Raw genomic sequence first — 57,671 nt, 5'->3', positions numbered from 1 at the left:
GACGTTCCCGTCGCTCTCACCGTGTCGGACGAGCCAGAGTCGGTTCACTGCCATGGCGGCACGGTAGGTCGACATCGGCGGTCGGCGCGCGGGCGTTGACAGCGGCCCGGCCTGACGGCGTTCCTCCGACGACCTCCCCGGCGAGGGGTCGTCGCGCGAGAGCCCGCCCGCGCCGAGGCGCGAGCGGGCTCCGAGCGAGCGCAGGTCAGCGCAGGCGGAACTCCACCGTGGTGGTGTTGCCGGCGGCATCCTGCACGACCATCGTGTTGTCGCCGGAGACGGCGCCGAAGACGCCCGGTGCGACGAAGTTCACGTCGGACCACTCGTTGTCGACGAGGTCTTTCACGACACCGTTGATGGTGGCGCGATCGATCTTGCCGGCGTCGTACAGCTTGAAGCTCACCTTGTCGTAGGCCTCGGCCGTGCCCTGCGTGAACTCGGCACCCTGCTTGACCGTCACGGTGGGGGCCGTCGTGTCGGACGGGGTGTCGTCGGCGGCGACCACGCGGATGTCGTCGACGAATCCGGTGTTGTCGCCCTCGGTGGTGGTCGCCACGAACGAGATCGTGTGCTCGCCCTGCGTCACGGTGAACGGCTCCGTCTCGTAGTACCGGTAGTCGCCGCCCACCGGGACGTAGTGACCGAGCGTCTGCCCGTCGACCTGCACGTCGAACTCCTGTTGCCCGCCGAAACCGACGCGGTTCGCCGCGGCGAACGTAATCGCGTAGGTGCCGGCCGGGAACACCACGGTCTGGTCGATGCGACTCGCCAGCCCCGAGTCGCTCTTCAGGTACGCGGTGCGCTCGCCCTGCGGGGCGGGCGAGGCGGGGACGAACACGCTGTTGTTGTGCTGGATGCCGGCGCGAGCGCTGAACGTCCAGCCGTTCACCATCGGACCGTTCGCCGTCCCGCCGGTCGCGGGACGCTCGAACCCGGCGTTGAGGATGCTCACCAGCGGCGGCTCCTCCGACACGTCGGGGTTGATGAAGCAGCGGTTGTCGCCGCCCGGGTTCGGGTCGGAGCCGAACGACGCGACGGTGCACTCGACGCCGTCGGTGAAGGTGCCGAACACGAACTGTCCCGCGGAGCCGAAGGCCACATTCGCCTCGCCGTCGAAGACGCACGTGCCGCCGTCGGCGTACTGGCAGAACGCGTACCCGTCGGGTGCGTTCTGCACGTCGAGCACCTTGTACAGCCGCGACGTCACGCCCGAGGCGCTGTCGCCCGGGGCGATCGCGACGGCCCGCAGATAGGTCGTCTTGAGCGGTTCGAGGAAGATCTGCCCGGTGTACGCGGGGGAGGATGCCGTGGGCTCGCTGCCGTCGGTCGTGTAGTAGATCTGCGCGTCCGGAGTGCCGCTGGTGATCGTCACGGCCTCGATGGACGGGTACATGCCGCCGGGCAGACTGAACACCGGGGCGTCGGTGACCCCCGCCGTGCTCGCCGGGGTCACCTCGACCAGGGCGACGCCGTACTCCCCGTCGGGGAGGGTGGCGCGCACCGCGACGCTGCGCTCGGTGTCGACCGCGGGAGCGGTGAAGACGCCGTTCGCATCCACGCTGCCGTTGTCGTCGCCCACGACCGACCAGGTGGGCGTGCCGGTGCCGTCGATCACGCTCGCGTCGAGCTGCACCTGGCCGCCGCCGGCGACCTCGGAGCGCACGGGGGTCATCGCGACCTGCGTGGACGCCGGCGCCGTGGTGTAGATGGCGTAGCTGTGTTCGGCGCCGACGGTGTCGTCGGTGAAGGCGTTGCCCGTGGGCGTGAGCGTGCCGGTCGAGGCCGGCAGCAGCGCGTTGTCTTCGGGCTGCGCGATCGCATCGGTGTAGGGGATGCGGGTGAAGTCGTCGGTGGCGTCGCCGCCCTCGAACTGTACGCGCACGTCTTTCGAGGCACCCTCCTGCGTCTCGACGAGAACCGTCAGCTCACCGTCCGGAGCGCGGAACGCCGTGGCACGCACGTCGTCATCCGACACCTCGGTGCCGAGCACGGTGCTGTGCGCCGGGACGTAGCGCATCAACGGTCCGGCCTCGTAGAACGCGGCCGTGGGCGCGAGGCCGAGGATGAGCGAATCCCACAGGTTGTAGGAGCCGTTCGTGTCGCCGGCGGGGTCGCCGGTCATGACGCCGTTGAGCTGCCAGATGAGGTTCGAGTGCACGCCGTCGTTGGCGCTGCGGACGATGTAGTTGGCGTACCCGGTCTCCCACACGCTCGTGCCGGGGTTGGTCCACCCCATCTCCGAGAGGTTCAGCGGGGCCTCGCCGATCACCGCGCGACGCTGGGCGATGGCATTCCCCATCGCGTCGTACGACTCGCCGTACAGGTGGAACGAGTACTGGTCGAACACGTCGCCGGCGTTCTCGGCCATGTACTGGGTCCACTCGACCGCGTTGACCTCCTCCGGGCCCCAGATCTGCACGTCGTCGCGCAGGCCGTCGGCCGTCAGCCGGTCGCTCACGGCGCGCGCCATATCGGCGTAGTAGGCCTTCTCGTCGCCGGGTGCCCAGAAGTCCCAGCTGCCGTTGGGCTCGTTGTAGAACGTCAGATAGTCGACGTTGTCGTAACCGCGGTCGAAGAGGTTCTGCAGCAGCGCGGACGCCGAGGCGCCGTAGGCCGGCAGGTCGGCCGGTGCCGAGATGTACGGGTCGGGGGCGCCCGGGATCGTGAACCAGTCGTGGACGCGCTCGCCGACCTTCCATCCGAAGTTCAGCTCGATCTCGGTGCCCGCGTTCTTGAAGGCGTCGAGATAGCGATAGAACGCCTGCATCTCGGGGCTCTCGAAGTCGTACTGCCCCTTCTCGAGCTCCATCCAGTCGATCTGGAACCACACGCGCGCCACCTTCGGCCGCAGCGTCTGGATGCGCTCGACGTCGACCTCCCAGTCGGCGTCGTCGTAGCCGTACTTCGTCGTGCCCTCGAGCAGGCTCCACGGGATGACGTTGACGCCGACGCCGAGGTAGTCCTCCTGCACCGTCTGATCGAGGTGGACGGTGACGGTGCGCTGCTCGTCGGCCGCGGACGCCGCGGTCGGGAGGAGCAGGGCGCTGGCGACGACACTGGTCGCCGCCGTGAGGGCGAGGGCTGTGCGCCGTCGACTCATGGGATCTCCTATCGCCATTGATGCGGGGATGGCGCGAGGAGCCACGTGAGAATGTAGTCCTGCTACGCCGGGGGTGACGAGAGCGAGGCTATGCGTTCGTCGTGGAGGACGCAAGTGGCGGAATGACGCGGAAGAGGCCGCGTTGCGCGAGGTAGTGAAGGTAGTGAAGCTACGTATTCGACGGGACGCGGCGGGCGTGTGGGCGCCCCGATGCGCCCTCTCGCGTGCCGGGGCGTCGGCGCGCGAGAGGGCGCGGAACGGGGTTCAGGCCGCGGGGACGCCGATCGCCGCGGTGGCCTCCGCCGAGAGCGCGCGCACGGTCTCGGCGTCCCGGGCAGACAGTGCCGCCGAGGGAACCATCCACGACCCGCTGACGGCGAACACCGACGGCAGCGCGAGGTACTCGCCCGCGTTGGCCGCCGACACCCCGCCGGAGGGGAGGAACCGCACGTCGGGGAACGGACCCGCGAAGGCCCTCAGGGCCGCGGGGCCGCCCACGGCTGCGGCCGGGAAGACCTTGAGGTGGTCCAGGCCCGCGGCCACGGCCCGCTGGATCTCGGTGGCCGTCGCGATACCGGGCACGAGCGGTACCCCGCGCGCGGCGGCGCGCTCGGCGACGGCGTCGTCGAAGCCGGGCGAGACGAGATACGTCGCCCCGGCGTCGACCGCCGCGTCGACCTGGGCGACGGTGGTGACGGTGCCGGCTCCGACCGCGAAGTCCGAGCGGCCGGCGATCGCGCGGATCGCCTTGAGGGCGGCGGGGGTGCGCAGGGTGATCTCGGCGCACGGGATGCCGCCCGCGGCCAGGGCGTCGGCGAGGTCGGGGGCGAAGGAGGCGTCGTCGAGCACGACGACGGGCACGATGCGGCTGCCGTTCAGCATGGTCGTCACCTCACGCGTCCTGCGAGGTGGGCGCCACGACGATCTCGCGGAAGCTCACGTGCTGCGGCTGCTGGTAGGCGGTGAGGATCGCCGCGGCGATGTCGTCGGGCACGAGACCCCCGCCGATGCTCTTCTTGTACGCGTTGTAACCGTCGAGCACGTCTCCCTCGCCGGTGTTGCCGAGCAGGCCGGTGTCGACCATGCCCGGCGCCACGAGCACGACGCGCACACCGTGGGCGGCGTTCTCGCGACGCAGGCCCTCGGTCATGGCGTGGACGGCGTACTTGGTGCCGTTGTAGACGACGTGGTTGTCGTAGAGCTGCTTGCCCGCGATCGAGCCGATGTTGACGATGGTGCCGCGGCCGCGCTGCTGCATACCGGGGAGAACGAGCTGCGAGTTCTTCACCAGGGCCACGCAGTTGACGTCGAACTGCTCCTGCACGAGCGCCGGGTCCTGCTCCGCCACCGCGGACAGCGCCATCAGGCCGGCGTTGTTCACGAGCAGGTCGACCGGGCCGAAGCGCTCCTCGGCGCGGGCGAGGGCGGCGGACACGGCGGCGGTGTCGGTCACGTCGGCCTCGACGAGCTCGGCATCCGGCAGCTCGAGGGCGGCCATCGGCGCGAGGCGGCGGGCGATGAGCAGCAGGGGGTGGCCGGCGGCCGAGAAGGCGCGCGCGGTCGCGGCGCCGATCCCGGAGCTGGCGCCGGTGATGACGACGAGGGGGAGGGAGGTCATGGGGTCTCTTTCGCGGGGAGGGTTCGGGCGAACAGGGCGGCGGCGTCGGACGCGGCGGCGAAGCGCTCGCGGAGCGCGTCGTAGGCGGCGACGCCGGCGGGGTCGGGGACGATGCGCTCGAGCTCCTCGTGCGCGTCGTCGACGGCGTCGAACGAGCTCCACGTCCCGGAACCGACGAAGACGAGCGCTGCAGCGCCGAGCGTGGCGGCTTGCTGGTCGACGGAGGTGCGCAGCAGCGGGGTGCCGAGCACGTCGGCGTAGATGCGGTTCCACAGGGGCGACCGGCTGCCGCCGCCCGACACCAGCAGATCGGCGTCGCCGGGCAGACCGCCGAGCGCGCGGATGTGGCGCAGGCTCCGATCGAGGGCGAAGGCCACGCCCTCGAGGCACGCGCGTACGAGGTCGGCGGTGCCGGTGCCCAGCTCGAGACCGGTGAGCGCGCCGCGCACGCCGCTGCCGCCCTCGAGCGGCGTGCCGCCCGCGAGCGTCGGCACGAGGACCGCCCCGCGCGCGCCGCGAGGGCTGCCGTCGGCGCGGTCGATGAGCTCGCCGATGTCGCCGCCCGGCGCGAGCAGGTCGCGCAGCCACGTCAGAGTCGTCCCGCTGCTGAAGGTCGACAGCGCGCTGACGTGCAGGCCGGGAACGGCATGGCGGAAGACGTAGGGGCGGGTGACGACGTCGACCACCGGCGCGCGGGAGGTCACCGTCATCCAGCTCGACGATCCGAGCGCCGCGTAGAGGCGACCCTCCCGCGTTCCGCGGGAACCGAGCGCCATCGCCGCGTTGTCGACCGCGCCGGCGTGCACGGCGACCCCCGCGGGAAGGCCGAGCGCCTCGGCGGCCTCCGGGCGGAGCGTGCCGACGACCTCGGCCGCCTCGCGCGGGGCGGCGAACAGCGAGCGGTCGATGCCCGTCGCCTCGAGCACCTCGTCGTCGTACGCGCCCGTGGTGAGGTCGTAGGCGCCGGTGCCGGATGCCATGGAGTGATCGGTGGCGATCTCACTCGTGAGGCGGAGCGTGATCCAATCCTTCGAGCCGAGCAGCCATCGGGTGCGCGACCACTGCTCGGGGTCCTCGCGCTGCATCGTCCGCGCCTTGAACACGGGGTACAGCGCGGCGCCGAAGCCGTTGCCGGTGCGCAGGTACCAGGAGTCCTCGTCGATGCGCTCGAAGACGTCGGCGCTGCGGCCGCGGGTGTCCGACCAGATCGGGGTCGTCTGCGAGACCAGTCCGCCGCGCGCGTCGACCTGCACGACACCCAGGCTCTGCCCCGACAGCGCGATGCCGATCACGGCGTCACGAGCGCCGGGTACCGCCGCCAGCACGGTGCGCGTGGCCGCGGTCACGGCATCCCACCAGTCCTCGGGTCGCTGTTCGGCGCGACCCGGCGCGGGGTGGGAGGTGGTGTAGGTCACCACCGTCTCCGACAGCGACCGGCCGTCCGCCGACCACAGCGAGGCCTTGCAGCCCCCGGTGCCGAGGTCGAGGGCGAGAGCGAGCGGCCCCATCGGTCAGCGCGTGGCCAGGGCGAGGTCGCTCAGCCGCTCGAAAGCGGGCCCGGAGGTGGGGATGTCGATGTCGAACACCTCGGCGATGACCTGCGTCCATCCGTGCACGAAGTAGATCCACCCATCCTCCACGCGCAGGGCGCGGGTATCGGACTGCGCGCGAGCCTGGTCGAGGAACACCAGGTCCCCGCGGTAGTTGAGGTCCCACGCTACGCCGTCCTGCGGGAAGACCGCGTCATCGGGCAGAGGCGAGCCCGGGGCATCCTTGCCGAGGCCCGTCGCGTTCACGACGAGCGATCGCGGTGCGAGGTCGGCCAGCACGCGGGCGTTGTCGGCGGGGGTGGGGGTCAGGTAATACTCGAACCGGGTGTCGGTCGGCAGCGAGGCGTGGATCTCGCGCAGGTGGTCGAGGCGACCGGCCGAGCGGTTGGTGACGACGATGCGGGCCGGGCGATCGAGCCCGCGTTCGCGCTGCGACAGGTACCAGCTGATGGCGATGGTGGAGCCGCCCGCCCCCAGCAGCAGCGCGTCGGCCGGGCCGCCGGCCCAGAACCCGTCGGGCAGGAAGGCGTCGAGCGCGAGTCCGCTGGAGATGGGGTCCTTGGCGTGGCACACGAGCCGGCCGTCGCGCTTGGACAGGCAGCTCGTCTCGCCCATGAGCGAAGCGAACGGGTCGACCTCGTCGAACAGGTCGCGGCACGCGGCGTACAGGTCGATCTTGTGCGTGGTCACCAGAGCGCCGAGGCTCAGCGGATCCTCGGCGATGAAGCGCACGACGCGGCGGTAGTCCTCGGCGGGCGCGTGCAGCGGCAGGTCGATGCCCTGCAGCACGGCATCCGTCAGTCCGAGGTGCTCGGCCCACAGCGGGAAGACGTGCTGGATGGACGAGCGACCCGTGGTGACGCCGATGAAGTACAGCGTCGGCACGGTCGCCGGACGCAGCGTCTCGGCGGTGAGGGTGGGAAAGGTCATGGCTTCTCCTTCGAGGCCGAGACGGCGATGAGGGCGGCGTCGGCGTTCATGCCGAAGCGGGTGACCCCGAGCCGGGCCATCTCGCGGACGGTGTCGATGTCGCGGATGCCGCCGGCCGCCTTCAGCGCGGCGCGGCCGGCTGCGCGCTCGGCGATCAGGCGGATGTGGGCGAGCGAGGTGGGCACGCCCGACCATCCGGTTCCCGTCTTGATCCACGGGATGCCGGCCGCCACGGCGGCGTCGACGCCGCGGCGGATGTCGTCGTCGTCGAGGCGCCCGACCTCGAGGATCGCGCGCAGCGGAACCCGGCCGTCGACGACCTCGGCGACCGCGGCGAGCTCGCGCTCCACGTATGCGCCGTCGCCGGAGCGCAGGCGCCCGATCGCGACGACGACGTCGAGCTCCTGTGCGCCGAGCTCGAGCAGTTCGGTCGCCTCGGCGACCTTGGTCGCGGTGGTCGCGCCGCCGCTGGGGAAGGCGACCGGCGAGCCGGCGAGCACGGCGCTCCCTTCGAGGCGGTCGCGGAGGTGGGGCAGCCAGTTCGGCAGCACGTGGGCGCTGACGAAGCCGCCCGCCACCGCGCGCCGCGCAAGCTCGTCGACGTCGTCGCGATCGTGCTGCGCCTGGACGCAGCTGATGTCGATGTGGCGGGCGAGGTCGGCCAGGACGGCGTCTGCGTCAGGCACGGTAGCCCCCGTGGTCGGGGTTGGCCCGGGTGGTCCACCCGGAGCCGTCGGCGACGACGAGCTGCTGCATCCCGCCTGCGTCGGAGATGAGCCCGTAGTCCTGACCGGCTTCGGTGGCGTAGGCGAAGAGGGTGACGAGGGTGTCGTCGCCGACGTTGACGCTGCGGTGCACCCATCCGCCGGGAACGTGCACGACGACCCCGGGGCCGATCGGCAGCGCGCGCGACTCGCCGTCGACGGACTCCAGCAGCATGACGCCCGATCCGGACAGGCCGTAGTACAGCTCGGCGAACTCGGACTGCGCGTGCAGGTGCCCGCGCGTCATCGCGAATTCGTCGCCGATGCGGCCGGGACGCAGCACGCTCAGCCCGATCGTCAGAGCGCCCCGCCCGGTCTCGGGCGTACTGCTCTCGACCCAGTACACGGGCTCGCCGGTATCGCGGCCGAGCGCTTCGACGAACGCGGCCCCGTCGCGGTAGACCCCGGCGAGGTCGCCGAGACGCTTCTCGTATCTCTCGGACCGTCCGTCGAGCAGCCCGCGGGCGGCATCCACCGACAGTCGGGCGGGTTCGGCCGGTCGTGCAGCGGCGCACATCAGTGGATCTCCTTCACGCGCGACCGCGACGGTCGCTGAGTAGTGAGACTACAAGAAAGTTGCACGAGGAGGCAATTCCCCGTCTCGGGACGCCAACATGGGGCTGCTACAGGTAGTTGTGCTACTTCTGGAGGATGAGCTTTTCCGCAATCACCGACGGGTGGATGCTCCACCACGCCGGCGGCGACATCCCGGCGTCGTTCGCGGCGATCCCCGCGCATCCGATCCCCGCGACCGTGCCCGGCGTCGTGCACACCGACCTCCTCGCCGCCGGTCTCATCCCCGACCCGTACGTCGACGACAACGAGGCGCTGCTGGCGTGGATCGGGCACAACGCCTGGGCGTACGAGACGACCTTCACCTGGAGCCCGGACGGGGAGACGGTGCACGACCTCGTCGCGGAGGGCCTCGACACCGTCGCCCACGTGACCCTGAACGGTGTGGAGATCGCCCGGACCCGCAATCAGCACCGCACGTACCGCTGGCGGGTCGACGGCATCCTGCGCGAGGGCGAGAACCGCTTGCGCGTGGAGTTCGCCTCGCCGATCGCGTACGCCCGCGAGCGCGAGGCCGTGCTCGGGGAACGTCCGCACTCGTACGAGCATCCCTTCAACGCGATCCGCAAGTCGGCGTGCAATTTCGGGTGGGACTGGGGCCCCGCGCTGGTGACGAGCGGGATCTGGCGCCTGATCGGCATCGACGCGTGGAGCGGATGCCGTCTGGCCGCCGTCCGCCCCCAGACCGGCGTCGGCGGCGACCCGCGCCGCCTGCGCGTCGAGGTCGAGGTGCAGCGCGAGGCCGCGGGCGAGGTGGCCGTGCGCGCCGAGGTCGCGGGGAGCGTCCTCGAGGCGGTCGTCGCGGCGGAGGCGACGAGCGCCGTGCTGGAGGCGGTGATCCCGGATGCCGAGCTGTGGTGGCCGCGCGGATACGGCGCGCCCGCGCTGTCGTCGCTCGTCGTCACGGCCGGGCCGGACCGCTGGGAGAAGCGCATCGGCTTCCGTGCCGTCGAGATCGACACGACCCCCGACGATGACGGCGCCCCGTTCGTCGTGCGGCTGAACGGCCGCGACGTCTACGTGCGCGGGGCCAACTGGATCCCCGAGGACACCTTCTTCTCCCGCATCACCCGCGAACGGCTCGCCGAGCGGTTCCGCGACACGACCGACGCCGGCATGAACCTCCTGCGCGTCTGGGGCGGCGGCATCTACGAGTCCGACGACTTCTACGACCTCGCCGATGAGAACGGCATCCTCGTCTGGCAGGACTTCCTCCTCGCGTGTGCGGCGTACAGCGAGGACGCCGAGCTGTGGGACGAGTTCGCCGCCGAGGCGCGCGACAACGTCACGCGCCTGGCCCCGCACGCGAGCCTCGTGGTGTGGAACGGGGGCAACGAGAACATCTGGGGCTGGGTGGACTGGAAGTGGCGGCCGCGGTTGCGCGGTGCCACGTGGGGCGAGGGGTACTACCAGGAGCTGTTCCCCGGGGTCGTCGCCGACCTCGCGCCCGCGACCCCCTACTCGCCGGGGAGTCCCTACGGGTTCAGCAGGTACGTGCACCCGAACGACCCCGCGCACGGCACCACGCACATCTGGGACGTGTGGAACGAGGTCGACTACGACGTCTACCGCGACTACCGCCCGCGCTTCGTGTCGGAGTTCGGGTTCCAGGGCCCGCCGGCGTGGTCGACGCTCTTCTCGGTCGTGCACGACGAGCCCGCCGATCCCTACGGTCCCCTGATGCTCGTGCATCAGAAGGCCGTGGACGGCAACGGCAAGCTCGAACGCGGGCTCGGGTCCCACATCGCCGCGCCCCGCACGATCGACGACTGGCACTGGGCGACGCAGCTCAACCAGGCCCGCGCGGTGGCGTTCGGCATCGCGCACTTCCGGTCGCTGCACCCCCTCAATCAGGGGGCGATCGTCTGGCAGCTCAACGACTGCTGGCCGGTCATCTCGTGGGCGGCGGTCGACTCCCACGGCCACCGGAAGCCACTGTGGCACGCCCTGCGCGCCGTGTTCGCCGACCGGTTCGCGTCGTTCCAGCCGCGCGAGGAGGGTCTCGTGCTCGCGCTCCACGACGACCACGACGACGAGTGGACCGGGACCGTCGCGCTACGTCGCCTGACCCTCGACGGGGTCGAGAGGGCGCGCGTCGAACGACCCGTGCGCGTCGCCGCCCGCTCGGCGGCACTCCTGGAGGTGCCCGAGGAGGTCCGCACCACCGAGGACGCCGCGCAAGAGGTACTCGTCGCGGAGCTGCCGGGCGGCGGACGGGCGTTCTGGTTCTTCGCCGAGGACCCCGCCCTCGCTCTCGACCCCGAACCCGTGTCGGTATCGGTGCGGGCCGTCGACGGCTGCTACGAAGCGACCGCCGTTGCGCGCGCGGTCGCGAAGGACGTCACGTTGCTGGTCGACCGGGTGCACCCCGCGGCGCGCGTGGATCGCGCCCTCGTCACCCTGCTCCCGGGGGAGTCGGCCGTCTTCCGCATCGACGCCCCCGCGGGCCTCGACGCGGAGGCGTTCGGCCGCGCGCCCGTCCTGCGCTCGGCCAACGACCTCGTGCCCGTCGCACGGCCCGCGCTGCGTTGACGCCGGCCCCGGGCCGTGCTCCCCCCAACGGAGCGCGGCCCGGGTACGCGGTCGTCAGCGCCAGGCGAGCCAGGCCTGGGGATTGCGCCGGAGCACCGCATCGGCGAGGTCGCCCCCGCCCTCGCGACGCAGGCGCGGCACGAAGCGCTCGCCGAGATAGCGCAGCCCCGGGATGCCGCCGTATGCGGCGTACCGCGTGCGGCGGGCGACGTCGCCGCCGAGGAGGATGCGGCGGGCGGCCCCGGCTTCCGCCGCTCGCACGAGGCAGTCGAGGATCACCGCGTCGGGGTGCTCCCGGGCGCGCGCGGGACCGTCGTAGCCGAGGTAGGCGCCCGTGGCCGCGAGCTCGGCGTGGAGCACGGGGTCGGGATTGCGGTCGATGTGCGCCAGGGCCACGCGGTCGGCCGCGACCCCCACGGCATCGAGGGCCGCGAGCGCCTCGAACGCCGCCGTCCCGTGCTCGAGGTGCACCATGACGGGAGCGCCGGTCGCGGCGTGGGCGCGACCGACGGCCTCGATCGTGCGGGTGGAGTGCGCGTCGATGCGCCAGTAGCCGAGGCCCGCCTTCAGCACGCCGGCGCGCACCGCCGGGTTGCGCTCGCCGCCTGGCTCGGCCGCCCCCGCCACGAGATCGGCTTCGAACGCCGCGGCGAGCTCGTCGACCCCCGCGTCGAGGAGGGGGTCGCCGTCGCGGTAGTGCTCGCGGCGGTGCAGGCCGGTCGTCAGCACCACGGTCACCCCGGCTGCCCGGGCGATGCGCCGCGTGGCCGCCGGACGGCGCCCGAGGCCGAGGGGGGTGGCATCCACCATCGTCTCGAATCCGGATGCCGCGAACTGGCGCGTCTCCTCGAGGGCGGCGTCCTCGTCGTCGAGGTCGTCGCCGGGCAGGAGCGGCGACACCTGGAACAGGTGCTCGTGGTAGTCGACGCGCCCCAGGGTCTCGGGGGCGACGTCGCCCATCGCCGTCCGGACGAAGGGAGTCATGCGGGCACGGGGTGCGCGGGGGCCGCCCCGCGCAGCAGGGCCAGCATGTCGGCGACCGCCATGCGCCCCATCCCGTCGACGCCCTCGCGCGTCTGGGCCCCGAGGTGCGCGGTCAGCACGACGCGGTCGGCGAGATCGTCGGCCAGCAGGGGCGACCCCGTCTCGCCCACATTCTCGGTCGCGAGGGTGTCGGCGGCGTACGCGATCACGCGTCCGCGACGCGCGGCGCGCGCCACGGCCTCCTCGTCGACGAGGTCGGCGCGCGCGGTGTTGACCAGCAGCACGGGGCGCTCGTCGGTCGCGAGCCAGCGCTCGTCGATCACCGTCTGCCCTCCGGGCGCGTGTAGTGTCACGACATCGCAGCGGCTCGCGAGTTCCGCCACATCGGTGCGCTGCACGCTCTCGAACAGGGGGTCGGACGGATCGACCCAGGGATCGGCACCGAGGACGGTGGCTCCGAACGCCCGAAGCCGTTCGATGACGAGGCGGCCGATGCGCCCGAGACCCACGACTCCCACCGTGAGTGCCGACAGCTCGCGCGCGGAACGGCCCGACCAGTCGCCCGCCCGCACCCGGCGGTCGGCGGCCGGGATGCCGCGCAGAGCGGTGAGCAGCAGGGCGAGGGTGTGCTCGGCCACGGCGGCGGAGTTCGCACCCGGCGTGTTCGTGACGGGGATGCCGCGCGCGGCGGCGGCGACCAGATCGACGTTGTCGACGCCCACGCCGTAGCGCGCGATGCCGCGCAGCCGCGGCGCGAGCTCGAGGTGCGCGGCCGTGACCGGCCCGGTTCCGGCGATCCACCCGTCCGCCTCGGCCAGCAGGGGGGCGAGCTCGTCGAGCCGGTGCGCGGAGCCGGCGCGGACGAGCCGGTACCCGGCGTCGGCGAGCGCCCCCGCGGCGTCGAACGCCCCCGAGCCGAACGAGCGCGAGGTCACCAGGACCGTGGCGATCACGACGGGTCCTCGCCGGTGTCGTCGGACTGGCGCATCGCCGCCAGCTCGCTCTTCATGCGCCGCACGGCCGCGGTGTGCTCGGGGGAGCGGCGCAGGGCGACGCCCGTGGCGAGGATGTCGATGACGACGAGGCCGGCGAGGCGGCTCGTCGACGGCGTGTAGACGTCGGTGTCCTCGAACGTGCGCACGATCAGGGGGACGTCGGCCATCTCCGACAGGGGGCTCGTGCGCCCGGTGAGCGAGATGACGGTTCCGCCGGCCTTGTGCGCGGCGCGCGCGACGGTGAGGGTCTGCTCGGTGTGGCCCGTGTTCGAGATCGCCACGGTGACGCTGCGCGGGCCCGACATGGTGGCGGCGATGAACTGCTGGTGGAAGTCCTCGGGCGCCTGGCAGGGCACGCCGAACAGGGGGAACTTCTGCTGCGCGTCCTGAGCGATCACGCCGCTCGCGCCGAAGCCGACGAAGAGGATGTCGCTGGCATCCAGGATCGCGGCGATCGCCTTCTCGACGGCCGCCGGTGCGAGGGTGCGCCGGGCACGGTCGAGGCTCGAGATGGTGTGGTCGAAGATCTTCTCCGCCACATCGCCCGGGGAGTCGTCGGCGGTGATCGACGAGTGCGTCACCGGGAGACCGAGGGCGAGGGTCTGCGCCAGCTGGATCTTGAAGTCCTGGAACCCCTCGCACCCCACGGAGCTGCAGAAGCGCATGACCGTGGGCTCGCTCACTTCGGCGGCCTCGGCCAGACCCGCCATCGTGAACTGCGCGGCGCTGACGGGGTCGTCGAGGACGATCGCGGCGACCCTCTGCTCGGAACGGCGCAGGTGGGGCACTTGCCGGGTGATGCGCTCGAGGAGAGTGTCGGTGGACTCTTCGCTGGCCTGCTCGACGTCGAGGGTCATCGCGAGCTCCTTCCATGTAGTATGGCTACATCTTAGCGGACTCGCGCTCCATGGTGGAGTGCCGAAGGGGGACGATGATGTACCGGGAACGGCTGGAGCTGACGGATCGCGTCGCGGTGGTCACGGGAGGATCGCGGGGGATCGGCCTCGCGGTCGTGACCGCCCTCGTGGAGTTCGGTGCGCGCGTCGTGATCGCCGACGTCCTCGACGAGGCCGGGACGGAAGCGGCATCCTCCTTCCCCGACGGTCGGGTGTCGTACGTGCACCTCGATGTGACCGACCCCGCCGCCGTCGAAGCCGCCTTCGCGGACGTCGCGCAGCGCCTCGGGTCCGTCGACGTGCTGGTGACCTCGGCGGGGATCGCCAACCACCAGCCCTCCCTCGAGCTGGAGCGCGAGACCTGGGACCGCGTGCTCGCCGTCAACGCGACCGGAACCTTCTGGTGCGCCCGCGAGGCAGCCCGCCACATGCAGGATCGCGGCGGATCGATCGTCGCGATCGGCTCGATGTCGGGCGAGCTCGCGAACGCGCCTCAGCGCCAGGCCGCGTACAACGCGTCGAAGGGCGCCGTGCACCTGGCGGTGAAGTCGCTGGCCATCGAGTTCGCCGAGCAGAACATCCGCGTCAACGCGGTCGCCCCCGGCTACGTCGGCACCGACCTGACCAAGCAGGGCGTCCCCGACGAGTGGTGGGACGACTGGGTGCGGCGCACGCCGATGGGTCGGCTCGGGGCCCCCGAGGAGATCGGATCGTTGGTGGCCTTCCTGGCATCCGATGCCGCGTCGTACATGACCGGTTCGGTGGTGATGATCGACGGCGGTTACTCCGCCTGGTGAGCCGTCGAGCGGCCCGCGCCGCCCGCGCGCCCACCCGCCCGCTTCCGATAAACGCTTCCTGTGTCGAGAAACGCTCGGAGAGACCGTTTCTCAGCACGGGGAGCGTTTATCGCTGTGGTGGACGGCGTTGTTCGGCGTGGGTGACGCCACCGCCGCACTCCAGACCGCCACCGGAAGCGCGGCGACCGGCAGATCCGAGCCGGCGATCAGCCGCCCGACCGCGTGTTCCTGCGCGGATCGCGTTCGCGGCCGAACCGGGACCTCCTCATCAGTCGGTTCGCCTCGCCCTCAGTCCAGCGCCACCCGCACCTCGTGCCTCCCGGCCTCGACCCGGCGGCGGAACCCCGGCAGCTCGATCTCGGCGCGGACGCCGATCGGCACCTCGCACGACAGCGTCACCTCGCCGCCCTCGACGCGCCACCGCACGGACAGCTCGCCGTACGGGGTCCGCACGGCAGCCGACGCCGACGACAGCGCGGTGCCGATCACGCGCGGGGCGATCCGCGCGTCGCGCCACCCCGGCGATACCGCCTGCAGCCCGGCCACGTCGGCGTAGAGCCAGTCGTCGAGCGTGCCGAGGAAGTAGTGCCCGCGCGAGCGCGACTCCTCCTTCCAGTGCTCCCACAAGGAGGTCGCGCCGCGCTCGACCCAGAAGCCCCAGCTCGGGAAGGTGGTCTGCAATGCCACTGCGAGCGCCGTCTCCCCGTGGCCGTAGCGGGTGAGCTGGGGGAGCAGGTGCTTCGTGGCCAGGGCGCCGGTGGAGAGGTGGTGGCCGCGTTCGACGACGTCGCGAGCGAGGCGGTCGGCGGCGGCCTGCCGATCGGCCTCGGGCAGGACGTCGAAGGCGAGCGCGAGCACGGTGTGCGCCTGCCGGTACCCCGCGTCGCCGACGCCGCGCACCTCGCCGCTGTCGGCGTCCCAGAACTCCCGGACGAAGGCGCGGCGCGCGGCGGATGCCGCGGTGCGCCACTCGTCGACCTCGTGCCCCAGGACGAGGGCCATCTTCGCGGCCGCGTCGCACATCGCGATGACGAAGGCCGTCGCGGCGATACGGGTGTCCTCGGGCGCGTTGCCGCCGCCGGCGTCCGTCTCGGGGCTCACCCAGTCGCCCAGGGTGGTGTCGGAGAGACCGTCGACCGCTCGCGCGATCTCGAAGCGCAGGTAATCGCTCGCGTCGGCCCAGACGTCGGCGAGCACGCGCTCGTCGCCCCGCTGGCGGTAGATCTCCCACGGCACGAGCAGCAGCGCCGAGTGCCAGGTGGGGGCGGGCGACCAGTCCATGTGCCAGCCGCCGTGCGGGGCAATGACCTCGGGAGCTCCCGCGCCGTGGCGGGAGGCGGCGATGTCGTCGGACCACTTGGCGAGCAGCTCGTGCACGTCGAGGTTCAGCAGCATCATCTCGGCGCCCACCATGCCGTCGCCGGTCCACCCGTTCTTCTCGTACTTCGGGGTGTCGGTGGGCAGCCCGTGGAGGTTGTTCAGGATCGTGCGGACGGTGAGTTCGTGCAACGTGTCGAGCAGGGGTGACGAGCTGGAGAAGCTCCCGGTGCGCGGCGCGCGGGTGTGCACGACGCGCGCTCGCAGGGCGGGCAGCGTCCGGGCGCGCACCTCCACGTGCTGGAACCCGTACCAGGTGAATCGCGGATGCCAGCGCACGGGCGCATCCGCGAGCGTCAGGCGCGCGGTCTGGAACCGCCCGTCGAAGTACCCCTTCTCGTCGTCGTAGTTGGGCGTGCCGTCGGCGCGCAGCGTCTCGCCGAAGCGCAGCTCGACGACGGCTCCGTCGTCGGCGTCGGCGGCGACCTCGACCCACCCGGCGATCACGCGGGGGAACGACACGACCCACCGATCCTCGGCCAGGGCCGTCACCGACACCGGCTCGAGCAGGTCGCCCTCGACGATCGGGGGCTGACGCTGGGGCACGGGGCATCCCCGGGGTCCGTCAACGACCGGAGCCGGCATCCACTCCCCGTCGTCGTACGCGGGGGTGCTCCAGCCGGGTCGTTCGCGCCGCGCGTCGTGGTCCTCGCCGGCGTACAGGTCGTCGAGGAGCGTCGGGCCGGATGCCGTGCGCCAGTCCGGCCCACTCACGACCACCCGCTCGCCGTCCGCGCCGCGCACCACGAGCAGGACGCGCGCGCAGGGGTCGGCGTGCCAGGGGGCGCGTTCCCAGTCCCAGGTGTTGCGTCCGCGCATGCCGTAGAAGCCGCGGCCCAGTTCGAGCCCGAGCGCGTGCGACCCCGGCTGGAGGCGATCGGTGACGTCGACGACGGTGTACTGCGCGGTGACGTCGTAGTCGGTGAAGCCGGGCCCGAGCACGCCGTCGTCGACGGGCCGCCCGTCGAGCTCGACCCGCGCCAGCCCGCCGGCGCCGACGACGAGGAACGCCTCGTCGACCTCGCCGTCGATCTCGAACGCCGTCCGCACCAGAGGGGCCGCGATGGTCTCGGGGGGACCCGCCACGAAAAGGGCCCCGCGCCAGTCGCCGTCGGTGACGGCGGTGACGAATGCGCCCGAGGCGACGGCGTCTCCCGCGGTCGTGGTGACCACGACCGTCCAGGCGTAGCGCCGCAGCGGCTTCAGTGCCGGCCCCTCGTAGGCGACGTCGACGCTCCGCTCGGAGTCGACGCGGCCGGTGCTCCACACCGTGCCGTCGCGGTCGGCGACGGTGAGGCGGTACGACAGCTGGCGCGCGCTCGGAACGTCGCTGCGCAGCACCCATCCGAACCGCGGATCGCCGCCGACGCCGACGGGGTCGACCGTGTGCTCGACCGTCAGGTCGCCGACCGCGATCACGCGCGCACCTGCAGCTCGGCGCGCTCGGGGGCGTCGGCCCAGGTGTTCTCGAGGGCGGCCTCGACGTCGGGGTGGGCCTCGAGGAAGCGACCCAACGCGACGGGGCGGTCCTGCGGACGGGTCTGCTTCTGGTTGATCTCGCCCAGCAGGCTCCAGCGGCGGTCGCCGAGCTGCGTCGGTTCCCGGGGGGCGTCGAGGTAGGACGTGTAGTCGAAGACGTCGACGTCGTCGCCTGCGCGCACGACGCCGAGGCGGAAGTCCGCCGTCATGAACCAGGTGACGGTCTCCCCGGCGCGCGAGCCCTGCACGCCCGACCCCGACTGCTGCAGGAGGTAGGCCAGGCCCTCGTTGTCGGGGTGGCGCTGCCGCCACTCCTCGCCGAAGGCCCCGATCGTCGTCACCTCGAGGTCGGTCCATGTCTCGCGGATCCCGCGCAGCCAGCCCGTCCACGCGTCGAGGGTCGTGGGGTCGTGCGCCAACCCGCGCGCGACCTCGCTGATCTCGTAGTTGACGGTCAGCCACCCCAGGCCGTTGCGCTGCACGTTGCGATCGTTCAGATGGGCCTCGCTCGTGGCGTACAGCTCGCGCAGCGCGTCCTCTCGGGGCAGGCGGTGCAGGGTCTCGATGGGTCCGAGGCCGAGACGCGAGTTGAACGCCGTCGACATCCCCGCCCCGCGGGCGGCGACCAGGTCGACCGTCCAGCCGTCGAGCTGCACCGCGTCGATGCGGTCATCGCCGCGGCCGGGTACGAGGAAGTGGTTCCGGGAGGGGTAGTAGGGGTACGCGAGCGAGCCGTCGCCGTCCTGGAGGTCGATGTCGAACTGACTCCAGATGTTGCCCTGCACGGTGCGGATGCCGAGATCCCGGGCGCGGGAGATGTTCTCGGCGGCGAGGAACCCGGCGACGAGAGAGGTGGTGGCCCGGTCGAAGGACGCGTGCAGCAGGTCGACGGCATCCGAGATGTCGCGGGCCACCTCGTCGCGCGAGCCGTACAGATTCGCGAAGAAGCCGCCCGGGACGAAGGTGACGTCGTCGCCGTGCTCCGTCGCGATCCGCGCGAGGGTGCGCCGGATGTCGCGGTAGCGCGGCGAGTCGTCGGTCAGCGCTCCCCACGACAGGGCCCAGGTGAGCCGCGCGTCGGGCACCGCGCTGCGCACGGCGTCGGAGAAGCGCTCGACGAGGGCGGCGGAGTGCAGCGGCGTCTCGTCCTCCCACAGGGAGCGGTCGCGCGTCGCTTCGATCTGGTGACGCCGCACGATGGTGTTGATGGTCAGTCGGCGGCCGATCGGCGTCGAGGGGAAGTCCATGAGGCGACACCCTATTAGCCGGAGGCGTCGTCTGCGTAGTCTGACTAGCGATTGATCCGCAATACAACCCGTTTATCTCGAATCAGGTGGCATTCATTCCCCTTTTGTGTAGTATCGCTACCGACGTACTCCGGTCGCAGCGGCGTGACCGGCGATCACTGAAGATGAGGGGACGAGCCATGACGAAGTGGCTGAAGCACACGGCGATCGCAGCCGTGACGTTGACGGCGGTGGGCGCGCTCAGTGGGTGCGCCGGGGGTTCGAGCGGAGGCCCGACCGAGCTCAGCTTCCTGATGTGGGGGGACGGGGGCGACACCCAGACCGCCTACGAGGACGTCATCTCGAAGTTCGAGGAGGCCAACCCCGACATCACGGTGAACGCCGAGTTCTTCAACACGAACGACTACGACAACATCCTCAAGACCCGCCTCTCCGGCGGCGCGGGGCCCGACATCTACGGCTTCGACCTCGGCAACATCAAGACGTTCGTCGACGACGGTTTCGCCGCTGACCTCTCCGACGGCGGAGAGAGCTACCTCTCCAAGCTCACCCCGGAGGCGGCGAAGGACAGCCAGCGCGAGGGCGGCACGTACAACCTGCCGATCTCGCTCTCGGGCAACGGCATCATCTACAACAAGGCGCTCTTCGCGCAGGCCGGCATCACCGAGACGCCCACGACCTACTCCGAGCTCCTCGCCGACTCGAAGAAGCTCTCCGACGCCGGCGTGATCCCCTTCGCGATGAGCGCGCAGGACAACTGGTGGCCGCAGTTCATCGTCTACTACGCGCTCGCAGAGCACGGGGCGAACGAGGAGCTCGGCGAGCAGATGGCCGCGGGTGAGACGACGTTCTCGCAGAGCGACGCCTGGGCGGAGTCGCTCGACGTGGTGCGCGACCTGACGCCGTACTACATGCCCAACCCGGTCGGCACGAGCCAGACCGCCGCGCAATCGGCGTTCCTGGGCGGCCAGGCGGCCATGTTCCCCGCCACCTGGATCCTCTCCGACGCCCGTGAGGCCGGCCTGGACCTCGGCTACATGAACTTCCCGACGGTGGACCAGCCCTCCGACGACCTGTGGGGCACCTACCAGGTGCGCTTCGGCCTCAACCCGAACAACGGCGACGACAAGCTCGCCGCGTCGCAGAAGTTCCTCGACTTCTTCCTCCAGGACGACACCTACAAGACGTTCCTCGACAAGGTGAAGCTCTTCCCGACCACCGAGGGCGTGGAGATCGGCGCCGACGTCGACCCGCTCTTCCCCGACATGCAGGCCGCGTGGGAGGGCAAGACCTTCGTGGCGGCGTTCTCGCCGACCGATCCGAGCATCCAGGACGCGTTGCTCGTGGGCCTGCAGAACATCATCAGTGGGCAGAAGAGCACTGAACAGGTGCTGGGCGACCTCGACCTCGCGCTCGAGCAGTACCGCGCCAACAACCGCTGAACATCCGAACCGCCTCGCTCGGGAGATCCCGGGCGAGGCGGTTCCTTTTTCGAAAGGCGCTCTCATGCCCCGCTCCCTTCCCCTGACGGCCGCGGCCGCCACCGCCCTGGCCGGACTCGCCGTGGCATCCCTCACCGGATGCCAGTCCGCCGCGAGCGACGAGACCACCCTGAGCTTCCTCATGTGGGGCGACGGGGGCGACACCCAGAAGGCGTACGAGACGGTCATCGACGCGTTCGAGGCCGAGAACCCCGGCATCACCGTGAACGCGGAGTTCGTCAACACGAACGACTACGACAACGTGCTCAAGACGCGCCTCTCCGGCGGTGCCGGCCCCGACGTCTACGGCTTCGACCCGAAGAATCTCACCGATTTCGTGCGCGACGGCTTCGCCGCCGACCTCTCGGGCGCCGACTTCTTCTCGCGGCTCGACGACGCGGCGGCGCAGGAAGCCCGTCGGGGAGCGGACGGGGATGCCGCGTACTCCGTGCCCATCTCGCAGTCGGGCAACGGCATCATCTACAACACCGCCCTGTTCGAGAAGGCGGGCATCGCCGAGGTGCCGCAAACCTACACCGAGCTCACAGCCGCGGCCGAGAAGCTCTCGGCGGCGGGGATCACGCCGCTCGCGATGAGCGCGCAGGACAGCTGGTGGCCGCAGTTCGTCGCCTACTACGCGATGGCGCAGCACGTCTTCCCCGACGATCCCGGCGCGATCGAGGAGCTGCTCGCCGGGGAGAAGACCTTCGCGGACATCCCCGGCTACGCCGCGTCGCTCGAGGTCGTGAAGGACCTCGTCCCGGCGTACATGCCCGATCCGCTCGGGACGAACCAGTCGGCGGCGAAGTCCGCCTTCCTCACCGGTCAGGCGGCGATGTTCCCCGCGACCTGGATCCTCTCCGATGCGCGAGCGGCGGGGGTGGAGCCCGGCTACATGAACTTCCCCACGCTGGATGCCGATGTCGCCGACATGTGGGGGAGCTACCTCGTCGCGTGGGGGATCAACCCCGAAAACGATCGCGTCGAGGCGGCCGAGAGCTTCATCGACTTCTTCTTCCAGGACGACGTGTACACCGACTTCCTCACCTCGGTGAAGGCGTTCCCCACGACCGAGGGCATCGACGTCTCGGCGAACGACCCGCTCTTCCCCGCGATGACGGCGGCGTGGGAGGGGAAGACCTTCCGCCCCGTCGTGATCCCCGCGCACCCGCAGCTGCAGGAGACGCTCCTGGTGGGCATGCAGAACCTCATCGCGGGCCGCGCGGACGTCGACACCGTGATCACCGAGCTCGATGCGGCGCTCGTCGAGGTCCGCGCGAACGCCGACTGAGACGCGACGGGTCGCCGGTCGAGCCGGTACCCGTTGCATCCGCCTCCGTCATGTCGTGTTCGGGGCGCGATTCTCCGTTCGGGGCGAGTGTCTCCCGCCCCGAACGGCAGAACGCGCCCCGCACCGTCGATGGGGAGAGAGGCTGCTCGAGCGGAACGGTAGCGCGGCTACGCGAAATGGTGAATTCATGCGTGGATGCCGGATCCGCAGCAGCGGAATCGCCCACTACATGTAGTATGGCTACACAACGAGAACGAGGATGTGCTTGTGACCTCCCTGCTGACGATCGCCGACGATCGCACCACCGCGACGTTCGACCCCGAGACGGGCGGATTGCGCGCTCTCGACGGCCCGAACACCGGTCTCGCGCCCCTCGCGGGCGGGAGTCCGTCGCTGTTCGTGATCGAGATCCCGCGGGGAGGCGACCGCACGGTCGTCGTCGAGACGGCCGCGCAGACGCTGACGCACGTCGAGCGGGAGGGTGACACGGCGCTGCGCCTGAGGTGGCGCGATCCCGTGACCTCCGCCGGCGAGCGGCTCACGGGCGAGATCGTCGTCGGGGCGCGCGTGCGCGACGGGATGCTGCGGCTGTCGCTGTCGTTCCACCTCGACTCCGGCGGCGTCGAGGCCGTCCGCTTCCCCTCGCTCGGCGGCATCCGTCCGGTCGAGGGCGCACTCGAACTCCGCGGCGTCGACTACTCCACGGGGACGCGCGTATCGCTGCTGCCGGTGTTCGACTCCAACGCCCCCTACTGGGGAACGCTGTACCCCGACTACGCCAGTGGCAACCTGCGCCCCGAGCTGGTGGGGACGCCGACGTCGCCCTTCGTCGTGCTCGCGAGCGAGACGGGCGGGCTCACGGTGCAGCCCGCTGCCCGCACCCTCGACTTCATCGGCTGGCGCGCGAGCCTCGTCCCGGGCTTCGCCGACAGCCTGCGCCGCACCGCGGCCGACGACGCGGCCGTCACCCTCGACGCCATCCACTTCCCCCAGGGCGACGGAACCGAGGCCACGCTTCCCGAAATGGCTCTCGCGCCGTACGCGGGGGAGTGGCAGGACGGCCTCGCGGCCTACCTGCCCACGCAGGAGCCGACCCGGTGGAGCGCGGCATCCTGGCTCCAAGAGCCGCGCTCGTGGCTGCAGGTGCAGCTCATGTCGACCGAGGGTGAACCCCGCTACGACTTCGACGCCCTCGTCGACATCATCGAGGAGTGCGCGCGCGAGGGCATCGGCGCGATCCAGATCGTCGGCTGGAACGAAGGCGGTCAGGACGGTCTCGTGCCCCAGCACCGGCCCGCTGCGAAGCTCGGCGGCGAGGACGGTCTTCGCCGCGCCCTGGACCGCGCGCGCGAGCTCGACATCGCCACCGTGCTCTATGTGAAGTACGTCTGGGTCGAGAAGCCCGGCCCGCTGTGGGACGAGCTCGAGCCCTTCGTCTCGCGCGACGTCACCGGGCAGCCCTATGCGCAGCCCGGTCCGGTGTACCACTCGTCGCGCAAGCGCTACGGCATCGCGACCCCCTGGTACGTGCCGCTGTGCTTCGGCGTCGAGGCGCTGCGCCGCCGCTTCGCCGACGAGGTCGCCGAGATGGCCGCGTGGGGGGCCGACGGCATCCTGGCGGATGAGTCGCTCTATCACGGTCGTGCGCTGCTGTGCTTCGCCGACGACCACGGGCATCCGGTGGGCGCGAGCGCGTTCACGTGGGATGCCGACGTCGTCGAGGAGATCCGCGCGGGGCTCGGCGACCGCGCCGACACCTTCGTCATCGCCGCCGAGGGCGCGTACGACGACCAGTTCGCGCACTACGACGTGTCGTACTTCCGCAGCGCCTCGCCGACGCACCGCCCGCTCGGCCGACAGCTGCGTCCCGATGCCCGCATCGTGACCGCGCTCACCGGGTTCGACGACCGCTCGATGGTCGCGCAGTGCCTTCTCTACGGGTACGCGATGAGCCTCGAGCCGTACAACTTCAAGGGTCGACCGGGCGACATGCCCGCGACCGTGGCCCTCGCCCGCGCGGCCGACGCGCTGCGCGAGCGCCACCGCGACCTGCTCTGGAACGGGCGCCTCGTCGTCGACCACGACGTCGTCGCCCACCGCCCCGACGGCACGGTCCACGACCTCCTCACCGTGTGGGAGGGGGCCGGCGGCACCCGCGCCGTCGTCGTGGCCACCTACGACGACGAACCCCTGTCGCTTCACCTGTCGGGTCTCGGCGCGGCCGAGACCGACGACCTCGACGGGCGCCGCGCCCCGGTCTCGGACGGGCGCATCGATGTGCCCGCCCGGGGCGTGACCGTCGTCATCCCCTCTTCCGACTCGATTGGAACGCTATGAGCAGCACACGCGTCGAGGACCCGCGGGTCCTCGCCCTGGACGACCCCACCGCGACGCAGGCGGTGACCACGCGCTCGCTGAAGGCGCGCCTGTGGACCGGGCGTTCCACCGCGGGCAAGTTCTGGATCGCCGTCGCCCCCGCGCTGGTGCTCTACACCGTCTTCACGGTGTATCCGATGGGACAGGTCATCGTCGCGAGCTTCACCGACGCCCGCGGGTTCAACCGCGCGTGGGAGTTCGTGGGAGCGGACAACTTCGTGCGCATCTTCTCGGGCGACCCCGTGCTCATGGAGGCGATCGGCAACACCGCGATCTACGGGTTCTTCAAGATCATCGTGCAGACGATCCTGGCGTTCCTCATCGCGGTGCTCCTGCACCGCCAACTCCGGCTCGGCAACATCTACCGCGCGATCTTCTTCGCACCGATGGTCATCTCGCCCGTGGCGATCGTGTTCACGTGGAGCTTCATGTACGACCCCACCTCGGGCACGTTCAACACGCTGCTGCGCAGCATCGGTCTCGGCGGGCTCGCCCAGGACTGGCTCGGCAACTACGACCTGGCGCTGTACAGCGTCATCCTCGTCGACCTCTGGAGCGGGCTGGGCTTCAACGTCGTCATCTTCCTCGCGGGGCTCTCGACCATCCCCGGCGAGATCCTCGAGGCGGCCAAGGTCGACGGCGCGCGGGGCTGGAAGGCGATGCGCTTCATCACGATCCCGCTCATGATCCCCTCCATCGGCCTCGTGCTCGTCCTGTCGATCAACGGCGCGCTGCGAGCCTTCGACACCGTCTATCTGATGACGAGAGGGGGACCGGGCAACTCGACGCAGCTGTTCATGACGCAGGTGTTCCAGGAGGGCCTGGTCAACAACAACTTCGGCTACGCCTCGGCGATGGCCGTGCTCGTGCTGATCGTGCTGATCGCGATCGCCGCCGTGCAGAACAGACTCAACAACCGCGTCGCCGCCGAGGAGGGCAACCGATGAGCACGCAAGTCACCCCCCGCGTGGACACGCGGTCCCTGCTCCGCCTGGCCCGCCGCCTCCCGATCAACCTGCTGCTGATCGTGCTCAGCATCGCGATGATCTACCCGATCGTCATCATCGTCATCACGGCGTTCAAGCCGAACCTCGAGGTGCTGACGAACCCGACCGGTCTGCCGCAGGCGCCGACCTTCGACAACTTCGTCACCTCCTGGCAGGATGCCGGGTTCGCGAACCTCTTCTTCAACTCGGTGCTGCTGACGGTCGTCAGCATGACCGTCGCCACCTTCGTCGCGGCGCTGGCGTCGTACGCGATCGTGCGTCAGGCCACCCGTATCGGCTCGGGCGTGTACCTGCTGCTGGCGGCCGGTATCTTCCTGCCGATGCAGCTCGCGCTGGTGCCGCAGTTCCGCGTCGTGCGCGACCTCGGCCTCATCAACAACTACGCCGGCGTCATCCTCATCTACATCGCGGGTGCGCTGCCCTTCGGCGTCTTCCTCATGGCGGCCTTCATGCGCCAGGTGCCGAAGGAGATCGTCGAAGCCGCGGTCATCGACGGCGCGGGCTACTTCACCCTCTTCCGCCGCATCTTCCTCCCGCTGGCCCGCCCGGCGATCGCGACCTTCTGGGTGCTGCAGGGCGTGGGCGTGTGGAACGACTACCTCGTCCCGCAGCTGCTGCTCACCGACCCGTCGAAGCGCACCCTGACGACGGGCGTGCTGTACTTCAAGGCGCAATACCTCGCCGACTGGGGCAACATCATGGCGGCCGTGCTCATCATGAGCCTGCCCATCCTGCTGCTGTTCGTCTTCGCGCAGCGCTTCTTCGTCAGCGGTCTGTACGCCGGGGCGGTGAAGTGAGGGCATGACCTTGCTCGACGACCGGGAGAGGGCGCGGTCGCTGGCCTCGCCGCTGTACGGCGACCGCTGGGTGCAGGATCACGCGGCCCTGCCCGTCTCCGCGCCGCCCGTCTCGGCGCGGGGCGGCGGTGCGCTCGCCGTCGACCGCGACGTGGTCCCGCTCGACGGCGAGTGGCTGCTCGCGGGCGCGCCCGCGGGCCGGGAGTTCGCGATCGAGCGGTGGTTCGCCGGTCCGCGACCGCCGGCGCCGGTGGGCTGGCACCGACCCGACACCGACCGCTCGGACTGGATCCGTGCCGCCGTCCCGGGAACGGTGCAGGCGGCCCTGACCGCCGCGGGCGAGATCCCCGACCCGCTGCTGCACGACCACACCCACGCGGAGCTCGTCGCGCACGGGGCGCCCGCCGAATGGCCGTGGCACTTCCGGCGCACCCGCGTCGAGGAGCAGCAGTGGTGGTACGCCCGCCGATTCGACGTGCCGGCGTCGTGGCTCGGGCAGCGCGTGCGCCTGTCGTTCGACGGCGTCGACGACGCGGCATCCTTCTGGCTCAACGGCGAACCGATCGCCCGCCACTCCGGCATGTACGGCGGTCCCGACATCGACGTGACGGCCCTGCTGCGCGGGGACGGTACCGACGAGATCGTCGTGCGCATCGACCCGCCCCCGCGCGACTGGCACGGGGTGCTCAAGCCCTCACCCGGGTGGGGATGGCACTACGGACACCTCATCTCGATGGGGATCTGGCGCGCGGTGCGCCTTGAGCGCGTGCCCGACCTCGAGCTCGAGGATCTGTTCGTCTCGACCGTCCACGCCGCCGAGGGGGCGGCGCGGATCCGCGTGCAGTGGGACCTGACCGCTCACACCGACGGCTGTGCCGCCCCGACCCGCATCCGCGTGCTCGACCCCGACGGGACAGTGGTCTCCGACGTCACGGCGCAGGTCGTGGCGGCCCGCGGCACGTCCCGGCACGCGGTCGAGATCGACGTCCCGGACGCCCGGTTGTGGTGGCCGTTCGGGTACGGGGCGCAGCCGCTGTATCGCGTCGAAGCGGCGGTCGACGGGTCCGCGCGCACCGCGTCCATCGGCATCCGCACCGTCGAGATGCGCGCGCTGCCCGAGGTGTCGGGCGACGACGTGTACGACTGGCGGTTCGTGGTCAACGGCCGGCCCCTCTTCCTCAAGGGCGCCAACTGGTGCTTCACCGATCCGATGGCGCGTCGCGGATTCGACGTCGACCGGCACATCCTCGACCTGTGCGTGCGGGCGAACCTGCAGATGCTCCGCGCCTGGGGCGGCGGCACCGTGGAGAGCGACGCCTTCTACGACGAGTGCGACCGTCGCGGCATCCTGGTGCTGCAGGAGTTCCCCCTCAGTTTCGGACTGGATGCCACGGGCGCCACGCTCGCCACCGTCGACGCGCAGGCGTCGCGCATCGTCCGCCGCCTGCGCTCGCACCCGTCGCTGGTGATGTGGGGCGGGGGCAACGAGAACCCCGACACCGTGTCGGGCGATGACCTGCTCACCGTCATCGGCACCCGCGTGCGGCAGTACGATCCGACGCGTCCGTTCCACCGCACCGACCCGTGGGGCGGCAGCGAGCACTACTACGGCGTCTACCACGAGGGTCACCCCGTCGAGGCGTACGCGACGCACGTCCCCCCGGTGTTCGGCGAGTACGGGCTGTCGAGTCAGTGCGACCTCGACAGCATGGCGCGCTTCCTCGATCCGGCGCTGCTGGAGCAGTGGCCGCCGCCCGCGCACGGCGCGATCCTGCAGCACCAGGCGCAGTTCTCGCTGTTCGACCTGTTCAAACAGGCGCGCTACGCCCATTACGGACCGCTCACCGATTGGGCCACGTTCGTCGAGTACTCGCAGCTCGCCCAGGGCGACGCCCTGCGCTTCGCGTCGGAGCGGCTGCGTGCGCACGCGGGTACCCGCACGTCGGCGTACTGGTTCTACAAGGTCGGCGAGGTGTTCCCCGGCGCGTCGTGGGCGATCGTCGACTACTACGGCCGCGCGAAGCTGTCGTACTACCGCGCGCGGCAGTTCGGTGCGGCGCAGTCGGCGTTCGCGGTGTACGACCGCACCGCGCTCGAGGCGGGCGAGGTGCTCTCGGCCGAGGTGCACGCGTCCAACGACACGCCTCATCCCTTGACGGCGACGGTGAGCGCCCGCCTCTATGACGCCCGCTTCGGCGTGATCGCCGAGCTGTCGGCATCCGTGGATCTGGATGCCGACGCCCACGCGCGCGCGTTCACCCTCGACGCCGAGCTTCCCGACGACGGTCCCCTCGTGCTGGCGGTGTACCTCCGCGACGCGGACGGGGCCCGCATCTCGTCCGCCTGGTACGCGCTGAACGCGCAGCCGAAGAGCGCCGAGGCGACCGCGATCGAGGCGCTGCCGCTCGACGAGCTGGCCGACCGGCCGATCGAGGAGCTCCTCGCGCCCTACGCCACCGGCCCGGCGTCGCTGAAGGAGCAGCCGCGCACGCGGCTCGAGGCCCGCTGGGGAGACGGCGTTCTGCGCGTGCGCAACGTCGGCGACGTGCCCGCGCCCCTCGTCCTCGTCGACGGGTTCCCCACCGCGTTCGGCGCCTGGCTCGACGACAACGCCTTCGGGCTCGAGGCGGGGGAGGAGCGCGCGATCGCGTTCGCCCTCGCCGGCGCCACCTGGCCCGATGCGCGCGTGCGCGCGTGGAACGCGGATGCCGTGGAGGTGAGCGCGTGAGCACCCCTCGGATTCTGGCCACGTGCGGCGGGTGGGCCGACACGTCTTGGGGTGACGTGGCCTTCGGTCCCCTCCTGCACCACGCTCTCGACCTCACCGGCGTCGAGGGCAGGCCCCGCGTGGTCTTCATCAACACGGCCGGCGGCGACCAGCGGATCGACGAGGGGCGAGAGCTCGCCGCGGCGATGGCGTCGGGGGTGGATGCCGTTCACCTGCGGCTCTACGGCCGCACGGTCGTCGACTTCCGCGAGGTCCTGCAGTCGGCCGACCTCGTCTGGACGGGCGGGGGGAGCGTCGTCAACCTCCTGGCGCTCTGGCGGGCGCATGGCCTCGACACCGCCCTGCGCGATGCGTGGCGCAGCGGCGTGCTGCTGGCGGGAACGTCCGCGGGCGCGCTGTGCTGGCACGAGGGCGGTCCCACCTCCGGATTCGGCGAGGTGCGGACGATCGACGACGGCCTCGGGTTCATCCCCGGCTCGCTCGGGGTGCACTACGACTCGCAAGCCGAGCGGCGGCCGGCTCTGCGGCGGGCGGTCGACGCGGGCATCCTTCCCGGTGGCTTCGGCCTCGACGAGGGCACCGCGGTGCTGTACGAGGGCGACCGGGCCGTCGACTTCGTCACCGAGCGCGCGGGCGGGCGCGTGCACCGCGTCGATGCGCACGTGCCCGACGAACCGGTGCCCACGCGCCTCCTCTGAATCGGTGTCCGTGCGTCGCCGACGCCGCGACCCGACCCGACCCGTCGGAGCCGGTGCGCCCGCGGCATCCCGCCCGCGATCGCGACTCGTGTCGGCGCCGCATGCACGACGAAGGCCCGGACCGAGAGGCCCGGGCCTTCGTCGTCCCTCAGGGGACGGGCGTCAGCACGACCGCGTCGACGAACGCCGTCGCGTCTCCCGTCGCGGCCGAGCCGCGGAACGTGATCTGCCGATCGCCCGCCGCCACCGTGAACGTCGGCGAGGTGTGCGCCGTGAACGTGTTCGTCGGCGGGGCGAAGCTGTCGACCACCGTTCCGTCGACCACCACCTGGATCGTCTGCACCGCGCTGTACCCGGGTCGACGTGACGCCTGGTAGCTCAGCGTGTAGGTGCCGGCATCCATCTTCAGGGTCTGCGCGAACGACCCGTGCTCACCGTTGCGCGACTGCAGCAGGGCGGTCTGCGTGCCCTCCGGGGCCGTCGGTGCGCCGAAGGCGCTGCCGTTGCGCTGAATGCCCGAGCGGCCCACGAACGACCACCCCTCGGTGAACGGCGCCGACTTGACGCCCGTCGTGGACGGCGCCTCGAAGCCCGTGTTCGACAGCGTCGCGGGCTCCGGGGCGACGGGGGCCTCGATGCGCACCGCGTCGAGGAACGCCGTGCGATCGCCCGAGGGCGCGGTGGCCCGGAAGGTGATCGTGTGGCGTCCGCCGGTCGAGGTGAACGCGTTCGAGCGCTGCGTCGTGTACGAGCTCGTCGAGCCCACGGCGAACGACCCGATGACCGTGTCGTCGTAGAGCACGTCGAAGCTCTGCGCGGGGTAGCCCGAGCGGCCCGACAGGGCGAACACGACCTGGTAGTCGCCGGCGGGGAACGCCACCTGCTGCGAGATGGTGCCCTGCACCCCGCCGTCGGTCTTGAGGTAGGCCACCTGCTGGCCCTCCGGCGGCGTCGGCGGGCCGAGCGGCCCCTGACCGTTCTGGATGCCCGAGCGGCTGTCGAACGTCCAGCCGTTGGTGAACGGCCCGGTCTTGGACTTCGTGCCGCCGGGCTTCTCGAACCCGGCGTTGGTGAGGGTGACCAGCGGGTACGACGACGGCAGTTCGGGGCTGACGTAGCACCGCTGCGTGCCCGAGGGGTTCGGGTCGCCGAGGGTCGCGGTGTCGCACGACACCGGACCCGTCTTCGCCTGGTAGCTGAACAGTCCGTCGCCGCCGAACGCGACGCTCTGCTGTCCCGAGAAGAAGCACTGGCCGCCCTCGTTCGCGCAGAGGGTGTAGCCGTCGGGACCCTGCGAGACGCCGCCGACCTTGAAGAGGCGGCTCGTGACGCCGGACGGTTGCCTGTTCGCCGCGAAGGCTGCCGCGCGGTACAGCTTCGTGGAGCTCTCGGCCAGGATCACCGGTCGCTCGTACAGCGTGGAGCTCGCGGTCGGTGCCGAACCGTCGGTGGTGTACCGGATCTGCGCGCCGGAGGTCGCCGTCGAGAGCGTGAGCACCTCGGACCCGGCGTACACCCCGCTGTCGAGGTCGAACTGCACGGGGTCGACCCGCGCAGACGTCAGCTGGGGCGTGACGGTCACGAGCGCGATGCCCGACGAAGTGGCGTCGGCGGTGCTGGTCGCACGCACGGCGATCTTGCGCTCGGAGTCGACCGCGGGCGGCGTGTAGACGCCCGAGCTCGACACGGAACCGTTGTCCGAACCCTCGACGGACCACGTCACGCCGGGAGCGCCGTCGATCACGTCGGCCGTCAGCTGCACCGTCGAGCCCGACGCCACGGTCGGCTCGACGTCTCCCATCCGCACCTGCACCGCGGGGTCGGCGGTGGTGTACACCGCGAACGAGTAGCCGGTCCCGAGGTCGTCCGAGAAGCTCGTGCCGGCGGGGAGGGTGGCCGAGACCGCGGGCAGGAGCGCATTGGCATCCGGCACGAGATCATCGGAGTACACGACCCGGTGGAAGTCGGCGTCCACCGTCGTCCCGCCGAAGTCGACGGTCAGATCGGTCGGAGCCGCCCCCTTCGACTCCACCAGCACGGTGTAGTCGCCCGCCTCGTCGCGGAAGGCCGCGGACCGCACGTCGGACGACGACGACGTGGATGCCAGCACCTGGCTGTGCGCGGGGATGTACCGGTTCAGCAGACCCGCCGACAGAAACGTCTTTCGCGGTTCGAGCCCGAGGGGGAGGGCGTCCCACATGTTGTAGCTGCCGTTGGTGTCGCCGTCGGGGTCGACGGTCCAGGTGCCGTTGAGCTGCCAGACGAGCATCGAGTGCAGGCCCAGGTTCGCTCCGGCGATCACGTAGTTCGCGTAGCCGGAGTTCCACCCGCTCGCGTTGTCGTCCGACCAGCCGAACTCCGACATGTTGACGGGCTTGCCGCCCGCGACGTTCTTCCGGGCGTTGATGCTTCCCGGCACGGAGCCGTACGAGTCGCCGTAGGTGTGGAAGCTGTACTGGTCGAACGCATCACCGCCGTTCTGCGCCATGTAGGTGGTCCACGCGGGGGCGCCGGTCTCCTCCGGGCCCCAGATCTCGACCTCGTCGCGCAGGCCGTCGGCGACCAGGCGCTGGTGCACGGCCTGAGCCATCTGCACGTACGCGGCCTGTTGATCGCCCGGCGCCTCGAAGTCCCAGCTGCCGTTGGGCTCGTTGTAATACGTCAGGTACTTGACGTTGTCGTAGCCGCGCACGTTCTTGAGCTGGTCGATCAGAGCGGACGCGGATGCCGCGTACGCGGCGTTGTCGGCCGGGGCGCTGGTCCACGGGTCGACGCCGGGGATCGAGAACCAGTCGTGCACGGTCGAGCCGACCTTCCACCCGAAGTTCAGCTCGATGTCGGTGCCGGCGGCCTGGAAGGCGTCGAGGTAGCGGTAGAACGCCTTCATCCGATCGCTGTCCCACGTGTAGACGCCCTTGTCGGGCTCCATCCAGTCGATCTGGAACCACACGCGGGCGACCTTCGGTCGAATGGTCGCGATGCGCTCCGCATCGACCGCCCAGTCGGCGTCGGAGTACCCGAAACCCCGTGAGCGCTCCATGAGGGCCGAGGGGATGACGTTCACGCCGATGCCGAGGAAGTCGTCCTGCACCACGGTGCCGGTGTCGACCGAGACGGTCGCGGCGTCCGCCGCCGTGGCGGGGCCGGCCGACCCGGCGACGGCCAGTGCGGCGATCACCCCGCCGATGGTCATGAGGGCTGTGCATCGGCGCAGCCGGGGGGAGGGTCTCATCAAGGCTCCATCTCCATTGAGGGTTGATAGAGGTAGTTGTACTACAGAATGAGAGCCCGAGGAAGGGAATCAGGTCGATTGACGGGACAAAGAACGCCTCATCGGGTAGTTTGACTACTAGCGGGTGTCGCAGGGAAGGCGTCGAACCGCTGCGAGACCCCCTCGCGGGACGACGCCCCGACTGCCGCGGTCGTCAGCTCACGACCGGCCGCCTGCCCCGCACCGTCGCCCTCTCGGTCTCGCTCACCTCGGCCGTCGCGTCCGAGGTAGTGTCGGGGACTCACGCGGCGACGAGGGGGACATCGCATGGGCACGTTCGGATGGATCGAGGTCGCGTTCTGGGCGGCCATCGCCGTGGGAGTGATCGTTCGACTGTTCGCGGTGCTGCGCCGGCGGAGGAAGAGCGGGCGCGAGGCCCTGCGGTCGGCGTTCGGCCCGGTGGTCGACGCGGGCGCCGCGGAGTCGACGGCGTACGGCTGGACGCCCGCGTCATCGACCGATCTGCCCGCGGTGTTCGGCACGGTGCAGACGGGCGAGCCCGATCCCGATCGCCCCCGCGACGTGCCCGACCCGCGGGCATAGCGAACGGACAGCACCGGGCAGGGATGCGTGAGGGTGCGCACTCCACGCTCGGCGGCATGACCCCGTCGTCCCTTCTCGAGGGCATCGGCAGAGGGTACGGCTCGTGAGCGGACGCTCGTCGCACGCGCGTCGGCCGCGCCTCGGGGGAGGACACCCCGGGACGCGGCCGACGGCCGTGACGTCTCAGCGTCGTGTGCCCATGCCACCTCCCATCCCGCCCGCGGCCGCCACACCGGCGGTCACCGAGGTCGAGGTCCCGTCGACGGTCACCGTGTACGACTGGCCGTCGGTGATCGCCGACGACGAGAACACGACCGATCCGAAGGTCTTCGTGGCGGCGTACTGCGCGATGACGGTGCCGTCGGCATCCTGGATCTGCACCGTCGAACCGGCGGAACCGCTCGCGGTCGCGGCGAGCCAGCCCTGCGCCGACGACTCCTCGAGGGATTCGGCCATGCCGGTGCTGCCGATCGCGACGAGGGTGCCGCCCGTCACCGTGATGCCGCCGTTGGAGTCGAGCGCGCCGTTGTTCTGCGCGGTGGGACCGTAGACGGTGACCTCGCCGCCGGTTATCTCGATCGTGCCGTTGGAGTCGAGGCCGTCGCCGCCGGCGTCGACGACGAGGGTGCCGCCGGAGATCGTCAGCGTCTCGCCGGAGTCCTGCATGCCGCCCCCGCCCATGCCGCCGTCGGAGGTCGTGGTGCCGGAGGCGTTCACTCCATCGTCGGACGAGGTCAGGAGGGTCACCCCGCCCGCGATGCGGATGTCGGCCGACTCGATCGCCTCGTACGACCGGCCGATCGTCACCTCGCCTCCCGCGATCGCGAGGGACGTTTCGGAGTGGATGCCGTCGTCTTCGGTCGCGAGCGACACCGTGCCCCCGGTGATGAGGACGTCGGTCCACGCGTCGATGCCGTCGTCGCCCGCAGTGGCGTCGATCGTGCCGCCGGCGATCCAGACGTAGCCCTGCGCGGCATCCTCTTCCTGGTCGCTCTTGAGCGCGTCGCCCCCGGCGGTGAGGGTGAGCGTTCCGTCCTCCACCACGAGGGAGTCCTTCCCGCGGAGTGCGTCGTCGGCGGCATCCACCGTGATCGTGCCGCCGATGATCGCGAGGTCATCCGTCGCGGAGATGCCGTCGTTGCCGGAGTCGGTCACGGTGAGCGATCCGGAGCCCGACACGGTCAGGTCGCTGTCGGCGTGGATCGCGGCGCTCGCGTCGGCATCCGCCGAGCTGGTCGCGGAGACGCTGTTGGTGGAACCCGCTGCCAGGTTGATCGCGACGTCGTCGGCGGTGACCACCTGGATCGCCGAGCCCGAGACGGTGTCGATCTCCGCGCCGTCGAGGACGAGGACGACCTGCGCGTCGTCGGGGGCCTCGACCACCACCTGCCCCTCGAGGGTGCCGGTGAGGCGGTACACGCCGGCCGCGGTGATCGTCACGGTCGACCCGTCGACGCTCACCCCCGCCGAGTCGCTGCTGGCGGTGGATCCTTCGAGCGTCACCGTCGCGGCATCCGCCACGCTCCACTCGTCGTCGCGCACGACGGTCCCGTCGGCATTCGCCGCGAGCAGCTCGGCGGCAGCCGCGGGGATCGTCGAGTCGACGTCGCCGATGGTCTCGACGCTCGACGCGGCCGCGCTCTGCGCGGTTCCGGTGGGCTGCGCGGTGACGGCGCAGCCGGCGAGAACGAGCCCGGCGAGGGTCAGGGGGAGGGCGAGGGGGATCAGACGGCGGCGCATGGGGTGTCCTTTCGAGACGGATGGGCGGAGGAGAAGGGGCCCGACAGCACGCGGGTCCAGCGGTTGCGGGGGAGATCGGAGCGGAGGGCGGCGAGGCCCGTGGCGTACTTGCTCACGCGCTGCGGACGGTGTCCGGCGCGCCAGAGCGCGCGGTCGAGGGCGCCCGCCTGACCCGGCGACTTGGTCTCGACGATCGCGAAGCGCGGGAGGGTGAAGCCTGCGCCGTCGGCGTCGACCCAGCGCAGGTCGAGGTCGACCGTGGCGCGGGAGGGTGTCGCGCCGGGGAGCAGCAGCGTGGTGCGGCGGTACAGCGTCTGCAGTCGCGCGTCGAGATCGTCGGCGCGGGTCGGTGCGACACCGATCGCTCCGAGGGCCTCGGCGACCTCCCCGCGCGCCTGGACCGTGAGGCGGTCGGCCGCGTCGAGGTCGTAGGCATCGCGCTCCTTGCGGGTGAGCCCCCGCGCCCCGCGCGTCTTCATCTCGAGGAACGCCACCCCGGTGTCGACGTAGGTGCGGGTGCGGAGTTTGAACCGGCGACGGCGCCCGTGGGCGGCCAGGCGGAAGCTCAGCAAGTCGGGGGTGTCGAAGTACACCGAGCGGTACGCCAGTTCGCGCTCGCCGTCGATCTCAAGGGCGGCCGGGGCGTCGGCGCAACGCTGGAGACCGTGCAGAAGGGATGCCGTGGCCTCGATCGGCACGACGTACTTGCGGTCGACGCGGGTGAGCAGGGCCGCGTCGGCCGTGAGAGCGTCGAGCCCGATCGCGGGGAGGGCGGAGATGGCCGCTCCGGCGCGGTCGCGGGCGGTCACCGCGTGCCCCCGAGGAGGTCGGCGAAGCTCGCCTCACGATCGGCGGCGGGCGTCGCCTCGAGCCGCGAGCCGAGGCCGGAGTCGACGTTCGAGCGCACCGCGCCGACGCGGTAGCGCACGTCCACCAGGGTGGTGTCGTCGACGAGATCCAGCTGCTGAACGGTCAGCGCGGTGACCTCGCCGCCGAGCAGCCGCTCGAGCTCCGCCCGCAACTCGCCCTCATCGGCGATCGCCCGGTCGAGGTGCACGGTCTGATGACGGGCCCGGGCCAGCAGCCGCGGGTGGTCGGCGACGGCCAGCACCGACACGATCAGCCCGACCAGCAGCAGGGGCGTCGCGATGTCGGTGTGAGGGAGGCCGCAGATGAGGCCGATCGCAAGGGCGGCGAAGTAGTACGCCACCTCGCGCTGCGTGATCTCGCTCGAGCGCAGGCGGATGATCGACAACACGCCGAACAGGCCGAGCCCGAGGCCCAGGGCCACCTCGGCGGTGCCGAGCACCCAGGCGACGGCGAGGACGCCGACGTTCACACCGAGGAAGGCGACGACGAGGTCGCGGCGCCGGTGCCGCCGGAAGTACACGGCGCTCAGCAGCACGGCGGCGAGCAGATCCACTGCGGCGAGGATCAGGGCGGTGACGGTCATGAGGAACTCCTTGTGGGGGTGACGGGGGAGGGGCCGGGGGAGCCGGGGCGGAGGAGGCTGAGCGTGTCGACGCCTCCGGACCGCGGCGGCGGGGCCGGGGAACCGGCATCCGCCCGGGGGAAGACGAGCGAGCGCTGCACGCCGTAGCTGAGGACGAACAGCACCCCCTCGGTGACGACCTTCGCCGGCAGCAGAGCCAGGCCGTTGTCGGTGAGGAACGACATCCACGCGATGTTCGAGGCCAGCAGCGCCAGCGCCAGCACGCCGTATCGCACCGCCTGCCCGCGCATCGGGCCGCCCCGCACGCGGAAGACGACGCGGCGGTTGACGACGAAGTTCGCCGTCGCCGACAGCACCCGCGCGGCGATGATCGAGGGCACGAGCCACCCGGTGAGCGCCTGCAGCACGAGCAGCGCCACGGTGTCGACCGCGAACGCCGCGAGCGACGACGCCGCGAACAGCAGCACCGGCAGCAGCACGCGCAGCGAGTCGCGCACGGGACGGAAGTGGCTCGACGCGTTGCGATCGAGGTAGACGGTGTCGATCGGCACCTCGTGCGTCGCGACGAGGTCGGGAGCGAGGCGCAGCAGCATCCGCTGCTCGTACTCGAAGCCCTCGCCCGGGATGCGCAGCGCCCACGGGATGCGGTCGGACGGGATGCCGCGCAGACCCGTCTGCGTATCGCTGAGCCGTCGTCCGGTGGCGAGGCGGAACAGGCCGCGAGCGACCGTGTTGCCCAGGCGACTGCGCAGGGGGACGGTGCCGTCGAAGGCGCGCACCCCGAGGACGAGCGCGCTGCGCGCGGCGGCGGCATCCGTGCGGAGCGCGTGGGCGATCCGGACAACGTCGCTCGGCGTGTGCTGACCGTCGGCGTCGGCGGTGACGACGTCGGCATCCGGATCCCGCGTGAGGATGTGCGCGAGGCCGGTCTTCAGCGCCGCCCCCTTGCCGCGGTTCGCGGAGTGGGTCACCACGCGTGCGCCCGCGTCGCCGCTCGCGTCGAAGACGGGGGCGAAGACCGGGCCGCTGCCGTCATCCACCACGACGATCTCGAGGTCGGGGTCGGCACGTCGCAGCGCGGCCACCATGTCGGGGAGGCGGGGTCCGGGTTCGAACGCCGGGATGAGCACGAACACCGTTCAGCCCGCCACGTAGAGGATGTCGCTCGTGCCGCGCTCGCCGCCGTTCGAGGGCGAATTCACGACCTGGCCGTTGAAGTACATGGTCGAGGAGCCGCCGCCGTCGAGGTTGTAGGCGGTGGTCGCTCCCAGCGACAACATGATGTCGGCGAGTTCGGGAAGCGTCACGCCCTCGCTGTGCCCCTCCTGCCGGCCGTCGACGACGACGAACACGAGATGGTTGTCGTCGATGACGCCGACGGCGGTGCGGGGCTGGTCACCCTGGATGGAGTGGTTGCCGACGTTCGTGTCGACCTCGACGCCGTCGATCCCGTCGACGGCCGCCCCGTCCTCGACGATGGCGGGGCCGAAGCTGAGGGTGTTCCAGACCCCGGATGCCACGAGTTCGGCCGCCGTGGTCTGCGTCTCGTCGTACACCTCGACGTGCCCGTCGGTGTAGAAGGCGAGCCCCTCGCGTGCGCCCTCGTCGCGATACGCGACGCCGTTGCGGATCTCGATGCCCGTCGACCGGAAACCGTAGTAGTCGCCGTTGATCGCGAAGATCGCGCCATTGGCGGCGGCGATCTCGCTCGTGGTCTGCGTGATGTTCTCGCCGAACTGGTTGTTCGCGAACGCCGAGCGCAGGGCGGTGGCATCTCTCAGGATGATGTCGGCGACGTAGTATGTCACGGTGCTCGCACCCGTTCCCGTCGTCATCGTGGCGAGCGTCACGGAAGTGGATCCGTCGTCGAAGGTGGAGTCGGTCACGGTGGGGGAGGCCGCGCTTCCGGCGGCCGCGTCGGTGATGGTGGCGCTCGAATGCTCGGCCTCGTAGGCCGCGACGTCGGTCACCTCGACATGGGGGATGAGGAAGCGATCGGCGGCCCACCACGCGGCGCCGCCCGCACCGAGGACGACGACGAGCCCGGCCGTGAGGAACGTGCGACGCGCGACGCGGCGGGCAGTGGGGGCGGTGACCGTGCCGCACCCGGAAGCGTTGTCGTCGCGGGGCGATGCGCCGGCGGGGTCGGTCTCGGGGGAGCGGTTCGCGGGGTGCATGGCTCCAGACAAGGCGCCGCGCCCTCACCGCGCCTGGGGCGGTCCCGATCCTCAGCCAAGAACAGTTATGCAAGCACTATGTGCGATCGATCCGATCCCCCATAGGGTTCGCAGCACCTACCGAAGGAGTCCGTGATGACCGACAACCTCGCCGCCCCGTCCCCCGCTCGTCAGTGGCTGAAGGCGTTCTACAGCGCTCTGGCCGCCGCGATCGGCTACATCATCGCCGAGCTGATCATGCAGCACGACACCTCGTTCATCCTGATCGGGGCCCTGGCCATCCTGGCCGTGCTCACCCCGATCATCTACGCGATCAACCGCCGGAGCGGTCGCACCGCGCCTCGGCGCTGACCGGGGGCCCACCCGCCTCCGGCGTCGCAGCCGGGCAGCGGCCGGGGTCATCACCCCGGCCGCTGTCCGTGTCGGCGACGTGCGCGTCACCGGGGGTGCGCGTCGGCCATGCCGAATGGGCAGCAGGCGTGCTGAACAGGTTGACGACGTTGCCGTCGGGGTCGCGCACCAGCGCCGACCGGTTGCCCCACGGCATGGTGGTCGGTGCGAGGACGACATCCTCGCCGATGGGTGCGAGCGCGGCGAACGCACCGTCGACGTCGGCGACGTCGAACTCGACGATCACGGAGCGATTCGCCGCGGCGGTCAGGGCTCCGTCGAGCATCGCGACCGTTTCGACGCTCGCGATCGCGAGATTCGCGCCGGGGCCGCTGAACTGCGCGAAGACCGGGGAGGGACGCTCGGCCCGCCGACCTGTGACCCGCTCATAGAACGCGACGAGGCGGTCGACGTCGTCGGTGACGATTCGGATGGAGGTGAATGACATGGGATTCCTTCGGGGACGAGACGGTGGACGGCTTCACCCTCGCCGACGGTGGCGACACCGTCCTGTCGGCGTTTACGAAATCCCGGTCGAGGATCAGTCGTCGATGACGGACCTCAGGCGTCCGTACGGGATCGTGAGGTCGGCAGCGCGGAGAGCGCGGCGCGGGGGCCGCTCGTCCGTCACGTCGAGCGACAGCATCCGATCGCCCCGGAACGCCCGGACCCCGTCGCGCTGCCGGCACCACGCGATGAGGTACCACTGCCCGTCCTTGCCGATCGATCCCAGCGGTTCGACGTCGCGGGTGGACTCCGCACCGCCGGCATCGCGGTAGCGGAGGCGCACGACGCGATCCGCGCGAAGGGCGGCCGCGAATGCCGCGGGCGCATCGACGTCATCCTCGCCCTCGAGAAGATGCACGCGCGACGCGAGCACACGGGCTCGTGCCGCTTCGTCGTCCGGCATGACCGCGAGCACCTTCCGGGCTGCGGTGCGGGCGGAATGACGGAACGGACTGCGTCCGAGTGCACCGAGCCCGATGAGCACCGCGAGGGCCTCGTCGAGGGTGAAGCCGGCCGGGCCCAGCGTCGCGGACGCATCGATGACGAACCCCCCGGTCCGGCCCGGCTCCGCCCAGATCGGCAGCCCCGACTGCTGAAGGGCAGCGAGGTCGCGCTCGATCGTCCGCACCGACACCTCGAATCGTTCTGCGAGGCGGCGGGCACTCAGCGGTCGAGGGGAGACGGCCCGGAGCTCTTCGACCAGGCCGTAGAGACGATCGGTTCGGTTCACCGACCCATCATCGACCGTTCGCGCCCGACTGTGCGCCGGCCTCGATGATCACTCATCGCGACCGCGATCGAACGACGGCGGATCGCGCGCCTCGCACGTCCGACGATCGTGCGGAGACCCCGGGACGAGGGCATCCCTCCGATCGAAGGGGTGAGCGTCGAGGCGATTCAGCCCCGTCTAGTAGGGTTGACCCCTGGTGAAGATCTCTTGATATCAAGAGATCTCGCCTCCTCCCACCACCGATCGCCCAGCGAAGGATTGTCCGTGGATCTCTACGAGTACCAGGCACGTGATCTGTTCGAAAAGTACGAGGTGCCGGTACTCGCCGGCATCATCGCCGACACCCCTGAGGAGGCGAAGGCGGCCGCGGAGAAGCTCGGCGGTGTCGTCGTCGTCAAGGCTCAGGTCAAGACCGGAGGCCGCGGCAAGGCCGGCGGCGTGAAGGTCGCGAAGAACCCCGATGAGGCGTTCGAGGCGGCGCAGGCCATCCTCGGCCTCGACATCAAGGGTCACGTCGTCAAGCGCGTCATGGTCGCCGCCGGCGCCCGCATCGCCAAGGAGTTCTACTTCTCGGTGCTGCTCGACCGCGCCAACCGCTCCTACCTCTCACTGTCCAGCGTCGAGGGCGGCATGGAGATCGAGGAGCTCGCCGTCGAGCGTCCCGAGGCACTCGCCCGCATCGAGGTCGACCCGCTCGAGGGCATCACCCCCGAGAAGGCCCTCGAGATCGCGAAGGCCGCGAAGTTCGACGACGAGCTGGCCCCCAAGGTGGCCGACGTCTTCGTCAAGCTCTTCAACGTCTACAAGGGCGAGGACGCCACCCTCGTCGAGGTGAACCCGCTCATCCAGAGCGAGGACGGCGACATCATCGCCCTCGACGGCAAGGTCTCGCTCGACGAGAACGCCGGTTTCCGCCACCCCGAGCACGAAGAGCTCGAAGACAAGGACGCCGCTGACCCGCTCGAGGCCAAGGCCAAGCAGCACGACCTCAACTACGTCAAGCTCGACGATCAGGTCGGCATCATCGGCAACGGCGCGGGTCTGGTCATGTCGACCCTCGACGTCGTCGCGTACGCCGGTGAGAAGCACGGCGGCGTCAAGCCCGCCAACTTCCTCGACATCGGTGGCGGCGCCTCGGCGACCGTCATGGCCGCCGGTCTCGACGTCATCCTCGGCGACGAGCAGGTCAAGAGCGTCTTCGTCAACGTCTTCGGTGGCATCACCTCGTGCGTCGCCGTGGCCGAGGGCATCGTGAAGGCCCTCGAGATCCTCGGTGACACCGCGACCAAGCCGCTCGTCGTCCGTCTCGACGGCAACCAGGTCGAAGAGGGCCGCGAGATCCTCGCCGCCGCCAACCACCCGCTCGTCACCCTCGCCGCCGGTATGGACGAGGGCGCCGACAAGGCCGCCGAACTGGCCAACGCGTAAGGGATAGGGACAGAAACATGTCGATCTACCTCAACAAGGACTCCAAGGTCATCGTCCAGGGCATCACCGGCGGTGAGGGCACCAAGCACACCGCCCTCATGCTCAAGGCCGGCACCCAGGTCGTCGGTGGCGTGAACGCCCGCAAGGCCGGCACCACGGTCTCGCACAAGGACGCCTCCGGCAACGACGTCGAGCTCCCCGTCTTCGCCTCGGTCGAAGAGGCCATGCGCGAGACCGGCGCCGACGTGTCGATCGCGTTCGTGCCCCCGGCCTTCACGAAGGACGCGATGGTCGAGGCCATCGACGCCGAGATCCCCCTCCTCGTCGTGATCACCGAGGGCGTGCCCGTCGGCGACACCGCCGAGGCGTGGGCCTACGCGAAGTCGAAGGGCGAGAAGACCCGCATCATCGGCCCGAACTGCCCCGGCATCATCACGCCCGGTGAGGCGCTCGTGGGCATCACGCCCGCGAACATCACCGGCAAGGGCCCCATCGGCCTCGTGTCGAAGTCGGGCACCCTGACCTACCAGATGATGTTCGAGCTGCGCGACCTCGGCTTCTCGACCGCCATCGGCATCGGTGGCGACCCGGTCATCGGCACGACGCACATCGACGCCCTCGCGGCGTTCGAGGCCGACCCCGAGACCAAGGCCATCGTCATGATCGGTGAGATCGGTGGAGACGCCGAAGAGCGCGCCGCCGACTTCATCAAGGCCAACGTCACCAAGCCGGTCGTCGGCTACGTCGCCGGCTTCACCGCTCCCGAGGGAAAGACCATGGGCCACGCCGGCGCCATCGTCTCCGGCTCGGCCGGTACCGCCCAGGCGAAGAAGGAGGCCCTCGAGGCCGCCGGCGTCAAGGTCGGCAAGACGCCGTCCGAGACCGCGTCGCTGATGCGCGAGATCATCGAAGCGCTCTGACGTTTCGCCCGAAGGGGCCCGGATGCCACGGCATCCGGGCCCTTTCGTGTTCCCGGGGGCTGGCGGCGGCGCGGCTATCCGCGCCGAAGCTGCGCGAGGTCGCACGATCGGGCCGAGTGCACACGTCGCGGGGCTGTCCGATCGTGCGACGTCGTGCCGGACGTGTGATCTCGGCGGATTCTGCGGAGCGCGTCCCGGTCACACGCCGGTGCGGTTGCGGCTCAGCGCGGCGCGAGATCGCACGATCGGCGCGAGAGCACAGGTCGGGGGGCGACCGAAGCGGGTGGTCTCGCGCGGAACGTGTGATGTGGGTGGGCGCACGGGAAATAGGCCCGGATGCTGTGGCATCCGGGCCCCCACACAGCGCCAGGCTCAGCCCAGCAGCGCCTCGACCGGACCACGCGCGAAGAAGATCACGAAGCCGGCGGCGACGATCCACAACAGCGGGCTCACACGGCGGGCGCGGCCCGACAGCGCCTGGATGAGGACCCAGCTGACGAAGCCCGCACCGATGCCGTTGGCGATCGAGTAGGTCAGGGGCATGACCGTCACGGTCAGGAAGACCGGGATGAGCACCGACATGTCGCTGAGGTCGACGTGGCGGATCTGCGCCATCATCAGCGCGCCGACGATCACCAGCGCTGCGGCGGCGATCTCGGTGGGAACGATGCTCGTCAGCGGAGTGAAGAACATCGCGAGCAGGAAGAGCCCGCCCGTGACGACGTTGGCGAGGCCCGTGCGGGCGCCCTCGCCGATGCCGGAGCCCGACTCGATGAAGACGGTGTTCGACGACGAGGAGGTCGCCCCACCCGCCACGGCCCCGATGCCTTCGATCACCAGCGCGGAGCGCAGGCGCGGGAAGGTGCCGTCGGGGGCGGCGAGGCCCGCCTCGCGCGAGAGGCCGGTCATCGTGCCCATGGCGTCGAAGAAGTTGGTGAAAACGAGGGTGAAGACGAGCATCAGGGCCGCGAGGGCGCCGATGCGGCCGAAGGATCCGGCGAGGTCGACCTGTCCCACGAGCGACAGGTCGGGCAGGCTCACCCACTGCGACGGCAGCGTCGGCACGCTCAGACCCCAGCCGCCGGGGTTGCCGTCTGCCTTCGCGCCGAGGCCCATGACGGCCTCGACGATCACCGCGATGACAGTGCCCGAGAGCAGGCCGATCAGCAGCGCGGCCTTGACCTTGCGCACCAGCAGCACGGCGGTGATGACGAGGGTCAGCACGAACAGGGCCGTCGGGATCGTGGCGATCGAGCCGCCCACGCCCAGGCCGACCGGGGGAGAGTTGAGCCCGGTCGAGGTGACGAGGCCGCTGTCGACGAAGCCGATGAAGGCGATGAAGAGGCCGATGCCGACGGTGATCGCGGTCTTCAGCGCCAGCGGGACGGCCTCGAAGATCATGCGGCGCAGGCCCGTGACCGCCAGCAGCACGATGATGAGGCCGTTGATGACGACCAGGCCCATCGCCTCGGGCCAGGTGACCTCGCCGACGATGCCGACGGCGAGGAACGAGTTGATGCCGAGGCCCGCGGCGAAGGCGAAGGGCAGACGGGTGACGAGCCCGAAGAGCATGGTCATCACGCCCGCGGTGAGGGCGGTGACCGCGGCGACCTGCGGGAAGCCGAGGGCGTTGCCGGAGACGTCGGGGGTGCCCGACAGGATGATCGGGTTCAGGATGACGATGTACGCCATCGTCACGAACGTGACGACGCCACCGCGCACCTCCGCGCTCACGGTCGAGCCGCGGGCGGTGATCTCGAAGAAGCGGTCGAGGCCGTTCTTCGGTGCGGGGGTGGCCGTGGTCTCGGGAGCGGAAGCGCTCATGAAGGCTCCAGGAAACGGGAGAGAAACAGGGGAGGGTGAGGACCGGAGGGGAAGACGCCGACGTATCGTGGGAGACATGTCGCTCTCAGGAGAGTATCTGCCCAGCACCAGCGAATGGGCCCGCCAGCAGGCCGAGACGTTCGAGGCCTCGGGAGGCCAGGAATCCGCCGAACTGCGGGGCGTACCCATCATCGTCCTCACCACCGTCGGCGCCAAAACGGGCGGCCTGCGCAAGACCGCCCTCATGCGCGTCGAGCACGACGGAAAGTACGCGGTCGTGGCATCCAAGGGTGGGGCACCCGAGCATCCCGCGTGGTTCTACAACCTCGTGAAGAACCCGCGCGTCGCCCTCCAGGACGGCGACGTGAAGAAGGAGTACGACGCGCACCAGGCCGAGGGTGCCGAGCGCGAGGAGTGGTGGGGCTACGCGACGGAGGTCTGGCCCGACTACGACGAGTACCAGAAGAAGACGGAGCGGCGCATCGAGCTGTTCGTGCTGGAGCCTGTCGACTGACGCGGCGTCCCTTGGCGGGCGTTGAGTGTCCAAGACACCCGGACGTCGCGAAAATTCGTCCGGGGTGTTTTGGACACTCAACGGGTGAGAAGCGCGACAGCGCGCCGGGCACGGAAGAGCGGGACGGATGCCGGCGGCCAAACCTCACACGAGCGCCACCGCCGCGTGAGGGAAACGTTCGCCCGGGGTAACGCCGGGGCGAGGGCGGGGGAAACCTCGGCTGCTTAGCGTCGGGGCATGGCCCGCTCGAACCCCGCAACCGGAACGAAACACGGCGCTGACGCGTCGGCAAAGTCCGCCGCGTACCGTGACGGCATGCTCCACCCCGCTCCATCCGGATCCGTCGTGGTCGTGGGTGCCGGGATGGTGGCCCACCGCTTCGTCGAGAGCCTCACCAGCCGCGACACCGACGGCCGCTGGTCGATCACGGTGCTCGGCGACGAAGCCCGCGGGCCCTACGACCGGGTCGGACTGACCGGCGTCTTCAGCGGCAGGACCCCCGATGACCTCGCGCTCGATCCCGTGGTGCTCGCTCACGAGCGGGTGCGCGTCGAGACCGACGCCCGCGTCACCAGAATCGACCGCGCGGCGCGCACCGTCACCACCGCGGGCGGCTCCACGCACGCCTACGACCGCCTCGTCCTGGCCACCGGCTCCTACGCCGCACGCCTCGCGCTCGACGGCTTCGACCACCGGGGCTGCTTCGTCTACCGCACCCTCGACGACGTCGCCGGCATGCGCGCGTGGGTCGCGCAGCGCTCTGCGCAGCTCGGCCGGCCCCTGCGCGGTGCCGTCGTCGGCGGCGGTCTGCTCGGACTCGAGGCAGCGGGAGCGCTTCAGGCCGAGGGCGTCTCGCCGTTCGTGCTCCAGTCGAACGAGCGCCTCATGTCGGCGCAGCTCGACCTCGGCGGCGCGAAGGCGCTGCAGCGGCTCATCGAGGCGCGCGGCATCGAGGTGCGCACGCGGGCGGTGACGACCCGGGTGGATGCCGACAAGTCCGGCGCCGTGTGCGGCCTCGAGCTGCGCGACGGCACGTGGGAGGCCGTCGACATCGTCGTCTTCACGGTCGGCGTGCGCCCCCGTGACGAGCTCGCGCGCACCGCGGACCTCGCCGTCGACGCGCGCGGCGGTGTCGTGATCGACGGGGGCTGCGATACGTCGGACCCGGCGATCATGGCCATCGGCGAGGTCGCGAGCTTCGACGGTCAGTGCATCGGTCTCGTCGCTCCGGGCTACGCGATGGCGGAGGTCGCCGCGACCCGCCTGCTCGGCGGGGAGGCCGCGTTCGACGGCTTCGACACCTCGGCCAAACTCAAGCTCTCGGGCGTCGAGGTCGCCAGCTTCGGCGACGCGTTCGCCGAGACGCCGAACGCCCTCGACGTCACCTACGCCGATCCGGTGTCGGGCGTGTACAAGAAGCTCGTGTTGAGCGACGACGCACAGACTCTGCTCGGTGGCATCCTCGTCGGCGACGCCTCGGCATACACCTCACTGCGTCCGCTCGTCGGTCGCGCGCTGGGCGGAGACCCGGCCGCGTACCTCATGCCGAGCGACCTCGCGCCGGCCCCGCAGGGCGACCTCCCCGACGACGCGATCGTCTGCTCGTGCAACGGCGTCACGGCCGGCACCGTCCGCGGCGCGGTGACCGAACACCAGTGCGCGGATGCCGCCGAGGTCAAGGCCTGCACCAAGGCCGGGGCGGCGTGCGGTTCGTGCTTCGCGCTGGTGAAGAAGCTCGTGGCGACCGAGCTCGCGGCATCCGGAAAAGAGGTCTCGAACGGCCTGTGCGAGCACTTCTCGTTCACGCGGGCGCAACTCTTCGACGCCGTGCGCGTGTCGGGGCTCAAGACCTTCACGGCCATCGTCGAGCGTTTCGGAACGGGACGCGGCTGCGACATCTGCAAGCCGGCGCTCGCGAGCATCCTCGCCAGCCTCTACTCGGAACACGTGCTCGCCGGCGAGCTCGCGACGATGCAGGACACCAACGACCACGTCATGGCGAACATCCAGCGCGACGGCAGCTACAGCGTCGTGCCGCGCATCCCGGGAGGCGAGATCACCCCCGAGGGGCTCGTCGTGATCGGCGAGGTCGCACGCGACTTCGGGCTGTACACGAAGATCACCGGGGGCCAGCGCATCGACCTGTTCGGCGCCCGCCTCGATCAGTTGCCCGACATCTGGAAGCGCCTCGTCGACGCCGGTTTCGAGTCGGGCCACGCCTACGGCAAGTCGCTGCGCACGGTGAAGTCGTGCGTCGGCTCGACCTGGTGCCGCTACGGCGTGCAGGACTCGGTCGGCATGGCCGTGCAGCTCGAGCTGCGCTACCGGGGCCTGCGCTCGCCGCACAAGCTGAAGTTCGGCGTCTCGGGCTGCGCGCGCGAGTGCGCCGAGGCCCGCGGGAAGGACATCGGGGTCATCGCGACCGAGGCGGGCTGGAACCTCTACGTCGGCGGCAACGGCGGCTTCACGCCCCGCCACGCGGTTCTCTTCGCCGAGGGTCTCGACGACGAGGGACTCCTGCGCGCGATCGACAGGTTCCTCATGTTCTACATCCGCACCGCCGACCGGCTGCAGCGCACCGCTCCCTGGGCCGCCGAATACGAGGGCGGCCTCGACGCGCTCAAGGCCGTCGTCTTCGACGACTCCCTCGGCATCGCCGAGGATCTCGACCGCGCCATGGCCTCCCACATCGACGCCTACGAAGACGAGTGGGCCGCGACCCTCGCCGACCCCGAGAAGCTCACGCGCTTCCAGAGCTTCGTGAACGCCCCCGAGGTCGCCGACCCCTCGCTCGCCTACGTCGCCGAGCGCGGCCAGGCCCGCCCCGCCACCGACGAGGAGCGCGCGTCGGGCGCCGTGTTCATCGGCGGAACGACGCTGGCGGTGCGGCCATGACGACGTCGCAGGCGATGACGATGGATGCCGAGACCCCGGCCGCGACGCCGAGCCCCGCGCCCGCCGCCCCCGGCGTGACGGCCCCCGCCGCCGCCGCGTCGGCGACGACCGCAGGACCCGGCGACGACGCGAGCGCGACGCCCGCGGCCGACGCCCCGCACGGGTGGACCCGCATCTGCCGCGTCGACGACCTCCTGGTCGAGCGCGGGGCGGCCGCTCTCGTCGACGGGCACCAGATCGCGCTGTTCCGCACCTACGACGGCCGCCTCTTCACCACCGACCAGATCGACCCGTTCAGCGGGGCGGCCGTCCTCTCGCGGGGGATCGTCGGCGATCGCGCGGGCGTGCCCACCGTGGCATCCCCGATGTACAAGCAGGTGTTCGACCTGCGCACCGGCCAGTGCCTCGACACGCAGGGCAAGGAGCCGCTGAGCGTCCGGGTCCACCCGGTCGCGGTGACCGACGGCGTCGTGTTCGTCAAGCTCGCCCCCGCGGCTGATGCCGCCGGCGCAGGAAAGGACCCCCGATGATCGCTCTCGCAGGACTCGACCTCACCGACCGGCTCGTCGTGTGCGTCGGCGCAGGCTCCGTCGCCGAGAAGCGCATCGCGCGGCTCCGCGCCGCCGGTGCCCGCGTGCGCCTGGTCGCGCCGGTCGCCACCGCGGGGCTCACCGCGCTCGCCGGCGCCGGCGACATCGAGTGGCACGAGCGCGCCTTCGAACCCCGCGACCTCGACGACGCCTGGTTCTGCCACACCGCCACCGGCTCGGCATCCGTCGACGCGTCCGTCGTCGCCGCGGCGGAGGCCCGCCGGGTGTGGTGCGTCAACGCCGGGCACGGGGGCAGGGGTACTGCGCGCCTCGCCGCCGAGACCACGAGCGGCGACGTCATGGTCGGCGTCGTCTCGACAGCGGGCGCCGACCCGCGCCGCACCGTCGCGGTCCGCGACGCCATCGCCCAGCGCCTCGCCGAAGGCGCCCTTCCGCTCCGCCGCCGACGTCGCCCGCTCGTGGGGAGCGTGGCGCTCGTCGGCGGCGGCCCCGGCCCGATCGACCTGATGACCGTCCGCGCTCGCGCTCTGCTCGCCGAGGCCGACGTCGTCGTGCACGACCGCCTCGGCCCCACCGGCGTGCTCGCCGAGCTCGGCGACGACGTCGAACTGATCGACGTGGGCAAGCGCCCGCAGCACCACCCGGTGCCGCAGGAAGAGATCAACGCCCTGATCGTGGACCGCGCCGCGAAGGGCTTGCGCGTCGTCCGGCTCAAAGGCGGCGACCCGTTCGTCTACGGACGCGGCGGCGAAGAGGTCCTGGCGTGCCGCGAAGCCGGCATCCCGGTCGAGGTCGTCCCCGGCATCTCGAGCTCGATCGCCGTGCCGTCGGCGGCCGGGATCCCCGTGACGCACCGCGGCGTGGCCGGTACCCTTCACGTCGTGAACGGTCAGGAGACGCCGAGCGAGGCCACCCTCGCGGCCCTCCGCGACGACTCGGCCACGGTCGTCGCGCTGATGGGCGTCAGCGCCCTGCCGCGCTTCGTCGCGGCGGCCCGGGCCGCGGGGGCCCCCGCGGACCGCCCCGTCGCGTTCGTCGAGAACGGACACACGCCCGCGCAGCGGACGATCCGCACGACGCTCGCAACGGCGATCCAGGATGCCGATATCCACCGCCTCGCGAACCCCGCGGTCCTGGTGTTCGGCGAGGTCGCCCGACCCGACCTGCTGCTCCCGGCCGTGGAGCCCGCTGCGGCCGCGGCTTCGGCCGGGGCGCGCGGGGAAGGCATCGGGTGACGACACCCGCGCGGACGATCAGCACGGTGCTCCAGGGCTGCACCGTGCTGCTTCCCGTCGATCGCCGGTCGGGGGAGCTGTCGGCCGCGCTCGAGCGCCACGGCGCGCGCGTCCGCGTCGCGCCGGCGTTGACGATCGTGCCGCACGTCGACGACGAGCACCTCATCGCCCAGACGCGGCGCCTTGTCACCGACCCGCCCGACGTGGTCGTCGCCACGACCGGGGTCGGGTTCCGCGGATGGATGGAGACCGCTGACGAAGCGGGCCTGCACGACGAGCTCAGCGCCGTGATGGACCGGGCGCGCATCGTCGCCCGCGGCCCGAAGGCGCGCGGGGCGATCCAGCAGGCGGGCTTCGACGCCGACTGGGTCGCCGAGAGCGAGACCTCGGCGGAGCTGCGGGACTTCCTCGTCGCCGAGGGCGTGCAGGGTCTGCACGTCGCCGTGCAGCACCACGGCTCGGGAGCCGACGGCCTCGACGAGGCCGTCGAGGCGGCGGGCGCCCGCGTCACGAGCCTGACGATCTACCGGTGGGGGCCACCCCCCGACCCCGAGGTCGTCGCCGCCTCCACCCGTCAGGTCGCGCGCGGCGAGATCGACGCCGTGCTGTTCACCTCGGCACCCGCGGCTCGCGAGTGGGTCCTGGCCGCCGACCGCGCCGACGCCCTGGCGGGGGTCGCCGCCCGCACCGCCGACGGTCGCGTGCTCGTCGCCGCGGTCGGCCCGATCACCGCCGGACCGCTGCGCGACGTCGGCATCGACCCGCTCGTCCCCGATCGCGGGCGCCTGGGCGCTCTCGTCCGGGCCGTCGTAACGCACTACGGCGGCCCCGACGCGGCCGTGCTGCGCACGAGCGCCGGGCGGCTCGGCATCCGCTCGACGGGCATCGTGCTCGAGGGCGTCTTCACCGCCCTGCCGCGGACCGGCGTCGAGATCCTGCGGGCGCTCGCCCGACACCCCGGAGCGGTCGTCTCGCGCGCCGACCTGATCGCCGCGCTGCCGACCGCCGACGCGAGCGGACACGCCGTCGAGGTCGCCGTGGCGCGCACCCGCGAGGCGCTCGGGGGGATCGACCTCATCCGCACGGTGTACAAGCGCGGATACCGGCTCGACATCGTCGACGAGGAGGACGCATGACCGCGGTGCTCATCGCCTGCGCACACGGCACGAGGTTCGAAGAGGGACGCGTCGTCGTGCGCGAACTGCTCGAGGTGCTGCGGGCGACCGCCCCCGCGGGCGTCGAGGTGCACGAGGCCTACGTCGATGTGCACGGGCCGTACGTCACGGACGTGGTGGCCGCCGCGCGCGAGCGGACCGACGACATCGTCATCGTGCCGCTGCTGCTCTCGACGGGGTATCACACCGAGGTCGACCTCGTGGAAGCCGCCGACGGCCTCCCCGTCGCTCCCGCGCTGGGGCCGCACCCCGTGCTGGCCGAGATCCTCGTCGATCGCGTCCAGGCGACGGGCGCGGGACCGGACGACACCGTCGTGCTCGCCGCTGCGGGGTCGACGCGCCCCGGTGCGGTCGTCGATGTCGAGCGCATGGCCGGGTTGATGCGCGCAGCCGGCATCGCCGGCCCCGTCGTGACGGCCTACGCCGCCGCCTCGGAGCCCCGGATTCCGGATGCCGTGCACGCGGCGCGCGCGGAAGGGCGGCGCACGGTGGCCGCGAGCTACGTGCTGGCGCCCGGGCACTTCTCACGCGTGATCGAGAAGGCGGAGGCCGACCTGACCTCGGCACCGATCGGCGCGGATCCGCGCCTGGCCACGGTGGTGTGGGAGCGGTGGGCGGCCGCGCGCGGCGCGGTGCGCGAGCCCGACGCCGCCGACGCGGCTGCGCCTGTCGAAGCCTCCGATCGTGCGGTGGCGTCACGGGCGGAGGTGGCGGCGCCCGTCGAAGCCCCCGGCGGTGCGGTGGGTCCGGACCCTTCGACGGGCTCAGGGTCCTCGGTGGGTGTTGGGCCCTCCGCCGGCACGCCCCGCGGCGCGCGCGCACGCCTGCTTGCGCTGTTCTCGCGCGCTCGCCGCCGCGCCTGAGCGGCGCTCCGGGGCAGCGCGGGTAGGGTCGCAGTCGCCCATGCATCGCCTCCTCGTCGCCCTCTTGGCCGCCCTCGACGCCGTCCTGGCCGCCGCGGGCGGCATCGCCGTCGTGCTCGCCCCCCTCACCCTGCTGTGGGTCTTCGGACTGGGCGCCCCCGACTGGGGAGCGCTGTGGCCGACGTCGGCGGCCGTGTGGCATCTCGGGCACCTCGTCCCGGTGACGGTGACGCTGCCCGACGCGTATCTGGCCGCCACCGGCATCGATCCGTCGTTCGCGACCTTCACCCTCTCTCTCGCCCCGTTGGCGTTCGCCGCCTTCACCGCCCTCTTCGCCGCCCGCTCGGGCGTGCGCGCCGGTGAGGCGGGCGCCGCCGTCACCGGCTGGCTGTCGGGCTCCCTGGTGTTCGCCGGGCTGGCGAGCCTCGTCGCCCTCACCTCGAACGCCGACCTCGTGGCATCCGAGACGTGGCTGGCGATCCTGCTGCCGGCGCTGCTCTTCCTCGTCCCGTCGTTCATCGGCGCGGTCGTCGGTGCCTGGCGCGTGGGCGACGACGGTCCGGTCGAGGCCGTCCGCGATCGGATCGAACGGATGCCGGCCGCTTGGGCGCCCGTGCCCGGACTCGTGCTGCGCGGACTCGCCCTCACCACGCTGGGCCTCGTCGCCGTCGGCGGCGTCGTCGTGGTCGCGGGTCTCATCACGCGCTCGACCCAGGTGATCGGGCTCTACCAGGCCAGCAACGCCGACGGCATCGGCGCGACCGTCATCGCACTCGGCCAGCTCGTGTACCTGCCGACCCTCCTGCTGTGGGCGGTCGCCTTCACCGCCGGACCGGGGTTCGCCCTGGGCACCGACACCGCCGTCACGCCCGCCGCGACGCAGGTCGGCGCGCTCCCCGGCATCCCGGTGCTGGGCGCGGTGCCCGACTCCACGTCGTCGTGGCTGCTGCTGCTCGTGCTGCTGCCGGTGGGGGTCGGCGCGCTGACCGGGTGGATCCTGCGATCGCGGATGCCGTCGAGCGTCGAGCCCGAACCACTCGCGCCGCGTCTCGTCGTCGCTCTCGCCGTCGCCGCGTTGACCGGCGGGGTCGGCGCCCTCGCCGCTCTGTCCTCCGCCGGGGCCATCGGACCCGGTCGGCTCGCCGACACGGGACCGCAGCCGGGGCCGCTCGCCCTCGCCCTCGGGATCGAGGTGCTGGTGGGCCTCGCCATCCTGCTGCTGAGCCCGCGCTTCGGTGCCCGCCCCGACGACGCCGACGTCTTCGCCCCGCACCGCGACGAGGCCCCCGCGTTCTCGTTCGCGCCGCGCGATCGAACGCCCTTCGACCGCGACGAGCACGCCACCGGTCCCGCCCCGGCCGTGTCCGCTCCCGGGACGGGCATCGCGCACGACGTGTGGCCGAGCTCCTACCGCGGACCCGACGACTCCGACCCGTCCGCCGCCGGCCCGTCCACCGCCGGCGACGACGAGGTGCGGGCACGCATCCGTGCCGCCTGGGCCGAGTCGAACGACGACGAGCCCCGGCGCTGAGCCGGACCCCGCGCGCGAGCACGCCGATCCGGCTCCGGGGGAGGAGCCGCGGGCTCCGCTTCCGGAGCGCAGCGCGCGCTCCTGAGCCTCCCGCCGCCCCGCTCGGCGCGCTCCGGCGCACCTGCGTAGACTGACCTCCGTGCTCACGGTCGCCGTCCTCATCTCCGGCACCGGCTCCAACCTCCGCGCCCTGCTCGAGGCGGCCTCCGCCCCCGACTTCCCGGCGCGCGTGGTCGCGGTCGGTGCCGATCGCGAGGCCGAGGGCTTCGCGCACGCCGAGCACTTCGGCATCCCCACCTTCCTTGTGCCCTTCCGCTCGTTCGCCACGCGCGAGGAGTGGGGCGCGGAGCTCGGGGAGCAGCTGTCGGTGTGGAACCCCGACCTCGTCGTGCTCAGCGGCATGATGCGCCTGCTGCCGGCCGACCTCGTCGCCGCGTGGGAGCCGCGCATCATCAACACCCACCCCGCGTATCTGCCCGAGTTCCCGGGCGCGCACGGTGTGCGCGACGCGCTCGCCGCGGGCGTCGGCCAGACGGGGGCGAGCGTCATCGTCGTCGACTCGGGTGTCGACACCGGTCCGATCCTCGCCCAGGAGCGCATCCCCGTCCTCCCCGGCGACGACGAGGACACCCTGCACGAGCGCATCAAGCCCGTCGAGCGGCGTCTGCTGATCGACGTGGTGCGACGCATCGCCGAGGGCGAGCTCGACCTCGCCGACTCGGCATCCCGAACCGCCTGACCGTGCGGCGGGTGCTCGCCCGCCGCGATCGAACCCGACTCGAGACACAGGAGCCGAACGCCATGGCCGGACCCCGACACGACCCCGCCGACTACCGTCCCCGCGACGTCGTCCCGATCCGCCGCGCGCTGGTGTCGGTGAGCGACAAGACCGGCCTGCTCGCCCTCGGCGAGGCCCTCGCCGCCGCCGGCGTCGAGATCGTCTCCACCGGCGGCTCGGCCACGCTGCTGCGCGAGGCCGGATACGACGTCACCGACGTGTCGGCCGTCACCGGCTTCCCGGAGTCGCTCGACGGGCGCGTGAAGACGCTGCACCCGAACGTCCACGCGGGCCTGCTCGCCGACCTGCGTCTCGCGTCGCACGAGGCGCAGCTCGAGGACCTCGGTATCCGTCCCTTCGAGCTCGTCGTGGTCAACCTCTACCCGTTCGTCGAGACCGTGGCATCCGGTGCCGAGGGCGACGACGTCGTGGAGCAGATCGACATCGGCGGCCCCGCCATGGTGCGCGCCTCGGCGAAGAACCACGCCAACGTCGCCATCGTCGTCTCGCCCGAGTCGTACCCCGCGATCATCGACGCGCTGCAGGCGCAGGGCGGGACCACTCTCGTGCAGCGCCGCGAGCTCGCCGCGCGGGCCTTCTCGCACACCGCCGCGTACGACACCGCGGTGTCGACCTGGTTCGCCGAGGGCACCCTCGGCGACGACATCGATCTGCCCGCGCACCTCACGATCCAGGCCGAGCGCCTGTCGACCCTGCGTTACGGCGAGAACTCGCACCAGCGCGCCGCGATCTACACGCGCGTCGGCGGACACGGCATCGCTCAGGCCACGCAGCTGCAGGGCAAGGAGATGTCGTACAACAACTACGTCGACGCCGACGCGGCCCTTCGCGCGGCCTTCGACATGGTCAAGCCCGCGGTGGCGATCATCAAGCACGCCAACCCCTGCGGTATCGCGGTTGCGGCGCCCAACGCCCTCGACCCGATCGCGTCGGCGCACCTGCGCGCGCACGAGTGCGACCCCGTCTCGGCGTTCGGCGGCGTGATCGCGGCGAATCGCACCGTGACGCTGAAGATGGCCGAGAACCTGCGCGACATCTTCACCGAGGTCATCATCGCCCCCGACTTCGAGCCCGAAGCGCTCGAGGTGTTCAAGCTGAAGAAGAACCTGCGCGTGCTGCAGCTGCCCACCGACTGGCAGCAGGAGCGCATGGATGTGCGCCTGGTCTCGGGCGGACTGCTGCTGCAGGACGCCGACCGCTTCCCCGACGACATCGAGTCGGTCGCGAAGAACTGGGAGCTCGTCTCGGGCGAGCGACCTGCCGAGGCCGACATGGAGAGCCTGATCTTCGCGTGGAAGTCGTGCCGCGCGGTGAAGTCCAACGCGATCGTGCTCGCACAGGCCTCGGCCACGGTCGGCATCGGCATGGGCCAGGTCAACCGTGTCGACTCGTGCCGTCTCGCCGTCGAGCGTGCGGGCGACCGCGCTCGCGGTTCGATCGCGGCATCCGATGCGTTCTTCCCCTTCGCCGACGGCCCGCAGGTGCTGATCGACGCGGGCATCTCGGCGATCATCCAGCCCGGTGGATCGGTGCGGGATGCCGAGGTCGTCGACGCCGCGCGCGCCGCCGGGGTGACCATGTTCTTCACGGGGGAGCGTCACTTCTTCCACTGACCTCCGGTCGTCGTTCGACGCCGTCGCAGCTCCGGTTGCGGCGGCGTCGTCGCGTGTGCGGGGCGTGCTCCGTCGTGGCGGTGCGGGTGCGGGTGTGGGCCGCGTGGCGGTGGTGCGGGTGTGGGCTGGGTGGGGGCGTGTTCTTTCGTTCGGGGCGGAAGGTACCCGCCCCGAACGCGCGATGACGCCCCGAACCGGCTCGGCCGCCTTCCGCGGCGCGTGCGCCCCGGACGCCCGCGCGCCCGTCGAACCGGCTCGGCCGCCTTCCGCGGCGCGTGCGCCCCGGACACCCGCGCGCGTCGAACCGGCTCGGTCGCCCTCGGCGGGGCGCGGCACGAGGTCGGGGCGGGAGGCGATGGATGCCACGCGACGGCGAGTGGACCGCGCGATGCGCGGCACCCGGCCAGCAGAGTGGGCGGATGCAGAGAGCGTCCGGTTCCGTGGTGCGCGGGGGCCCCGTGACGGGTGGCCTCATGCGGGGTGGGCTCGTGTGGGGTGGTCTCGGCGTGCTCGCCTTCTCGTTCACGGTCATCTTCACCCGCATCGCGGTCGCGCAGTTCGATCCGCTCTTCGTGGGCGCGGGGCGGGCCGTGGTGGCCGCGGCGATCGCGGGGATCGCGCTCGTCGCGACGCGGTCACGGCTCCCGTCACCCCGCCAGGCTGCGCGGCTCGCGATCGTGGGCGGGGGAGTGGTGCTGGGGTTTCCGCTGCTCACCTCGTTCGCCTTGACCACGGCACCGGCGAGCCACGGCGCCGTCGTGATCGCCGTGCTCCCCGCCGCCACCGCGGTGGCCGCGGTCATCCGCACGCGAGAGTCGCCGGGGCGGGCGTTCTGGATCGCGGCGGTGGTCGGGGCCGTCGTCGCCGTGACCTTCGCCCTGGCGGGGGGTGCCGGTGGCGTGCACGCCTCCGACCTGCTGCTGCTCGGAGCGGTCGTCGCCGCCGCCATCGGCTACGCCGAGGGTGGGGTGCTCTCTCGCGAGCTCGGCGCCTGGCAGACGATCTCGTGGGCCCTGGTGCTGTCGAGCCCGGTCATGGTGGCCCTCACCGCCGTCTCCGCGATGCGCACGCCGATCATGGCGGACCCGGCCGCGTGGGGCTCGTTCGCCTACCTCGCCGTGGTCAGCATGTTCCTCGGATTCGTCGCCTGGTACCGCGGGCTCGCCATCGGACCGATGGCCCGCGTCAGCCAACTCCAGCTCGTTCAACCGGTGCTCTCCCTCGCCTGGGCGGCTCTGCTGCTCGGGGAGCAGCTGACCGCCGCCACCGTCGTAGGGGGACTCGCCGTGATCGCGTGCGCGGCGATCGCCGTGACGGTCCGTCAGCGATCGACGGCTCGAGCGAGCGCGCCGACTCGGGGCGCGACGGATGCCGCCGCGTTCACGCGCTCATCTCGATGAGCTTCGCGACGGTGTTGTTGTTGCGCGCGGTACCGACGACGCCGAGACGTCTCTCGAACCACCCGGCCTGCAGCTTCGATCCGCCGATCCCCTCCGGGTAGCGCACGAAAACCTCACGGCCGTCGACCACCGCCTCTTCGGGAACGCCCTGCGGCAGCTCGAGCGTCGTCGTCGCCTCGCCGTCGAGGAACACGGTCTGCACCCATCGCCCCTCGGCCGCATCGGCCCAGGGGTTGCGCGCCCGGGCGTCGACGAGTTCGCGGTGCGTGCGCACGAGCACGGGCAGATCGAAGCCGAAGGCGTCTCGGACGGTGTCGCGGATCACCGCCGCGAGATCGTCGGCGGCGCGGCCGTCGTCGTCGAGCACGAGGTTGCCGGCGACCTGCAGCGTGTCGACGTCTCCGAAGCCGGCGGATGCCAGCGCCTCGCGCAGCGCGGGCATCTTCAGGGCCGTGGGGCCACCGACCCCGCGGATCAGCGCCACGACGCGCGACATGGCGCGGCCCTCCTCCATCGAGCGGTCGGTTCGAAGGGGGCCGACGACAGCACCGCGCCGTGTCTCACGCCGAGTCGCGACCCAACGTCTCGAGCAGGCGCAGCCAGACCTCGCTCACCGTCGGGTACGACGGCACCGCGTGCCAGAGGCGCTTCACGGGGACCTCGCCCACCACGGCGATCGTCGCGGAATGCAGCAGCTCGGCGATGTCGGGGCCGACGAAGGTCGCCCCCACGAGCACGCCGCGATCGGTGTCGACGATCGCGCGGGCCTTGCCGACGTAGGCGTCGGACTGCTCGCTCGAGCCCGCGACGCTGGCCAGGTCGTAGTCGAGCACCGTGACGTTGAGGCCCCTGTCTTCCGCCTTCGCGGCGGTGAGACCGACGGATGCCACCT

47 protein-coding genes (2 of these 47 only partly in view) are annotated in these 57,671 nt (G+C 71.5%); 23 read left to right on the top strand and 24 right to left on the bottom strand.

Translation table 11 applies throughout. The annotated features are described in order from the left end of the window. From RWH45_RS03170 to RWH45_RS03135, 8 genes are all read right to left on the bottom strand, one after another. On the bottom strand, nt 1-54 hold the beginning of the coding sequence (locus RWH45_RS03170) for a histidine phosphatase family protein (protein ID WP_315993467.1). It extends 657 nt beyond the left edge of the window; 54 of the gene's 711 nt are visible here — the first part of the coding sequence; its start codon is at nt 52-54; its stop codon lies off the left edge, out of view. Between the two features lie 151 nt (nt 55-205). Continuing rightward, nucleotides 206-3,100, bottom strand: coding sequence for a chitobiase/beta-hexosaminidase C-terminal domain-containing protein (locus tag RWH45_RS03165; RefSeq protein ID WP_315993466.1), 2,895 nt, complete (start codon nt 3,098-3,100; stop codon nt 206-208). 264 nt (nt 3,101-3,364) lie between these two features. Beyond that, nucleotides 3,365-3,982 (bottom strand): bifunctional 4-hydroxy-2-oxoglutarate aldolase/2-dehydro-3-deoxy-phosphogluconate aldolase, encoded by a 618-nt coding sequence (gene eda / locus RWH45_RS03160; protein ID WP_315993465.1) that lies wholly within the window; start codon nt 3,980-3,982, stop codon nt 3,365-3,367. Between the two features lie 10 nt (nt 3,983-3,992). Next, nucleotides 3,993-4,718: an SDR family oxidoreductase gene (locus RWH45_RS03155; RefSeq protein ID WP_315993464.1), complete on the bottom strand. Its 726-nt coding sequence runs from the start codon at nt 4,716-4,718 to the stop codon at nt 3,993-3,995. After that, on the bottom strand, nt 4,715-6,226 hold the full coding sequence (locus RWH45_RS03150; RefSeq protein WP_315993463.1) for a xylulokinase: 1,512 nt from the start codon (nt 6,224-6,226) through the stop codon (nt 4,715-4,717). The genes RWH45_RS03155 and RWH45_RS03150 overlap by 4 nt, the downstream gene beginning before the upstream one ends. 3 nt (nt 6,227-6,229) lie before the next feature. After that, a complete protein-coding gene (locus tag RWH45_RS03145; RefSeq protein WP_315993462.1) occupies nt 6,230-7,198 on the bottom strand; it encodes a shikimate dehydrogenase family protein in 969 nt (322 codons plus the stop codon). Next, nucleotides 7,195-7,884 carry a deoxyribose-phosphate aldolase gene (gene deoC / locus RWH45_RS03140; RefSeq protein ID WP_315993461.1) on the bottom strand — a complete coding sequence of 230 codons (690 nt, stop codon included), beginning with the start codon at nt 7,882-7,884 and terminating at the stop codon, nt 7,195-7,197. The genes RWH45_RS03145 and deoC overlap by 4 nt, the downstream gene beginning before the upstream one ends. Continuing rightward, complete coding sequence (locus tag RWH45_RS03135) at nt 7,877-8,479, bottom strand: glucose-6-phosphate isomerase family protein (protein ID WP_315993460.1); 603 nt, start codon at nt 8,477-8,479, stop codon at nt 7,877-7,879. Before RWH45_RS03135 ends, deoC begins: the two co-directional genes overlap by 8 nt. A 134-nt stretch (nt 8,480-8,613) precedes the next feature. On the opposite strand from RWH45_RS03135, the gene RWH45_RS03130 reads away from it, so the two are divergent. Continuing rightward, nucleotides 8,614-11,067 (top strand): glycoside hydrolase family 2 protein, encoded by a 2,454-nt coding sequence (locus RWH45_RS03130; RefSeq protein WP_315993459.1) that lies wholly within the window; start codon nt 8,614-8,616, stop codon nt 11,065-11,067. A 54-nt stretch (nt 11,068-11,121) separates the two neighbouring features. Here the strand turns inward: RWH45_RS03130 and RWH45_RS03125 are convergent, their stop codons facing one another. From RWH45_RS03125 to RWH45_RS03115, 3 genes are read right to left on the bottom strand one after another with little or no spacing between them, the layout of a single operon-like run. After that, nucleotides 11,122-12,051 carry a phosphotriesterase family protein gene (locus RWH45_RS03125; protein WP_315993458.1) on the bottom strand — a complete coding sequence of 310 codons (930 nt, stop codon included), beginning with the start codon at nt 12,049-12,051 and terminating at the stop codon, nt 11,122-11,124. Beyond that, the gene (locus tag RWH45_RS03120) at nt 12,048-13,004 is read right to left on the bottom strand and encodes an NAD(P)-dependent oxidoreductase (RefSeq protein ID WP_315993457.1); all 957 of its coding nucleotides are present in this window, start codon (nt 13,002-13,004) and stop codon (nt 12,048-12,050) included. Before RWH45_RS03120 ends, RWH45_RS03125 begins: the two co-directional genes overlap by 4 nt. Continuing rightward, nucleotides 13,001-13,903: an SIS domain-containing protein gene (locus tag RWH45_RS03115; RefSeq protein WP_315993456.1), complete on the bottom strand. Its 903-nt coding sequence runs from the start codon at nt 13,901-13,903 to the stop codon at nt 13,001-13,003. Before RWH45_RS03115 ends, RWH45_RS03120 begins: the two co-directional genes overlap by 4 nt. A 74-nt stretch (nt 13,904-13,977) precedes the next feature. On the opposite strand from RWH45_RS03115, the gene RWH45_RS03110 reads away from it, so the two are divergent. Next, a complete protein-coding gene (locus RWH45_RS03110) occupies nt 13,978-14,739 on the top strand; it encodes an SDR family NAD(P)-dependent oxidoreductase (protein WP_315993455.1) in 762 nt (253 codons plus the stop codon). Nucleotides 14,740-15,027: 288 nt separating this feature from the next. Here the strand turns inward: RWH45_RS03110 and RWH45_RS03105 are convergent, their stop codons facing one another. Together RWH45_RS03105 and RWH45_RS03100 are read right to left on the bottom strand one after the other, a co-directional pair. Beyond that, nucleotides 15,028-17,535 carry a family 78 glycoside hydrolase catalytic domain gene (locus tag RWH45_RS03105; RefSeq protein ID WP_315993454.1) on the bottom strand — a complete coding sequence of 836 codons (2,508 nt, stop codon included), beginning with the start codon at nt 17,533-17,535 and terminating at the stop codon, nt 15,028-15,030. Next, nucleotides 17,532-18,842 carry a DUF3863 domain-containing protein gene (locus tag RWH45_RS03100; RefSeq protein WP_315993453.1) on the bottom strand — a complete coding sequence of 437 codons (1,311 nt, stop codon included), beginning with the start codon at nt 18,840-18,842 and terminating at the stop codon, nt 17,532-17,534. Before RWH45_RS03100 ends, RWH45_RS03105 begins: the two co-directional genes overlap by 4 nt. 179 nt (nt 18,843-19,021) lie before the next feature. Between RWH45_RS03100 and RWH45_RS03095 the strand changes: the two genes are divergently transcribed. From RWH45_RS03095 to RWH45_RS03065, 7 genes are all read left to right on the top strand, one after another. Next, the gene (locus RWH45_RS03095) at nt 19,022-20,284 is read left to right on the top strand and encodes an ABC transporter substrate-binding protein (protein WP_315993452.1); all 1,263 of its coding nucleotides are present in this window, start codon (nt 19,022-19,024) and stop codon (nt 20,282-20,284) included. Between the two features lie 64 nt (nt 20,285-20,348). Further along, nucleotides 20,349-21,614, top strand: coding sequence for an ABC transporter substrate-binding protein (locus RWH45_RS03090; protein WP_315993451.1), 1,266 nt, complete (start codon nt 20,349-20,351; stop codon nt 21,612-21,614). Between the two features lie 267 nt (nt 21,615-21,881). Continuing rightward, the gene (locus RWH45_RS03085; RefSeq protein WP_315993450.1) at nt 21,882-23,951 is read left to right on the top strand and encodes a DUF6259 domain-containing protein; all 2,070 of its coding nucleotides are present in this window, start codon (nt 21,882-21,884) and stop codon (nt 23,949-23,951) included. Beyond that, on the top strand, nt 23,948-24,937 hold the full coding sequence (locus RWH45_RS03080) for a carbohydrate ABC transporter permease (RefSeq protein WP_315993449.1): 990 nt from the start codon (nt 23,948-23,950) through the stop codon (nt 24,935-24,937). The genes RWH45_RS03085 and RWH45_RS03080 overlap by 4 nt, the downstream gene beginning before the upstream one ends. Then, the gene (locus RWH45_RS03075; RefSeq protein ID WP_315993448.1) at nt 24,934-25,794 is read left to right on the top strand and encodes a carbohydrate ABC transporter permease; all 861 of its coding nucleotides are present in this window, start codon (nt 24,934-24,936) and stop codon (nt 25,792-25,794) included. Before RWH45_RS03080 ends, RWH45_RS03075 begins: the two co-directional genes overlap by 4 nt. A 4-nt stretch (nt 25,795-25,798) precedes the next feature. Further along, nucleotides 25,799-28,522 (top strand): glycoside hydrolase family 2 protein, encoded by a 2,724-nt coding sequence (locus tag RWH45_RS03070; RefSeq protein WP_315993447.1) that lies wholly within the window; start codon nt 25,799-25,801, stop codon nt 28,520-28,522. Further along, nucleotides 28,519-29,220 (top strand): Type 1 glutamine amidotransferase-like domain-containing protein, encoded by a 702-nt coding sequence (locus RWH45_RS03065; protein ID WP_315993446.1) that lies wholly within the window; start codon nt 28,519-28,521, stop codon nt 29,218-29,220. Before RWH45_RS03070 ends, RWH45_RS03065 begins: the two co-directional genes overlap by 4 nt. A gap of 148 nt (nt 29,221-29,368) precedes the next feature. Here the strand turns inward: RWH45_RS03065 and RWH45_RS03060 are convergent, their stop codons facing one another. After that, nucleotides 29,369-32,452, bottom strand: coding sequence for a chitobiase/beta-hexosaminidase C-terminal domain-containing protein (locus RWH45_RS03060; RefSeq protein WP_315993445.1), 3,084 nt, complete (start codon nt 32,450-32,452; stop codon nt 29,369-29,371). Between the two features lie 306 nt (nt 32,453-32,758). Between RWH45_RS03060 and RWH45_RS03055 the strand changes: the two genes are divergently transcribed. Beyond that, complete coding sequence (locus RWH45_RS03055) at nt 32,759-33,034, top strand: hypothetical protein (protein WP_315993444.1); 276 nt, start codon at nt 32,759-32,761, stop codon at nt 33,032-33,034. Nucleotides 33,035-33,217: 183 nt separating this feature from the next. On the opposite strand, the gene RWH45_RS03050 is transcribed toward RWH45_RS03055, so the two are convergent. The 5 genes from RWH45_RS03050 to RWH45_RS03030 are packed head-to-tail and all read right to left on the bottom strand — an operon-like array spanning nt 33,218 to nt 38,404. Next, the gene (locus RWH45_RS03050; RefSeq protein WP_315993443.1) at nt 33,218-34,774 is read right to left on the bottom strand and encodes a carbohydrate-binding domain-containing protein; all 1,557 of its coding nucleotides are present in this window, start codon (nt 34,772-34,774) and stop codon (nt 33,218-33,220) included. Continuing rightward, nucleotides 34,759-35,583 (bottom strand): polyphosphate polymerase domain-containing protein, encoded by an 825-nt coding sequence (locus tag RWH45_RS03045; RefSeq protein ID WP_315993442.1) that lies wholly within the window; start codon nt 35,581-35,583, stop codon nt 34,759-34,761. The genes RWH45_RS03050 and RWH45_RS03045 overlap by 16 nt, the downstream gene beginning before the upstream one ends. Then, nucleotides 35,580-36,227 (bottom strand): DUF4956 domain-containing protein, encoded by a 648-nt coding sequence (locus RWH45_RS03040; protein WP_315993441.1) that lies wholly within the window; start codon nt 36,225-36,227, stop codon nt 35,580-35,582. Before RWH45_RS03040 ends, RWH45_RS03045 begins: the two co-directional genes overlap by 4 nt. Next, nucleotides 36,224-37,363 (bottom strand): glycosyltransferase family 2 protein, encoded by a 1,140-nt coding sequence (locus RWH45_RS03035; protein WP_315993440.1) that lies wholly within the window; start codon nt 37,361-37,363, stop codon nt 36,224-36,226. The genes RWH45_RS03040 and RWH45_RS03035 overlap by 4 nt, the downstream gene beginning before the upstream one ends. A gap of 3 nt (nt 37,364-37,366) precedes the next feature. Continuing rightward, nucleotides 37,367-38,404, bottom strand: a complete 1,038-nt coding sequence (locus RWH45_RS03030; protein ID WP_315993439.1) for a phosphodiester glycosidase family protein — start codon at nt 38,402-38,404, stop codon at nt 37,367-37,369. 135 nt (nt 38,405-38,539) lie between these two features. Here RWH45_RS03030 and RWH45_RS03025 point away from each other — a divergent pair, with 135 nt between their 5' ends. Then, nucleotides 38,540-38,755: a hypothetical protein gene (locus tag RWH45_RS03025; RefSeq protein WP_315993438.1), complete on the top strand. Its 216-nt coding sequence runs from the start codon at nt 38,540-38,542 to the stop codon at nt 38,753-38,755. Here the strand turns inward: RWH45_RS03025 and RWH45_RS03020 are convergent. Both RWH45_RS03020 and RWH45_RS03015 read right to left on the bottom strand, forming a co-directional pair. After that, the gene (locus RWH45_RS03020) at nt 38,718-39,242 is read right to left on the bottom strand and encodes a VOC family protein (protein ID WP_315993437.1); all 525 of its coding nucleotides are present in this window, start codon (nt 39,240-39,242) and stop codon (nt 38,718-38,720) included. The genes RWH45_RS03025 and RWH45_RS03020 overlap by 38 nt on opposite strands. Before the next feature lie 93 nt (nt 39,243-39,335). Further along, nucleotides 39,336-40,031, bottom strand: coding sequence for a helix-turn-helix transcriptional regulator (locus RWH45_RS03015; RefSeq protein WP_315993436.1), 696 nt, complete (start codon nt 40,029-40,031; stop codon nt 39,336-39,338). Nucleotides 40,032-40,295: 264 nt separating this feature from the next. On the opposite strand from RWH45_RS03015, the gene sucC reads away from it, so the two are divergent. Together sucC and sucD are read left to right on the top strand one after the other, a co-directional pair. After that, entirely contained in the window at nt 40,296-41,459 is a 1,164-nt protein-coding gene (gene sucC, locus RWH45_RS03010; RefSeq protein ID WP_315993435.1) for an ADP-forming succinate--CoA ligase subunit beta, read from the top strand. A gap of 17 nt (nt 41,460-41,476) precedes the next feature. After that, nucleotides 41,477-42,379 carry a succinate--CoA ligase subunit alpha gene (gene sucD / locus RWH45_RS03005; RefSeq protein ID WP_315993434.1) on the top strand — a complete coding sequence of 301 codons (903 nt, stop codon included), beginning with the start codon at nt 41,477-41,479 and terminating at the stop codon, nt 42,377-42,379. A gap of 372 nt (nt 42,380-42,751) precedes the next feature. Here sucD and RWH45_RS03000 read toward each other — a convergent pair whose 3' ends face one another. Next, a complete protein-coding gene (locus RWH45_RS03000; protein WP_315993433.1) occupies nt 42,752-44,203 on the bottom strand; it encodes an NCS2 family permease in 1,452 nt (483 codons plus the stop codon). Nucleotides 44,204-44,279: 76 nt separating this feature from the next. Between RWH45_RS03000 and RWH45_RS02995 the strand changes: the two genes are divergently transcribed. The 10 genes from RWH45_RS02995 (at nt 44,280) to RWH45_RS02950 (ending at nt 56,779) form a co-directional block, all read left to right on the top strand. After that, complete coding sequence (locus RWH45_RS02995) at nt 44,280-44,717, top strand: nitroreductase family deazaflavin-dependent oxidoreductase (protein ID WP_076674042.1); 438 nt, start codon at nt 44,280-44,282, stop codon at nt 44,715-44,717. Between the two features lie 315 nt (nt 44,718-45,032). Beyond that, complete coding sequence (gene nirB, locus RWH45_RS02990) at nt 45,033-47,612, top strand: nitrite reductase large subunit NirB (RefSeq protein WP_315993432.1); 2,580 nt, start codon at nt 45,033-45,035, stop codon at nt 47,610-47,612. After that, the gene (gene nirD, locus RWH45_RS02985) at nt 47,609-48,142 is read left to right on the top strand and encodes a nitrite reductase small subunit NirD (RefSeq protein ID WP_315993431.1); all 534 of its coding nucleotides are present in this window, start codon (nt 47,609-47,611) and stop codon (nt 48,140-48,142) included. The genes nirB and nirD overlap by 4 nt, the downstream gene beginning before the upstream one ends. Further along, nucleotides 48,139-49,398, top strand: a complete 1,260-nt coding sequence (gene cobA, locus RWH45_RS02980; protein WP_315993430.1) for a uroporphyrinogen-III C-methyltransferase — start codon at nt 48,139-48,141, stop codon at nt 49,396-49,398. The genes nirD and cobA overlap by 4 nt, the downstream gene beginning before the upstream one ends. Beyond that, nucleotides 49,395-50,534, top strand: a complete 1,140-nt coding sequence (locus RWH45_RS02975; protein ID WP_315993429.1) for a uroporphyrinogen-III synthase — start codon at nt 49,395-49,397, stop codon at nt 50,532-50,534. The genes cobA and RWH45_RS02975 overlap by 4 nt, the downstream gene beginning before the upstream one ends. Next, a complete protein-coding gene (locus RWH45_RS02970) occupies nt 50,531-51,436 on the top strand; it encodes a sirohydrochlorin chelatase (RefSeq protein ID WP_315993428.1) in 906 nt (301 codons plus the stop codon). Before RWH45_RS02975 ends, RWH45_RS02970 begins: the two co-directional genes overlap by 4 nt. Before the next feature lie 40 nt (nt 51,437-51,476). Beyond that, entirely contained in the window at nt 51,477-52,967 is a 1,491-nt protein-coding gene (locus RWH45_RS02965; RefSeq protein WP_315993427.1) for a cell division protein PerM, read from the top strand. A 139-nt stretch (nt 52,968-53,106) separates the two neighbouring features. Then, nucleotides 53,107-53,706, top strand: coding sequence for a phosphoribosylglycinamide formyltransferase (gene purN, locus RWH45_RS02960; RefSeq protein ID WP_315993426.1), 600 nt, complete (start codon nt 53,107-53,109; stop codon nt 53,704-53,706). Nucleotides 53,707-53,768: 62 nt separating this feature from the next. Next, nucleotides 53,769-55,379, top strand: a complete 1,611-nt coding sequence (gene purH, locus RWH45_RS02955; RefSeq protein WP_315993425.1) for a bifunctional phosphoribosylaminoimidazolecarboxamide formyltransferase/IMP cyclohydrolase — start codon at nt 53,769-53,771, stop codon at nt 55,377-55,379. 419 nt (nt 55,380-55,798) lie between these two features. Further along, on the top strand, nt 55,799-56,779 hold the full coding sequence (locus tag RWH45_RS02950; protein ID WP_437127318.1) for a DMT family transporter: 981 nt from the start codon (nt 55,799-55,801) through the stop codon (nt 56,777-56,779). On the opposite strand, the gene RWH45_RS02945 is transcribed toward RWH45_RS02950, so the two are convergent. After that, nucleotides 56,760-57,275: a DUF1697 domain-containing protein gene (locus RWH45_RS02945; protein WP_315993424.1), complete on the bottom strand. Its 516-nt coding sequence runs from the start codon at nt 57,273-57,275 to the stop codon at nt 56,760-56,762. The two genes, RWH45_RS02950 and RWH45_RS02945, sit on opposite strands and share 20 nt — an antisense overlap. A gap of 64 nt (nt 57,276-57,339) precedes the next feature. After that, on the bottom strand, nt 57,340-57,671 hold the 3' end of the coding sequence (locus RWH45_RS02940) for a dihydrolipoyl dehydrogenase family protein (RefSeq protein ID WP_315993423.1). Its footprint extends 1,096 nt past the window's final position; 332 of the gene's 1,428 nt are visible here — the last part of the coding sequence; the start codon falls outside the window, past its right edge; its stop codon occupies nt 57,340-57,342.

It is taken from the genome of Microbacterium galbum (genome assembly GCF_032464915.1).
GTDB lineage: Bacteria > Actinomycetota > Actinomycetes > Actinomycetales > Microbacteriaceae > Microbacterium > Microbacterium galbum.
This window is presented reverse-complemented; position numbering and strand designations above follow the sequence as displayed.

Coding starts and splice junctions, on each gene's coding strand:
- RWH45_RS03155 (WP_315993464.1), bottom strand. CDS start 4,718: ATGACCTCCCTCCCCCTCGTCGTCATCACCGGCGCCAGCTCCGGGATC.
- RWH45_RS02965 (WP_315993427.1), top strand. CDS start 51,477: ATGCATCGCCTCCTCGTCGCCCTCTTGGCCGCCCTCGACGCCGTCCTG.
- RWH45_RS03000 (WP_315993433.1), bottom strand. CDS start 44,203: ATGAGCGCTTCCGCTCCCGAGACCACGGCCACCCCCGCACCGAAGAAC.
- nirD (WP_315993431.1), top strand. CDS start 47,609: ATGACGACGTCGCAGGCGATGACGATGGATGCCGAGACCCCGGCCGCG.
- cobA (WP_315993430.1), top strand. CDS start 48,139: ATGATCGCTCTCGCAGGACTCGACCTCACCGACCGGCTCGTCGTGTGC.
- RWH45_RS03030 (WP_315993439.1), bottom strand. CDS start 38,404: ATGCACCCCGCGAACCGCTCCCCCGAGACCGACCCCGCCGGCGCATCG.
- RWH45_RS03020 (WP_315993437.1), bottom strand. CDS start 39,242: ATGTCATTCACCTCCATCCGAATCGTCACCGACGACGTCGACCGCCTC.
- RWH45_RS03050 (WP_315993443.1), bottom strand. CDS start 34,774: ATGCGCCGCCGTCTGATCCCCCTCGCCCTCCCCCTGACCCTCGCCGGG.
- sucD (WP_315993434.1), top strand. CDS start 41,477: ATGTCGATCTACCTCAACAAGGACTCCAAGGTCATCGTCCAGGGCATC.
- RWH45_RS03025 (WP_315993438.1), top strand. CDS start 38,540: ATGACCGACAACCTCGCCGCCCCGTCCCCCGCTCGTCAGTGGCTGAAG.
- nirB (WP_315993432.1), top strand. CDS start 45,033: ATGCTCCACCCCGCTCCATCCGGATCCGTCGTGGTCGTGGGTGCCGGG.
- RWH45_RS03075 (WP_315993448.1), top strand. CDS start 24,934: ATGAGCACGCAAGTCACCCCCCGCGTGGACACGCGGTCCCTGCTCCGC.
- RWH45_RS03080 (WP_315993449.1), top strand. CDS start 23,948: ATGAGCAGCACACGCGTCGAGGACCCGCGGGTCCTCGCCCTGGACGAC.
- eda (WP_315993465.1), bottom strand. CDS start 3,982: ATGCTGAACGGCAGCCGCATCGTGCCCGTCGTCGTGCTCGACGACGCC.
- RWH45_RS03145 (WP_315993462.1), bottom strand. CDS start 7,198: ATGACCTTTCCCACCCTCACCGCCGAGACGCTGCGTCCGGCGACCGTG.
- RWH45_RS02950 (WP_437127318.1), top strand. CDS start 55,799: ATGCAGAGAGCGTCCGGTTCCGTGGTGCGCGGGGGCCCCGTGACGGGT.
- RWH45_RS02945 (WP_315993424.1), bottom strand. CDS start 57,275: ATGTCGCGCGTCGTGGCGCTGATCCGCGGGGTCGGTGGCCCCACGGCC.
- RWH45_RS03165 (WP_315993466.1), bottom strand. CDS start 3,100: ATGAGTCGACGGCGCACAGCCCTCGCCCTCACGGCGGCGACCAGTGTC.
- RWH45_RS03130 (WP_315993459.1), top strand. CDS start 8,614: ATGAGCTTTTCCGCAATCACCGACGGGTGGATGCTCCACCACGCCGGC.
- RWH45_RS03090 (WP_315993451.1), top strand. CDS start 20,349: ATGCCCCGCTCCCTTCCCCTGACGGCCGCGGCCGCCACCGCCCTGGCC.
- RWH45_RS03135 (WP_315993460.1), bottom strand. CDS start 8,479: ATGTGCGCCGCTGCACGACCGGCCGAACCCGCCCGACTGTCGGTGGAT.
- RWH45_RS03150 (WP_315993463.1), bottom strand. CDS start 6,226: ATGGGGCCGCTCGCTCTCGCCCTCGACCTCGGCACCGGGGGCTGCAAG.
- RWH45_RS03100 (WP_315993453.1), bottom strand. CDS start 18,842: ATGGACTTCCCCTCGACGCCGATCGGCCGCCGACTGACCATCAACACC.
- RWH45_RS03125 (WP_315993458.1), bottom strand. CDS start 12,051: ATGACTCCCTTCGTCCGGACGGCGATGGGCGACGTCGCCCCCGAGACC.
- RWH45_RS03060 (WP_315993445.1), bottom strand. CDS start 32,452: ATGAGACCCTCCCCCCGGCTGCGCCGATGCACAGCCCTCATGACCATC.
- RWH45_RS02970 (WP_315993428.1), top strand. CDS start 50,531: ATGACCGCGGTGCTCATCGCCTGCGCACACGGCACGAGGTTCGAAGAG.
- purH (WP_315993425.1), top strand. CDS start 53,769: ATGGCCGGACCCCGACACGACCCCGCCGACTACCGTCCCCGCGACGTC.
- RWH45_RS03070 (WP_315993447.1), top strand. CDS start 25,799: ATGACCTTGCTCGACGACCGGGAGAGGGCGCGGTCGCTGGCCTCGCCG.
- RWH45_RS03040 (WP_315993441.1), bottom strand. CDS start 36,227: ATGACCGTCACCGCCCTGATCCTCGCCGCAGTGGATCTGCTCGCCGCC.
- RWH45_RS03095 (WP_315993452.1), top strand. CDS start 19,022: ATGACGAAGTGGCTGAAGCACACGGCGATCGCAGCCGTGACGTTGACG.
- RWH45_RS03055 (WP_315993444.1), top strand. CDS start 32,759: ATGGGCACGTTCGGATGGATCGAGGTCGCGTTCTGGGCGGCCATCGCC.
- RWH45_RS03115 (WP_315993456.1), bottom strand. CDS start 13,903: ATGACCCTCGACGTCGAGCAGGCCAGCGAAGAGTCCACCGACACTCTC.
- RWH45_RS03110 (WP_315993455.1), top strand. CDS start 13,978: ATGATGTACCGGGAACGGCTGGAGCTGACGGATCGCGTCGCGGTGGTC.
- RWH45_RS02995 (WP_076674042.1), top strand. CDS start 44,280: ATGTCGCTCTCAGGAGAGTATCTGCCCAGCACCAGCGAATGGGCCCGC.